This is a genomic window from Kocuria atrinae, from assembly GCF_039531425.1.
In the GTDB taxonomy this organism is placed as follows: Bacteria; Actinomycetota; Actinomycetes; order Actinomycetales; family Micrococcaceae; genus Kocuria; species Kocuria atrinae.
Genome location: NZ_BAAAQA010000017.1, coordinates 12,755 through 70,253, shown reverse-complemented (window position 1 = coordinate 70,253; position 57,499 = coordinate 12,755). Strand labels below are relative to the sequence as shown.

At 63.9% G+C, this 57,499-nt stretch carries 51 protein-coding genes and 1 tRNA gene (1 of these 52 only partly in view); 21 read left to right on the top strand and 31 right to left on the bottom strand.

Going from position 1 to position 57,499, the window contains the following annotated elements; all coding sequences use genetic code 11:
- Positions 1-250: the final stretch of an NAD(P)-dependent alcohol dehydrogenase gene (locus tag ABD283_RS09040; RefSeq protein WP_344224662.1), read on the top strand. The gene continues 809 nt to the left of window position 1, outside the view; the window shows 250 of its 1,059 coding nt (coding positions 810-1,059); its start codon lies off the left edge, out of view; it ends in the stop codon at positions 248-250.
- 19 nt (positions 251-269) lie between these two features.
- On the opposite strand, the gene ABD283_RS09035 is transcribed toward ABD283_RS09040, so the two are convergent.
- The 3 genes from ABD283_RS09035 to ABD283_RS09025 are packed head-to-tail and all read right to left on the bottom strand — an operon-like array spanning position 270 to position 3,351.
- The gene (locus tag ABD283_RS09035; protein ID WP_344224661.1) at positions 270-998 is read right to left on the bottom strand and encodes a carbohydrate ABC transporter permease; all 729 of its coding nucleotides are present in this window, start codon (positions 996-998) and stop codon (positions 270-272) included.
- Positions 998-1,939 carry a carbohydrate ABC transporter permease gene (locus tag ABD283_RS09030; protein WP_344224660.1) on the bottom strand — a complete coding sequence of 314 codons (942 nt, stop codon included), beginning with the start codon at positions 1,937-1,939 and terminating at the stop codon, positions 998-1,000. The genes ABD283_RS09035 and ABD283_RS09030 overlap by 1 nt, the downstream gene beginning before the upstream one ends.
- 5 nt (positions 1,940-1,944) lie before the next feature.
- Entirely contained in the window at positions 1,945-3,351 is a 1,407-nt protein-coding gene (locus tag ABD283_RS09025; RefSeq protein ID WP_425552823.1) for an ABC transporter substrate-binding protein, read from the bottom strand.
- 150 nt (positions 3,352-3,501) lie between these two features.
- On the opposite strand from ABD283_RS09025, the gene ABD283_RS09020 reads away from it, so the two are divergent.
- Entirely contained in the window at positions 3,502-4,464 is a 963-nt protein-coding gene (locus ABD283_RS09020) for a sugar-binding transcriptional regulator (protein ID WP_344224659.1), read from the top strand.
- A gap of 26 nt (positions 4,465-4,490) precedes the next feature.
- A complete protein-coding gene (gene xylB / locus ABD283_RS09015; RefSeq protein WP_344224658.1) occupies positions 4,491-5,909 on the top strand; it encodes a xylulokinase in 1,419 nt (472 codons plus the stop codon).
- 25 nt (positions 5,910-5,934) lie between these two features.
- Here xylB and ABD283_RS09010 read toward each other — a convergent pair whose 3' ends face one another.
- From ABD283_RS09010 to ABD283_RS09000, 3 genes are all read right to left on the bottom strand, one after another.
- Positions 5,935-7,467, bottom strand: coding sequence for a mannitol dehydrogenase family protein (locus tag ABD283_RS09010; RefSeq protein ID WP_344224657.1), 1,533 nt, complete (start codon positions 7,465-7,467; stop codon positions 5,935-5,937).
- A 115-nt stretch (positions 7,468-7,582) separates the two neighbouring features.
- On the bottom strand, positions 7,583-8,050 hold the full coding sequence (locus ABD283_RS09005) for an NUDIX hydrolase (RefSeq protein ID WP_344224656.1): 468 nt from the start codon (positions 8,048-8,050) through the stop codon (positions 7,583-7,585).
- A 58-nt stretch (positions 8,051-8,108) separates the two neighbouring features.
- Entirely contained in the window at positions 8,109-8,648 is a 540-nt protein-coding gene (locus ABD283_RS09000) for a prepilin peptidase (protein WP_344224655.1), read from the bottom strand.
- A 78-nt stretch (positions 8,649-8,726) separates the two neighbouring features.
- Between ABD283_RS09000 and ABD283_RS08995 the strand changes: the two genes are divergently transcribed.
- Complete coding sequence (locus ABD283_RS08995) at positions 8,727-9,497, top strand: hypothetical protein (protein ID WP_344224654.1); 771 nt, start codon at positions 8,727-8,729, stop codon at positions 9,495-9,497.
- Positions 9,498-9,578: 81 nt separating this feature from the next.
- Here ABD283_RS08995 and phoH2 read toward each other — a convergent pair whose 3' ends face one another.
- Together phoH2 and ABD283_RS08985 are read right to left on the bottom strand one after the other, a co-directional pair.
- Entirely contained in the window at positions 9,579-10,925 is a 1,347-nt protein-coding gene (phoH2, locus tag ABD283_RS08990; protein ID WP_344224653.1) for an RNA 5'-3' helicase PhoH2, read from the bottom strand.
- A gap of 123 nt (positions 10,926-11,048) precedes the next feature.
- Positions 11,049-11,810 carry an isoprenyl transferase gene (locus tag ABD283_RS08985; RefSeq protein WP_344224652.1) on the bottom strand — a complete coding sequence of 254 codons (762 nt, stop codon included), beginning with the start codon at positions 11,808-11,810 and terminating at the stop codon, positions 11,049-11,051.
- Positions 11,811-11,954: 144 nt separating this feature from the next.
- On the opposite strand from ABD283_RS08985, the gene trhA reads away from it, so the two are divergent.
- On the top strand, positions 11,955-12,668 hold the full coding sequence (gene trhA / locus ABD283_RS08980) for a PAQR family membrane homeostasis protein TrhA (protein WP_344224651.1): 714 nt from the start codon (positions 11,955-11,957) through the stop codon (positions 12,666-12,668).
- A 33-nt stretch (positions 12,669-12,701) separates the two neighbouring features.
- Here the strand turns inward: trhA and ABD283_RS08975 are convergent, their stop codons facing one another.
- The 3 genes from ABD283_RS08975 to mca all read right to left on the bottom strand — a co-directional run bounded on the left by ABD283_RS08975 (position 12,702) and on the right by mca (position 16,181).
- Positions 12,702-14,756, bottom strand: coding sequence for a thioredoxin domain-containing protein (locus ABD283_RS08975; RefSeq protein WP_344224650.1), 2,055 nt, complete (start codon positions 14,754-14,756; stop codon positions 12,702-12,704).
- Between the two features lie 123 nt (positions 14,757-14,879).
- Complete coding sequence (locus ABD283_RS08970) at positions 14,880-15,242, bottom strand: hypothetical protein (RefSeq protein ID WP_344224710.1); 363 nt, start codon at positions 15,240-15,242, stop codon at positions 14,880-14,882.
- 12 nt (positions 15,243-15,254) lie between these two features.
- Positions 15,255-16,181 carry a mycothiol conjugate amidase Mca gene (gene mca / locus ABD283_RS08965; protein ID WP_344224649.1) on the bottom strand — a complete coding sequence of 309 codons (927 nt, stop codon included), beginning with the start codon at positions 16,179-16,181 and terminating at the stop codon, positions 15,255-15,257.
- Between the two features lie 142 nt (positions 16,182-16,323).
- Between mca and ABD283_RS08960 the strand changes: the two genes are divergently transcribed.
- From ABD283_RS08960 to ABD283_RS08950, 3 genes are all read left to right on the top strand, one after another.
- Positions 16,324-16,785 carry a DUF4307 domain-containing protein gene (locus ABD283_RS08960; protein WP_344224648.1) on the top strand — a complete coding sequence of 154 codons (462 nt, stop codon included), beginning with the start codon at positions 16,324-16,326 and terminating at the stop codon, positions 16,783-16,785.
- A 188-nt stretch (positions 16,786-16,973) separates the two neighbouring features.
- Entirely contained in the window at positions 16,974-17,471 is a 498-nt protein-coding gene (gene greA, locus ABD283_RS08955; RefSeq protein WP_344224646.1) for a transcription elongation factor GreA, read from the top strand.
- Positions 17,472-17,577: 106 nt separating this feature from the next.
- The gene (locus tag ABD283_RS08950; protein WP_344224645.1) at positions 17,578-17,796 is read left to right on the top strand and encodes a hypothetical protein; all 219 of its coding nucleotides are present in this window, start codon (positions 17,578-17,580) and stop codon (positions 17,794-17,796) included.
- A 36-nt stretch (positions 17,797-17,832) separates the two neighbouring features.
- Here ABD283_RS08950 and ilvA read toward each other — a convergent pair whose 3' ends face one another.
- Positions 17,833-19,026 (bottom strand): threonine ammonia-lyase, encoded by a 1,194-nt coding sequence (gene ilvA, locus ABD283_RS08945; protein WP_344224709.1) that lies wholly within the window; start codon positions 19,024-19,026, stop codon positions 17,833-17,835.
- A 213-nt stretch (positions 19,027-19,239) separates the two neighbouring features.
- Entirely contained in the window at positions 19,240-20,586 is a 1,347-nt protein-coding gene (locus tag ABD283_RS08940; RefSeq protein WP_344224644.1) for an AI-2E family transporter, read from the bottom strand.
- 86 nt (positions 20,587-20,672) lie between these two features.
- Between ABD283_RS08940 and ABD283_RS08935 the strand changes: the two genes are divergently transcribed.
- Positions 20,673-21,275, top strand: coding sequence for a nitroreductase family protein (locus ABD283_RS08935; protein WP_344224643.1), 603 nt, complete (start codon positions 20,673-20,675; stop codon positions 21,273-21,275).
- A 126-nt stretch (positions 21,276-21,401) separates the two neighbouring features.
- Here ABD283_RS08935 and ABD283_RS08930 read toward each other — a convergent pair whose 3' ends face one another.
- On the bottom strand, positions 21,402-22,205 hold the full coding sequence (locus ABD283_RS08930) for a Bax inhibitor-1/YccA family protein (RefSeq protein WP_344224641.1): 804 nt from the start codon (positions 22,203-22,205) through the stop codon (positions 21,402-21,404).
- Between the two features lie 223 nt (positions 22,206-22,428).
- Between ABD283_RS08930 and ABD283_RS08925 the strand changes: the two genes are divergently transcribed.
- Genes ABD283_RS08925 through ABD283_RS08905 form a run of 5 tightly spaced genes read left to right on the top strand, consistent with a single transcriptional unit; the run spans position 22,429 to position 28,072 of the window.
- Positions 22,429-23,187, top strand: a complete 759-nt coding sequence (locus ABD283_RS08925; protein ID WP_344224640.1) for an SDR family NAD(P)-dependent oxidoreductase — start codon at positions 22,429-22,431, stop codon at positions 23,185-23,187.
- A 51-nt stretch (positions 23,188-23,238) separates the two neighbouring features.
- Positions 23,239-24,387 (top strand): acetyl-CoA C-acetyltransferase, encoded by a 1,149-nt coding sequence (locus ABD283_RS08920; protein ID WP_344224639.1) that lies wholly within the window; start codon positions 23,239-23,241, stop codon positions 24,385-24,387.
- A 52-nt stretch (positions 24,388-24,439) separates the two neighbouring features.
- The gene (locus ABD283_RS08915; protein WP_344224638.1) at positions 24,440-26,059 is read left to right on the top strand and encodes a fatty acyl-CoA synthetase; all 1,620 of its coding nucleotides are present in this window, start codon (positions 24,440-24,442) and stop codon (positions 26,057-26,059) included.
- Entirely contained in the window at positions 26,056-27,255 is a 1,200-nt protein-coding gene (locus tag ABD283_RS08910; RefSeq protein WP_344224637.1) for an acyl-CoA dehydrogenase family protein, read from the top strand. Before ABD283_RS08915 ends, ABD283_RS08910 begins: the two co-directional genes overlap by 4 nt.
- 28 nt (positions 27,256-27,283) lie before the next feature.
- A complete protein-coding gene (locus tag ABD283_RS08905; protein WP_344224636.1) occupies positions 27,284-28,072 on the top strand; it encodes an enoyl-CoA hydratase/isomerase family protein in 789 nt (262 codons plus the stop codon).
- A gap of 35 nt (positions 28,073-28,107) precedes the next feature.
- Here ABD283_RS08905 and ABD283_RS08900 read toward each other — a convergent pair.
- The 4 genes from ABD283_RS08900 to ABD283_RS08885 form a co-directional block, all read right to left on the bottom strand.
- Positions 28,108-28,184: transfer RNA gene (locus ABD283_RS08900), tRNA-Leu, on the bottom strand.
- Positions 28,185-28,253: 69 nt separating this feature from the next.
- Positions 28,254-29,639, bottom strand: coding sequence for an NAD(P)/FAD-dependent oxidoreductase (locus tag ABD283_RS08895; RefSeq protein WP_344224634.1), 1,386 nt, complete (start codon positions 29,637-29,639; stop codon positions 28,254-28,256).
- Positions 29,640-29,721: 82 nt separating this feature from the next.
- A complete protein-coding gene (locus ABD283_RS08890) occupies positions 29,722-31,101 on the bottom strand; it encodes a S8 family serine peptidase (protein ID WP_344224633.1) in 1,380 nt (459 codons plus the stop codon).
- A 76-nt stretch (positions 31,102-31,177) separates the two neighbouring features.
- The gene (locus tag ABD283_RS08885) at positions 31,178-32,128 is read right to left on the bottom strand and encodes a Ppx/GppA phosphatase family protein (RefSeq protein ID WP_344224632.1); all 951 of its coding nucleotides are present in this window, start codon (positions 32,126-32,128) and stop codon (positions 31,178-31,180) included.
- A gap of 172 nt (positions 32,129-32,300) precedes the next feature.
- Here ABD283_RS08885 and ABD283_RS08880 point away from each other — a divergent pair, with 172 nt between their 5' ends.
- Positions 32,301-33,626: an ISL3 family transposase gene (locus ABD283_RS08880; RefSeq protein ID WP_095797824.1), complete on the top strand. Its 1,326-nt coding sequence runs from the start codon at positions 32,301-32,303 to the stop codon at positions 33,624-33,626.
- 121 nt (positions 33,627-33,747) lie between these two features.
- Entirely contained in the window at positions 33,748-36,471 is a 2,724-nt protein-coding gene (locus ABD283_RS08875; protein WP_344224631.1) for a cation-translocating P-type ATPase, read from the top strand.
- A 100-nt stretch (positions 36,472-36,571) separates the two neighbouring features.
- Here the strand turns inward: ABD283_RS08875 and ABD283_RS08870 are convergent, their stop codons facing one another.
- The 6 genes from ABD283_RS08870 to ABD283_RS08845 form a co-directional block, all read right to left on the bottom strand.
- Positions 36,572-37,126, bottom strand: a complete 555-nt coding sequence (locus tag ABD283_RS08870) for a DUF501 domain-containing protein (protein WP_344224630.1) — start codon at positions 37,124-37,126, stop codon at positions 36,572-36,574.
- Between the two features lie 86 nt (positions 37,127-37,212).
- Entirely contained in the window at positions 37,213-37,794 is a 582-nt protein-coding gene (locus ABD283_RS08865; protein WP_344224629.1) for an FtsB family cell division protein, read from the bottom strand.
- Positions 37,795-37,981: 187 nt separating this feature from the next.
- Positions 37,982-39,265 carry a phosphopyruvate hydratase gene (eno, locus tag ABD283_RS08860; RefSeq protein WP_344224628.1) on the bottom strand — a complete coding sequence of 428 codons (1,284 nt, stop codon included), beginning with the start codon at positions 39,263-39,265 and terminating at the stop codon, positions 37,982-37,984.
- Between the two features lie 76 nt (positions 39,266-39,341).
- On the bottom strand, positions 39,342-40,100 hold the full coding sequence (locus ABD283_RS08855; protein ID WP_344224627.1) for a MazG nucleotide pyrophosphohydrolase domain-containing protein: 759 nt from the start codon (positions 40,098-40,100) through the stop codon (positions 39,342-39,344).
- Positions 40,097-41,236, bottom strand: coding sequence for an adenosine deaminase (locus ABD283_RS08850; protein WP_344224626.1), 1,140 nt, complete (start codon positions 41,234-41,236; stop codon positions 40,097-40,099). The genes ABD283_RS08855 and ABD283_RS08850 overlap by 4 nt, the downstream gene beginning before the upstream one ends.
- A 3-nt stretch (positions 41,237-41,239) precedes the next feature.
- Positions 41,240-43,153, bottom strand: a complete 1,914-nt coding sequence (locus tag ABD283_RS08845; protein WP_344224625.1) for a hypothetical protein — start codon at positions 43,151-43,153, stop codon at positions 41,240-41,242.
- A gap of 395 nt (positions 43,154-43,548) precedes the next feature.
- Here ABD283_RS08845 and ABD283_RS08840 point away from each other — a divergent pair, with 395 nt between their 5' ends.
- A complete protein-coding gene (locus ABD283_RS08840) occupies positions 43,549-45,441 on the top strand; it encodes a cholesterol oxidase substrate-binding domain-containing protein (RefSeq protein ID WP_344224624.1) in 1,893 nt (630 codons plus the stop codon).
- A 73-nt stretch (positions 45,442-45,514) separates the two neighbouring features.
- On the opposite strand, the gene ABD283_RS08835 is transcribed toward ABD283_RS08840, so the two are convergent.
- The 7 genes from ABD283_RS08835 to ABD283_RS08805 form a co-directional block, all read right to left on the bottom strand.
- Complete coding sequence (locus ABD283_RS08835) at positions 45,515-45,907, bottom strand: cytidine deaminase (RefSeq protein WP_344224623.1); 393 nt, start codon at positions 45,905-45,907, stop codon at positions 45,515-45,517.
- Positions 45,908-45,909: 2 nt separating this feature from the next.
- Positions 45,910-47,220 carry an ABC transporter permease gene (locus ABD283_RS08830; RefSeq protein WP_344224622.1) on the bottom strand — a complete coding sequence of 437 codons (1,311 nt, stop codon included), beginning with the start codon at positions 47,218-47,220 and terminating at the stop codon, positions 45,910-45,912.
- On the bottom strand, positions 47,217-48,425 hold the full coding sequence (locus tag ABD283_RS08825) for an ABC transporter permease (protein ID WP_344224621.1): 1,209 nt from the start codon (positions 48,423-48,425) through the stop codon (positions 47,217-47,219). The genes ABD283_RS08830 and ABD283_RS08825 overlap by 4 nt, the downstream gene beginning before the upstream one ends.
- Positions 48,422-49,990 carry an ABC transporter ATP-binding protein gene (locus tag ABD283_RS08820; RefSeq protein WP_344224620.1) on the bottom strand — a complete coding sequence of 523 codons (1,569 nt, stop codon included), beginning with the start codon at positions 49,988-49,990 and terminating at the stop codon, positions 48,422-48,424. Before ABD283_RS08820 ends, ABD283_RS08825 begins: the two co-directional genes overlap by 4 nt.
- A 31-nt stretch (positions 49,991-50,021) precedes the next feature.
- Positions 50,022-51,113: a BMP family lipoprotein gene (locus ABD283_RS08815; protein ID WP_344224619.1), complete on the bottom strand. Its 1,092-nt coding sequence runs from the start codon at positions 51,111-51,113 to the stop codon at positions 50,022-50,024.
- 99 nt (positions 51,114-51,212) lie between these two features.
- Positions 51,213-52,466 carry an amidohydrolase gene (locus ABD283_RS08810; protein ID WP_344224618.1) on the bottom strand — a complete coding sequence of 418 codons (1,254 nt, stop codon included), beginning with the start codon at positions 52,464-52,466 and terminating at the stop codon, positions 51,213-51,215.
- A gap of 64 nt (positions 52,467-52,530) precedes the next feature.
- Positions 52,531-53,646, bottom strand: coding sequence for a mannose-1-phosphate guanylyltransferase (locus tag ABD283_RS08805; RefSeq protein ID WP_344224617.1), 1,116 nt, complete (start codon positions 53,644-53,646; stop codon positions 52,531-52,533).
- A gap of 326 nt (positions 53,647-53,972) precedes the next feature.
- On the opposite strand from ABD283_RS08805, the gene sdhC reads away from it, so the two are divergent.
- From sdhC to ABD283_RS08785, 4 genes are all read left to right on the top strand, one after another.
- Positions 53,973-54,350, top strand: a complete 378-nt coding sequence (gene sdhC / locus ABD283_RS08800) for a succinate dehydrogenase, cytochrome b556 subunit (protein ID WP_016996138.1) — start codon at positions 53,973-53,975, stop codon at positions 54,348-54,350.
- A gap of 4 nt (positions 54,351-54,354) precedes the next feature.
- Positions 54,355-54,840, top strand: coding sequence for a succinate dehydrogenase hydrophobic membrane anchor subunit (locus ABD283_RS08795; RefSeq protein ID WP_344224615.1), 486 nt, complete (start codon positions 54,355-54,357; stop codon positions 54,838-54,840).
- A 104-nt stretch (positions 54,841-54,944) separates the two neighbouring features.
- The gene (sdhA, locus tag ABD283_RS08790; protein ID WP_344224613.1) at positions 54,945-56,696 is read left to right on the top strand and encodes a succinate dehydrogenase flavoprotein subunit; all 1,752 of its coding nucleotides are present in this window, start codon (positions 54,945-54,947) and stop codon (positions 56,694-56,696) included.
- Positions 56,696-57,472 (top strand): succinate dehydrogenase iron-sulfur subunit, encoded by a 777-nt coding sequence (locus ABD283_RS08785; RefSeq protein ID WP_344224612.1) that lies wholly within the window; start codon positions 56,696-56,698, stop codon positions 57,470-57,472. Before sdhA ends, ABD283_RS08785 begins: the two co-directional genes overlap by 1 nt.
- Positions 57,473-57,499: the final 27 nt, after the last annotated feature.

The following is a 57,499-nucleotide window of genomic DNA, read 5'->3' as shown; positions in this document are numbered from 1 at the left end:
CCGCGTGGTCCTGGTCGGCATGGGAGCGGATACCCTGCGGCTTCCAGTGCCCTTGATCCAGGAGCGGCAGCTTCACCTGACCGGGATCTTCCGCTACGCCAATACCTGGGATACGGCCATTCGCATGGCCGAGCAGGGCCTCGTGGACTTGGATTCCCTGGTCACCACACGACACGGCCTGGACGACGTCGCCGCGGCACTCACCGCGGGGGCGCGCCCAGGCGCGTTGAAAGCAGTCGTGAACCCCTGACGGGCTCGATGGGCGTTGTCTACTTGATGGCGCCCATCGACAGACCGCGCACCAGCTGCTTCTGGGCGATCCAACCGGCGAGAACCACTGGCAGCGAGGCCAACACGCTGGCCGCCGAGAGGCGAGCCAGGTAAAGGCCTTCACTGGTCATCAGTGATGCACCGTCCATCTGCGCCGCCTCAAGCACCTCGCGCGGGACTTCCTGGAAGAACGAGCGCATCATCCACACCGCAAGCGGGAGGTTCATGGCGGTGTACAGAAACACCAGGGTCCAAATGTTGTCCAGGACCTTGAGCTTGCTGGCCACCACGTAGATCGGCATGATCACGGCGACCACAGGGAGCATTTTGGTGGAGATGAAGAAGAACAGCACGTCCTTGGTCTTCTCCACGGGCCGGATACTCACCGCGTAGGCCGCGGGGATCGCCAGCAAAATCACGAGGACCGTGGACACCACCGTGGCGATCACCGAGTTCCACAAGTACCCACCCGCTCCTGCCTCGAACACGGCCTTGTACTGGTCCAGTGTGGGAGTGAAGAAGAATTTGGGAGGGTTGGAGGCGGCGTCGGCCTCTTGTTTGAACGAAGTGAGCACCATCCACAGAACGGGCATGAAGAACCCGAGGGCCAGCAGCCACGTGAACAAGGTGAGTGCCGCGGAACCCGCGCCGCCTCCCTTGCGCTTGCGTCGGACGGGCGGCTCCGAGGTTTGGGCGGAGGGTGTCTGTGTTTGAACGGTGGTGCTCATCAGTTCTGCTCCGTGCTCATGAAGCCCTTGAAAATCAATCGCAGGGCGAAGTTGGCAATGATGATCGTGGCGATGACAACCACCACGCCCATGGCTGCGGCCTGACCGATGTCGAAGCCCAGGAAGGCGCGCTGATAGATGTAGTAGGGCAAGTTGGCGCTACTGGTACCGGGGCCGCCGGCGGTCATCAGGTAGATCTGGTCGAACGTGTTGACCACGTAGATGGCCCCCAGCAGAACCGACAGTTCGATATAGCGGCGCAAGTGCGGCAGCGTGATGAAGAAGAATGTCTGCAAGGATGATGCACCGTCCATTTGCGCGGCTTCCAGCACGTCCTTGGGTTGAGACTGCAGACCGGCCAGGATCAAAAGCATCATGAACGGGGTCCACTGCCAGACCAGGGCGATCAGGATGGAGATCACGGGGTGGGACGAGGTCCAGTCCACGGCGGGGATGCCGAAGACCCCCAGGAACCAGTTCACCAAACCGAACGTCGGGTTGAACATGGACACCGACCACAGCGTGGAGGCCGCCACCGGCATGATCAGGAACGGCGTGATCAGCAGCGTGCGCACCACTCCGCGTCCCAGGAACTTGCGGTCCAACAGGAGAGCGAACAGGATGCCGAGCACCATGGCGATCAACACGCATCCGAGCGTGTAGACCACCGAGTTCATGGCGACCTGCCGGAAGGTGCGGTCGGCGAAGATCTCGATGTAGTTGCTCACCCCGACGAATACATCGGAGGCTGGGTTCAACAGGTTCCATGAACGCAGCGAGTACCAAATGGTGATCAGGAACGGAATCTGTGTGGCAATGATCGTGAAGATCAGGGCCGGCAGGAGTGGGAGGCGCCGCTGCCACGCGTCACTGCGACGCGGCGCTTGAGCGCGAGATTTACGAGGGCGACCAGTACGGGCGGCCCCTGTTGAAGTAGACATGGCGGTTACTGGCCTTCCTCACGCTGATAGGTGCGAGCCACCTGTTCTGCATAGGCCTGGGACTGTTCCAGGGCCTCATCTACGGTGATCTGACCGGCCACGGCCGCAGAGATCTGCTGGCCCACGCGGGTACCCAAATCCTGGAATTCGGGAATGGCCACGAACTGCAAGCCCTCGTACGGGACCGGGTGAGTCATGGAAGATTCCTGCGATGCGCCGTCCATGGCGTCCAAGGTCGGCTGCGCATAGGCCTGCGAGATTTTGCGGTACTCGGGCACTTCGTAGGTCGAGTAGCGCGATCCCGGTGGCACGCGCTCCCAGCCGAAGCGCTCGCCCACGAGCTTGATGTACTCCTTGTTGGTCATCCAGGACACGAAGTCCCACGCAGCATCCTTGTGATCGGAGGTGCTGGGGATGGCCAGCGACCAGCTGTAGAGCCAGCCGGCGTCCTCGGTGTCCATCACGGGTGCGGGTGCGTAGCCGTTCTTACCCGCCACGGTGGAGGACGCAGGGTCCTCGATCGAGGAGACCATGGCCGTGGCGTCGTACCACATGGCCGCGTTGCCCTGGCTGTAGCGGGTGATGCAGTCGCCGTAACCGGAGGTTGCCGCGCCGGGCTGACCGTGCTCGCGCACCAGGTTCACGTATTCGTTGACAGCCTGCTTAGTCTCGGGCGAGGTGAGCGTCGGGTTCCAGTCCTCATCGAACCAGCCGCCACCGTAGGTGTTCATCACGGTGCTCAGCGGGGCCATGACCTCGCCCCAACCGGCCAGACCGCGCAGGCAGATGCCGGAGACGCCGTTGTCCGGGTCGTCCAGCTTGGCCGCCAGCTCATTGATCTCAGGCCAGGTGGGATTCTCCGGCATGGTCACGCCGGCTTTCTCGAACATTTCCTCGTTGTAGACCAGGAACGAGGACTCACCGTAGAAGGGAACCGAGTACATGTCGTCCTTGTAGCTCAACGCATTACGAATTGAGCCGATGAAGTCCAGATCATCGTAGCCCTCCGTCTTGTCGATGTAGGGCTGGAGGTTCTCGATCCAGCCGTTCTCGGCCCAGATCGGGGTCTCGTAGTTGGAGATCATGACCACATCGAATTCGCCACCCCCGGTAGCGACGGATGCAGTGATCTTGGCGCGGGCCTCGTTCTCGGGCAGTGACACGAATTTCACGTTGACGTCCGGGTGGGCTTTGGCGAACTCGTCCTGCAGTTCCATCGCGTCCTGCATTTGCGGGTTGGACACGATGGCCACGACGATTTCGTCCTTGGTTTCGTCCGCGGACGCGGCGCAACCGGTCATGACGAAGCCCGTGACCAGAGCTAGTAGCAGTGCCTGCCACCACGCTCCATGCCGCACGAAGGTGCGATGATGGCCCCTGACACGATCTGGAGCAGCTGTGCTGTTACGCATGATGTTCCTTGTCATCGGTGTTCTGATGTCGGAAGAGCGCAGCCAGCGTCAGCTACTCTCAAGTGAGAATCCTATGATTCACATCTGAGATGTGATGCTAGTCATATAGACTCAGATGATCAAGAGCCGACCCCTCAGATGCGGTGAGAAATGTCCACAACCGATTCATGGCCCCCGAATGACAAGTCGGAGCGCCAAAAACTCCTAGCCCAATTGGCACAGCTGTACTTCGTGGATGGCGAGTCCAAGGTGGCCATCGGTAAACAAACAAACCTGTCCCGGTTCCAGGTGGCCGCTCTCCTGCAGGAGGCACAGGACACCGGAATAGTCCGCATTGAGATCGCCATCCCGGACAATGATCAGGACGCTCAGCTGGCGCACGCCCTGGGGATCGACCAAGTCATCACCGTGGGATCGGGGCCGTGGTCCGCAGATCGCCACACGCTGGCCCGAGAGACCGCCCGGGTGTTCATGGATCAGGTTCATCCGGGAGACGTGCTGGGCATTTCGTGGTCGCGCACGCTTCAACTCGTCACGCGTGAGCTCCCACCGCTCCCTCATAATCAGGTGATTCAGCTGGCCGGGGCGCTCAATAACGAGGACAGTCAGGCGGCACCTCGACTCCTGGCCGACCTGACCTGTCAATCCGCATGGCCGCTGTGGGCACCGCTCATCGTGGAGAACGCCCCTGCGCTCATGAAGAGTCCTGAAATTGCACAGACCCTCGACCGCGCCAATCACCTGGACGTCGCCCTGATTGCGATCGGTAGTTGGTCCCCGGACCTGTCGACCGTCTGGAACAGGGTATCCCCGGAGGTTGCCGAGCAGGCCCGCGCCGCGGGCGCCGTGGCCGAAATATCGGGGCACCTGCTGGCCGCAGACGGCACCCCCGTAACCTCACCCGTCGAGTCCATGGTGGTCGCGGCTTCGGTGAAGCAGATCAGGGACGCACGTACCACCGTGGCCGCGGCCTTCGATGCCGGTCGAGCCGCGGCAGTCCAAGCAGCCGCGCGTGCCGGGCTGATCGACGTGCTCGTGTGCGACGAGCCGCTGCGCCAAGCACTGGCCGGGCTCGTCGACCATCCCGAACCCACGCCGGCCAGCGCCGGTTGATCCTTCGACACGAGAGGTAAACGCGTATGTCCGCAACGGTGGTGGGGGTCGATTCCTCCACACAGTCCTGCAAAGTGGTCGTGGTGGATCTGGAGAGCGGGAACGTGCTCTCGAGCGCCTCGGCACCCCATCCGGACGGTACTAGTGTCGACCCACGGGTGTGGCTGAAAGCTTTGAAAGTTGCCTGGCGAGACGCGGGGGTCGCCGAGCGCAACGACGTCGTTGGAGTTTCCGTGGCGGGGCAACAGCACGGCATGGTGGCAGTGGATGCCCAGGGCGAGCCGGTACATGACGCGCTGCTGTGGAATGACGTGCGCAACGCCCCGCAAGCTGCCCGTATGGTGACCGACCACGGTTTGGACTGGTGGATGGAAGCCGTGAACATGGCACCCATCAGTTCCATGACCCTGGCCAAGCTTGCGTGGTTGCGGGAGAACGAACCCGAGGCCGCGGCTCGGGTGCATCGGGTCATGCTGCCGCACGACTGGCTCACGCTGCACCTGTGCGGCGAGTTTGTCACGGACCGCTCGGACGCTTCCGGCACCGGCTATTTCAACGCCACAGATAACCAGTACCGCCCCGAATTGCTCGAAGAGTATTTCGGCGCGGTTCCGGAACTGCCCCGGGTGCTCACCGCTCAGGAGGCCGCCGGGTCCTTGAGTTCCGAGTGGGGCGGGTCCGGTGAGACTCCCGCCGTGGTCGGTGCAGGCGCCGGCGACAATGCCGCCGCAGCCCTGGGCCTGAATCTCGAACCGGGTGAGGTAACCATTTCCGTGGGCACATCGGGCACGGTTTTCGCGTGCAGCGCTGAGCCCACGCTCGATCGCTCCGGCGTCACCGCGGGTTTCGCCGATGCCACCGGCCAGCACCTTCCGCTTCTGTGCACTATCAATGCCGCGCGCGTCATGACCACCACGGCCGAGACTTTGGGCGCGGATTTGGACGAATTCACACGGCTGGCCACGAGCGGCCCCAGTGATGCCGGCGGGCTGACGATGCTCCCCTACTTCGACGGTGAGCGCACGCCCAACCTGCCCGAGGCCACTGGCCGCCTGGACGGACTCACCCGAGCGTCGTTCACGCGCGAGAACTTGGCGCGTTCGGCCGTCTTGGCCGTTGCGAACTCTCTGGCGGACTGCCTGGACATCCTGCGCGACATCCACGTGGATGTGGAGCGTGTGCTGCTGATCGGCGGCGGCGCCAAGTCGGACGCGCTGCGCAGTGTCCTTCCAGACACCCTGGGCCTGGCAGTGAGCGTCCCGCGTTCCGGAGAGTACGTGGCACTGGGTGCCGCGCGCCAAGCAGCGTGGGCCGCGACCGGGCAGCAACCCGAATGGCCCCCCGTGATCGACAGCGAGTTGGAACCCACCGGCGACGCCGGCATCGGCACGTTTCGCGAGCGCTACGGGGCCTTGCGGCGCCGCTACGAGGAGCAGTTGAGGTAACGACGCCGCTCGGAGAGTCCGCGGGTCAGGCGAGGGTTCCGTCAACCGCCGCTTGGATCGTGGCCCGGGCTCCTTGGCCGCGGAAACTACGCAGTGCCGCAAGATACGGTTCGGTGAACTCAGGGTGCTCCACCAGGTCACCGAAGAGTTCTGGATCGCGGATGAACGCGAGTTCGTCGTCATCGTGTTGGGCGGCGGCGATCATGACACGGTCCTTGCGTTGATCGACCACGTCGATCGGCTGGCCGTCCTCGCCAGTTCCTTCCGCGTAACGCGCCCACGAGGCCACGATGGTGGCGGAGAGCGTAGCATCTCCCCCGGTTGCCAGGTTCTCCTTAATGACCGGAACCAGCCACTTGGGAATCCGGTCCGAGGACTCGGCGCACAACCGCGCCAGGGTGTCCCGGACGTTGGGGTTCGCGAACCGTTCGATCAGCTGTCGCTTGTAGGCATGGAGGTCCACTCCCTCGACGGGCTGCAGGGTGGGTGTGGCCTCTCGGTCCATGTAGGCCAGCAAGTAGTCGATGAACAGCGGATCCTGGCACACCTCGTGCACGTAGCGGTAACCGGCAAGGTAGCCGGGGTAGCACAGGGCCTGGTGACTCGCGTTGAGCAGTCGAAGCTTCATGAGTTCGTAGGGCACCACGTCCGGCACGACCTGGACACCGACGTCCTCGAACGGCGGCCGTCCGGATACGAAGGAATCCTCGAGGGCCCACTGTGTGAAGGGTTCACAGACGACCGGCCAGGCGTCCTCAACACCGAATTCCTTGGTGACGAGTTCACGGTCCGCATCCGTGGTGACCGGGGTAATGCGGTCGACCATGGAGTTGGGGAACGGCACGGTGTCTTGGATCCACTGCGCCAGCTCAGGGTCACGCAATCGTGCGTAGGCGGTAAATTGCTCGCGCGCCATGTCCCCGTTGCCCTGAATGTTGTCGCAGGACATCACGGTGAAGGGCTCGACCCCCGCGGCCTTTCGCTGCGCGAGTGCCTCAACGACCAACCCGAAGACGGTGGCGGGTGGTTCCGTCGACAAACCTTTTTTCTTCGCTTGGGCTTGCTCAAGATCGTGCACCACGGCGGGGTTGGTTTCATCGAATCGCCCCGTGGCCTGATTGAAGTTATAGCCGCCCTCGGTGATGGTCAGCGAGACGATGCGGGTGCTGGGCGCCGTCAGCAGGTCCATGGCCCGTTCGGGCTGGGCCGGAGCCAGAACGTAATCAACAATGGAGCCGATGACCCGGGGTTCAAGGGTGCCGTCCGGGTGCTTGAGCACCAGGGTGTAGAGATGATCCTGTTTCTCCATGACCTTCTGCATGGCAGCATCCCCGGGCAGCACACCCATACCGGCGATACCCCAGTCGAGAGCCTCGCCCTTGTTCATCAGCTGATCCAGGTACATGGCCTGGTGCGCTCGGTGGAAGCCGCCCACACCAAAGTGCACGACCCCCACTGTGACCTTGGTGCGGTCATATCCGGGCACCGGGATCTCTAGGGCATTCAGAGCCGAGCGATTGAGAGCGCGGGACTGCCCCGCGGCATGATCAGGACTCACGAGATCCTCCAAAAGATGCAACCAACCGCAGCTGGGAGAGCTGGGTCACACTCGGAGAATATCAGATGAGAGATAACTGCGTCTCATTTGAGAACGAAGAATCGACCCGTAGACCTCACCGAGCAAAGTCGGTAGTCCCAGAGAACTTCTGGGCTGCTCGGAGCCGCTCCAACTGGTGTTCGGGAATGGGCGGCAGATCGTCCAGGTCATACCAGCCAACGATCAAGGATTCGTCGTCCGCAACCCGCGCTTCGCCACTCACATAACGGCAGAGAAAGGTGTGGTCCAGGAACTGGCAGACGTCCCCGTTGGGGAACCGCACAACGTCGCCGGCCTTGACCCGCACGAGCGCTTCGACCTCAATGTCCACGCCCGTTTCTTCGAGGCATTCGCGCCGGGTGGCAACGCCCGGGTCCTCCCCCGGTTCGACGATGCCGGTGATCAGGCCCCAGTTGCCGTTGTCCGATCGCTGACCGAGCAGCACCTTGCCCTCGTGGATGACCACCGCGGTGCAACCGGGCAGCCACAACAGGTCGTGACCGATCTTCTTGCGCAATTCCACGATGAACTCGGGTGTGGCCACGGGGCAGTCCTCCTACTGGTTGGTTCGGCATGCTGAGGTTCTTGTCTACCGGAGCCGCCTACACGAACGCCAAGACTCCCAGACTGCCGACCAGCATGAAGGGTCCGAAGGCAACGCGAGAGGTCATGTCGATTTTTCGCATGGCCAACAGCGCCGCTGAGAACAGCCCAGCCAGCACAAAGGTGACGGCAATGGCCATGAACGTGTGCCCAACAGAGGCAAATCCCGTTGCGATCCCCAAGACACCCGCCAGCCGGACATCCCCCAGGCCCATGCCCGCCGGGTAGACGAGGCGCAACAGAACGAACAGACCGCCCATGATCATGAGGCCCCACAGCATCCACCACCAACGCACGGGTTCACCACCGAGGCTTGCGGAAATCCCCAGCAGTGCCGTGACGGCGGGGTACAGCGGCCAGACCACTTTGCGTGGCAGCCGGTGGTACCGGATGTCGGTCGCGGCTAACCACACTCCGGTGCATGCAAGGACCAGGACACCCAGGGCACACGTCGCTGCGGCCAACCACCCTGAGGTGCTGGCCGCTTGAAGTTGATCCCCCACGAAAACCCCGACACTCGCCGTCATTGGCTGCATCATGATCTCCATCCTAGGCACGCCTGGGCCCAGCGCCAGCCAACCCAGCGGATGTGCAGTACGAGTTCCTAGACTGGAGATATGAGCGCACCGTGGGAATCCCGCCCCGCCCGAGTGACCGTACCGGCCAATCAGTTCGCTGCGCTGTGCCGGTCGTCCCCGTGGCGGTGGGACACGCTGCAGTTCACGCTGTACTGGATGGAACGCGACGACCAACCCGCAGCTCTTCCGGTTCGCGCGTGGCTCAGGCGCCCGACGGATCTGCGCGTCGAGACGTTGCAAGGCAAGCTGCTTTACACGGCGACGTCGCTCGAGAAGTCCCGCGACGATTTCTACGTTGCCGCCACGCCCAAGTCGTGGCTGCTACCGCCCGCGCTCGTAACCCCGGTCTACACCGACGAAGGCCTGGTTTGGCGCCGCCCCGAGGCCGCCTACGGTGATCCCATGTTCGGAGGTGGCCGCTGGCAAGCGGTCCTCGATCCGGTGGAGTGTGTTGGCTCCGCGCCCATTCCCAACAACTTGCCCGAACAGCGGCCCTCCAATCTCACCGACGTCATGGAGGGACGCTTCGCAAACCGCAAGGTCTGGCTCGCGACCGTCAATCCGCGGACGCGATATCGCCCCTTCACTCCGGAGCATCCCCTAGCGCCGGGCCCCACACGCATTGCCGTGGATACCGCAACCGGCGTGTGCGTGTATTCCAAGGTGCTCGACGGTCCTTTCGCCGGTCAGGGGCACAAGCTGGGTATCGAGGCCGTGGACGACTATCTACTCGACGACCTCTTCACCGACATGGACTTCAACCTCACGGACGTCTCGGACCACGTGCCGTGGCCCATTCCGCTGGGCTGAGCAACCTGACTAATGACGCCGCTCGGTGACCTGTCTCAAAAAGGTCACCGAGCGGCGTCGGCGTCTAACGAAGCGAGCAAACTACACGTCCGAACGCTCCAGAACGTCGGTGACGAGTGCGGCGATCGGCGAGCGCTCGGAACGGTTCAGGGTCATGTGACCGAACAACGGCTGGCCCTTGAGCGCCTCGACCACGGCGATGATGCCGTCGTGGCGACCCACGCGCAGGTTGTCGCGCTGCGCGACATCGTGCGTGAGAACCACTTTGGAGTTCTGCCCGATCCGCGAGAGCGCGGTGAGGAGCACGTTGCGTTCCAGGGACTGTGCCTCGTCCACGATCACGAATGCATCATGCAGAGAGCGGCCACGGATGTGGGTCAGGGGCAGCACCTCGAGCATGCCGCGGGCCACGACCTCCTCGACAACCGTGGTCGAGACGACCGATGAGAGCGTGTCGAAGACCGCCTGGCCCCACGGATTCATCTTCTCTTCCTCGGTGCCCGGCAGGTAGCCCAGATCCTGACCGCCCACGGCGTAGAGCGGGCGAAACACCATGATCTTGCGGTGCTCACGGCGCTCCAACACCGTCTCCAGGCCGGCACACAAGGCCAGTGCAGACTTGCCGGTGCCGGCGCGGCCGCCCAGGGATACGATGCCCACCTCGGGGTCCAGGAGCAGGTCGATCGCCAAGCGCTGCTCGGCGGAACGGCCGTGCAATCCGAATACGTCGCGGTCCGCGCGCACCAGACGGGTGCTGCCGTCATCGTGCACGCGCCCCAAGGCGTGGCCCTTGGACGAGCACAGAATCAAACCCGTGTTCGTCGGCATCTGAGCGGTCTGCGCCAGGTGTACCTGGGACTCTGCGTAGAGCTGCTCGAGCTCCTCGTCCGTGACGTCGAGAGACTCCGTGCCGCTGTACTCATCATTAGTACCCACCCACTCCGCGCGGTATTCATCTGCCTCAAGCCCCAGCGCGGAAGCCTTCACGCGCATCGGAAGGTCCTTGGACACCACGCACACATCGTGACCTTCTTGTGCCAAGTTCTTGGCCACCGACAGAATGCGCGAGTCGTTGTCCTTGAGCCGGAAACTCTGCGGCAGAACGGTGTCCGCCACATGGTTGAGTTCCACGACCAGGCAACCACCGCTGGTGCCCAACGGAATGGGGTGGTCCAGTCCCCCGTGCTCCACGCGCAGATCGTCCAACAGCCGCAGGGCCTTGCGGGCGAAGAACCCCAGTTCAGGATCGTGCCGCTTGGCTTCGAGCTCCGTAATCACCACCACGGGTAGCACCACGCGGTGCTCCGCGAACCGCAGGATGGCTCGGGGATCGGACAACAGGACAGACGTATCAATCACGTAGGAACGTACCGTTTCGGCCGTGGCCGGGGTGGACGGTGCGACTACGGATTCGGTGCTGACGGTCATGGAAACCTTCCGACGTTGGGCTCAACCGGTTGCTGAGGGGTTACCGGTTGCTTTCAACGTAGGGACCGCAAGGATGCGCAAGTCACACTCGCGGTGAACGGCGCGTGAATTCAGGCTGGGGGCTCAGTTGCCGAAGCGCCGCTGACGAGTTGCGTAGTTCCGCAGTGCGCGCAGGAAGTCCACGCGGCGGAAGTCCGGCCACAGGGCCTCACAGAAGTAGAACTCGCTGTAGGCCGACTGCCACATGAGGAAGCCGGACAGCCGTTGCTCACCGGAGGTACGGATCAGCAGGTCCGGGTCCGGTTGGCCGCGAGTGTAGAGGCGCGCGGAGATGTCGTCCACGGACAGAGTCTCTGCCAAAGCCTCGACCGAATCCCCGCGGTCTCGAGTGTCGCGAATGACTTCGCGAACGGCGTCGACAATTTCCTGCCGTCCGCCGTAGCCCACCGCAATGTTCAAGTGCGGACCGGGGTTGTCCGCGGTCGACTCCGCAATGCACTCAACCTGCTCCCGCAAGCGAGGAGGCAAAGAATCCAGGGCACCCACCGGCTGGATCCGGCACAGTGCCTCGTCCTGCAGCTGGGTGACCAACCCCGAGATGATCTCAATCAGCGCGGTGAGCTCTTCCTGCGGCCGTTTCAGATTCTCGGTGGAGAGGATGTAAAGAGTGACCACGTCGATGTGAAGATCCGCGCACCAGTGCAAGAACTCCACGATCTTCTGGGCACCGGCCTTGTGGCCGTCAGCAGTGGAAGCACCGAACTGGCGAGCCCAGCGACGATTGCCGTCCACCAGGACACCCACGTGATGCGGCAGGGTGTCCTCTTTCAGGCTGCTGGCCAGGCGCGACTCGTACAGCGAGTACAGCGGGCGGGGTAGTTTCACCGTAGAGATCCTCCCCTGTTTCGACTGGGCCAACACACAACCATGCCCTCTAAACTACCCGTATGGGCAGCCGCCGGTGGTCAAGCGAATCCCCAAACACCCTCGTGTTCGCTCCGGTTGGCAGCGGAGAAAGTGACTGGTGATATGACGCGCGGTAACAGTACCCGCACCGGCTCCACGGTGCACCGGGCCAGCGAGAGCCTGAGTGCGGCGGCGGAGCGAATCATCGAGAAGAAGCCGGCGTGGCGTGGCTGGATCCACGCCGGGTTCGCCCCGGTGGCGTTGGCTCTCGGGTTGATCGCGGTGTTCTTGGCACCCACCACCGAACTACGCGTCGCGTGCGTGGTGTATTCGATCACCGCGGTGATGCTCTTCGGCACCTCTGCCGTGTACCACCGCTTCTACTGGGGGCCCCGGATGAATGCCGTGCTGCGCCGGCTGGATCACTCCAACATCGCGCTGGTGATTGCCGGTACCTACACGCCCCTGGCCGTGGCGCTACTGTCGCCTGACGCGGCCCAAGTGCTGCTGATCATTATCTGGTCCCTGGGCGCGGCGTTGGTGATCTTCCGAGTTTTCTGGATGCACGCTCCTCGCTGGCTCTACACCCCGCTCTACATCTTCATGGGCTGCCTGTCGCTGGTGTATCTCCCGGCGTACTTCGCCGCGAACGTCCCGGCTACCCTCCTGGTGATTGCCGGCGGCGTCTTCTACATCGGTGGGGCCGTCTGCTACGCGCTCAAACGCCCGCGCCTGCTGCCCACGGTTTTCAGCTTCCACGAGGTCTTCCACGCGTGCACGATCCTGGGTTTCGTGTGTCACTACATCGCGATCATGCTGGCCATGTTCATGGGGTAACGCGCAATTCCACCAGCACGCCCGACGACGCCGCTACGCCCGGTCCAGGAGATCACCCACCTTTTCCGGCGAGCGCACCGGCAGTTCGCACTGACCGTTGCGGCACAGCCACACCGCGAATTCTTTGCTTGATGCCTCGGGGACGCCGTAGGGCGCGTGCTCCTCGCCCATTACCAGGACATCGGTGACTCGACGTTCACCGGTGCTCGACTGCACCTTCTCCCAGTCCGCGTCGCTCGCGTGCACCACTTCCAGCAGGGCGGGCGGCTCGGCGCGTAGCAACCACGCATGCAGGGTGCCCCCAGCGGCGGTCGCCGCACGAGTGGCCAGCCCCTGGGCCGGTTTCACCAGCAGGTCCACCAACTCATCGTTCGAGCGCCCCGCAATCTCGGGTTGACCGAGCAGCACGAGCCACCGGGCCAGGCACGACTGCGCCGACGCCGCGACGTCGTCGAACGGGTCCGCCTGGCCCGTGGCACCCGCCGCGACCAGAACGGCATCCGGTTCCGCCGAATCCATGGGGGTGTCCCCGCGCATGAACTTTTCAACCGTTGCCTGTGCCAGCTCCAGGCTGCGGGCGTACCACTGCTCGAGTCCAGTGGCACGGTACATAGCCAGAAAGGCCAGACCCGCGCGCACGTAATCCTCCAGTTGCCCGTCGTGCGGATCCACGGTTCCTTGGCGGGACGTGCGCGCCAAGGTCTTGGTCTCCGCCTCCCAGTGCCGCGTCCACACGAACTCAGCGGCCCATTCGGCGGTCTCCAGCCACTCGGGAACGTCTAGTAGCACGGCAGCCTCAGCGAGCGCTTCGATGGCCATGCCGTTCCACGCGGTCACGACCTTGTCATCGCGTTCCGGAGGAGTGCGCTGCTCGCGTTGCTCCCACAGTTCCTCCCGCACGTTCTGATCCAGGATTCCCGTGACAGCGCCCGACTCGCCCCAGCCGGCCACAGCGGGTTGCGGTTCGCCGACGTCGCCGTGAGAGAACGTGTAATACGCACCTTCGCGCTCGCCACCGGGAGTGACGGGATCGCTGTCCGCATCTAGAGAGGCGGCAATTGCTCCTTGTTCGGTGATCATCTCGCGGGCCAGCCAGGTCACAATGCCCTGAGCCGCGTTCCGATACCGCGCGGCGCGAACGGGATCGGTGCCGCGTTTCACCAGATACCGCGCGGTGTGGGCCAGTACCCGTAGCAACTGGCCATTGTCGTAGAGCATCTTTTCGTAATGCGGCAGGGACCAGTCCGGGGTCACCGAGTAGCGGAAGAACCCACCGCCCACGTGATCGTGCAGGGCACCGGTCACCATAGCGTCCAGGGTGGCGGTAAGAAGTTCCGCTGCCCGCGCCGAATCTGCGCTATCGCGCGATGCCACAAGAAGTAGCGACTCCAACATGGGAGACGGCGGGAACTTGGGGCCGTTGCCGAAGCCTTCGTGCGTTGAGTCCCGTGCCACTTCCAGGGCATCGAGCCACGGGCCGATCAGCTGGGATTCCTGCTCGTCAATGTTTCCTGCGGGATCCAGAGCCTCGATACGCACCGGGCCGGTGCTGTGCCGATCCGTTCCGAGCATGGAGGCCACCGCCTCCGGGTGACGCTGCAGCGCATCCGTGACGGACTGCGCGCCCTGAAGCACCTGTTCGCGTCGCTCGGTCCAGGCATCATCCACAGCGCGCAGCACCTGCGTGAACGAGGGCCTACCCTGCATAGGACGCGGCGGGTAGTAGGTACCCGCGTGGAAAGCCTGCCCCTGGGGTGTGAGGAAAACTGTCATGGGCCAGCCGCCCTGTTGTGTCAGCAACTGAGTGGCGGACATATACAGCGCATCCACGTCGGGGCGCTGTTCACGATCCACCTTGATGGCCACGAAGTGCGCATTGATGTATTCCCCCACCGAGGGATCCTCGAATGACTCGTGAGCCATCACGTGACACCAGTGACACGCCGCATAGCCCACGGACAACAACACGGGTACATCACAGGTGCGGGCCTCAGAAAAAGCTTCCGGCCCGAACTCCCACCAGTCCACGGGGTTCTGGGCGTGCTGCAGCAGATACGGGCTGGTGGAGTTGGCAAGCCTGTTGGTCATAACCCAACGATGTCACGAGCCCCTCACACGCATAAAGGGTAGGGACCGAAAAAGGGGCCCGTCCCGATGCTAACAACCAAGTTCTCAGCATCGGAGCGGACCCCTTCTGGTCTGCTCCAGCGATCAGTCGCGATGCGCGGAGCTCCCGCCGTTCTCACCCCGGTCTGCACCCGGTGCGGTGCGTGGCTTGGGTGCGCGAGCGGCGCCGTCGGCGTCGGAATCTGCGGACGCGTCCTGACCGTCGCGAGCGTGCGCGTAACCGCCCACGCCCTCTTCCGCCGCCCGCTGCTCGGCGTACTGGGCGCGGTAGCGCAGCCGACGATTTCGACGGTTGAAGTCGATGATCAGGAGGATCACCACAGCGACCAAGAAGAAGGTCGCAATGAAGCCCGCTAGTCCGGGCGAAACCTGGCTGGGTTCCAGACCGGGTTTGAGGTCACCCGCGGGATTTTCCGTGGCCGCTTGAAGCAGCACGGTGGTCAACATGTTCACGGCTGGTTACGCCTTTCGAGGGGAAGATGTCTGGGCGTCAGGATCGATACCGGCGAACAGATCGGTCTCCGGAACGGAGGTTTCCACGCGAGAATCCGCCAGGGAATAGTCCTCCCACGGCCAGACCTCTGCCTGCATGTCCGAAGACACAGCGAAGAACGGGCCGTCCGGGTCCACCTGCGTGCGGTGGCAGCGCAGGGCTGTGTCACGAGCGGAGAAGGTGTCCGGGCACTCGATCTTGGTGGTGGTTTCGTGGCGAGGCACCGGCGGACGGTGACCCTCGGGATCGGTCTCCTGCAACGCGGCAATCCGCTCAGCGTACGGAGATTGGAAACCGCGCTCCTCCAGCGCCTCGTGCAGCGCAATGAACCGCTCCACGTTGAACGCGCGATCGTAGTAGACCTTGAGCGGGGTCCAGGGCTCACCGGTACCCGGGTACGCTTCCGGATCGCCGGCCTTGCGGTAGGCCTCCATGGACACGTTGTGCGTCTGGATGTGATCCGGGTGCGGGTAGCCGCCGTTCTCGTCGTAAGTGAGGATCACGTGCGGACGGAACTCGCGTACCAGCTGCACGAGCGGTGCCGAGGCTCGTTCGAGCGGCTGCAGCGCAAAGCAACCCTCCGGCAGCGGGGGCAGCGGGTCGCCCTCGGGCAAGCCTGAATCGGCGAAACCGATCCAGCGGTGTTCGATGTTCAGCGCCGCGGCCGCCTGGGCCATTTCCTCGCGGCGCAGGCCCGGGAGATCGCGCTCCGCCCACGGAACGCCTTCCATCTGGGCGTTGAGGATGGAGCCCTGCTCGCCACCGGTACAGGTGGCCACCATGACGCGAGCACCCAGGCCCACGTAATGAGCCATGGTTGCCGCGCCCTTACTGGACTCGTCATCCGGATGGGCGTGGATGGCCAAGAGCCGGAGTTTCGAATAATCCGTCACGGAACGGGAGCCTCCCGGGTGGGGTTCGGACAAAACACAATCCCCGGTATCTTACGCCCGTGCCCCAGTTAATGCTGTCGGCTCCGTCACCCGCACCCCGCATTCTCAGGGGATCCCAACCCGCACTGGATACAGTGGTGCCATGAGTTCTTCCACCCCGGCGTCAGGATCCGCCTCCGGCGATGTTCTGGCGCAGCGTTATGGCTCCGGGCATCGGATATTGTCCCCGCGTGGCCGGCGCGGGCCCTCTTTCAAGGGGTGGGTGATCATCGCCGCGATCGCCACGTTACTGTCTGCAGCGTTCGTTGTGTGGATCGTGCAGGGACAATCCAGCGCACCGGTTGCCAAGGACGTGAGCTTCCAGGTTCAGGACGCGGCCAACACCTACGCTGACTTCGACCTCACCAAGGATTCGGACCAGACGGTCATGTGTGCCGTGCGCGCTCTCAATGAGCAGTACGCGATCGTGGGTTGGAACGAAGTGACCATTGGCGAGGTCGCACCGGAAGAACTCAACGGACGCACCAGCACGCACCGCGTGCCCGTGCGCACCACCAACGAGGCCAATTCCGTGGGCGTGGATTCCTGCTGGACGGTGGACTGATCTCGCGTTCGGAGCACCGCGTGATCCGCTCGCTTTGAGCCCAGACCGTGGCCTCACTTACACTGGAGTACTAGAAACTTTGTACGATCCCCGACCCGGATGGGCAGCGAGCCACCACGGCTCACCACCGGGGCGGGGTTTTTCACACGTGTTCACCACACCGGTGAACACCCGAGAACGGAGATAGCGTGTCTACTAACGAGGGCGCCTGGCTGACCCAGGAAGCATACGATCGGCTCAAGAAAGAGCTCGACCACCTGTCCGGGCCGTACCGCCAGGAAATCGTTGATCGTATCGAACAGGCCCGCTCCGAGGGAGACCTCAAGGAGAACGGCGGTTACCATGCAGCCCGCGAGGAGCAGGGCAAGAATGAGGGTCGCATCAATCAGCTGACCCAGCTGCTCGAAAACGCTCAGGTGGGTGAGGCACCCGCCGATGACGGCGTCATCGAGGCCGGCATGGTCGTGACCGCGGACATCGCCGGTGACGAGATGACCTTCCTGATGGGTTCCCGCGAGGTCGCCGAAGACCTCACCGGCGGAGAGGACATCGAGGTGTTCTCCGAGCGCTCCCCCATGGGCCAGGCCATCAGCGGCCGCCGCGTGGGCGACGAACTGACCTACAAGGCTCCCAACGGCAAGGACATCAAGGTCAAGATTCTTGATGCCAAGCCGTTCCACAACTGATCTCCACGTCACTATGACGCAGTGATCCGGGGCCGCTCTCTACTCATGAGGGCGGCCCCGGATCATTTCTGAGCGACCGCCCGACTTTACTCTTCGAGGAGCATTCGTGGTTACACACTGGAACCGCCGACCCACTAAATGGACCATTCCGTTGATTGCCTTCACCGCGTTGCTGGCCGTGTCCGCAATCATCGTGCATTTTCTGGGTCAGTCCAACCCGGAGCTCAACACCACGGGCGGCCTGCGCAACATCCTGTGGTTCTCCACGTTCGTTGCCGCGTTCGTCACCTACTTCACCGCGCGCACGGGACGACGACGCCGCTGACGCCCCGTTACGTGGGTCAGCTCACCCATTGCCTGGTTAGTGCACCACCACGGGTCGGAAGCCCTGGGCCTCCAGAGCGTCGATGACCTTGTCGCAGTGTTCGTGCCCCTTGGTCTCCATGTCGATGGTGATGGACACATCCCCCATGGACAGTGAACCGCCGATGCGCGTGTGATCCACACCGGTCACGTTCGCGTCCATGTCCGCGATGATGCGCGAAATCAAGGCCAATTCGCCAGGGCGGTCGGTGAGCATCATCTTGATGGTCATGTAACGACCGGCCGCCGAAAGTCCCCGCTGGATCACTTTGAGCATGAGCATGGGGTCGATGTTGCCGCCGGACAGCAGAATGACCGTGTTACCCAGGTTCCCGTAGGATTCCTTGAGTTTGCCCTCTAGGATGGCGGCCACGCCCACGGCGCCGGCGGGTTCCACGACCATTTTGTTGCGTTCCAGCATGAAGATGAGCGCTTGGGCCAGTGAATCCTCGCTGACCGTTGTGACGTCGTCCGCGAGTTCCTTAATGATCTGGAACGGCAATTGGCCGGGCCTGCCCACGGCAATGCCGTCCGCAATGGTCGAGACCTTATTGAGGGTCACCAGAGCATCGCCGGCCAGCGAGGGCGGGTAGGCTGCTGCGTTCTCCGCCTGTACGCCGATCAGGCGGATGTCCCGTCCCAATTCCTCCGCTTTGGCCTTCACCGCCACGGACAGTCCAGCGAGCAGACCGCCACCACCCACTCCCGCGATGATGGTGTCCACGTCCGGGACCTGATCCACGATCTCCAGGCCCAGCGTGCCCTGACCGGCGATGATGGCCGGGTGGTCGAAGGGGTGCACGAAGACGGCGCCGGTTTCCTCTGCGTACCGCTGCGCCTCCGCGAGGGCCTGGTCCACGGTGCTACCGAACAGCACGACCTCAGCGCCGTGGTCCTGAGTCGCCGCGATCTTGGGAAGAGCCGCTCCCAATGGCATGTAGATCCGTGCCTTGATGCCCAGCTTGTTAGCCGCCAGCGCCACGCCTTGCGCGTGGTTACCAGCCGAGGCCGCCACCACACCGCGCGCCTTTTCCTCTTCCGAGAGCTGCGCCATGCGGATGTACGCTCCGCGGATCTTGAAGGATCCGGCGCGCTGGAGGTTCTCACACTTGATGTAAACCTCGGAGCCAAGCATGCGGGACAACGCGCGGGAATGTGCGACCGGCGTTCGCTCAATAACGTCTTCGAGCATGTGCGAGGCACGTTCGATGTCCGCTGCAATCACCGGCAATTCGCTGAGGCCCACTTCAAACTTCTTTCACTCTGCAATGTGCGCCGCCCACGGGCGGTCGCGGTATCGGTCGACCAGCCTAGAACTTGGGCCGTCGTACGAAAACGCGGCGCCCTCGATCAAGGGCGCCGCGTTCCATGCTATTACGCGATCAGACGCTGTTTCATTGTGCGACTAAGCGTGGTGTCCGCTGTCCTGCTCAATACTGGCGTCGTGCTCCGTGTCTTTCTTGTGCTTCTCTTCGCGCTTCTGCTCTTCGAGCTCGCGGTCCTTGTGTCGCTTGAGGCGGAAGCGTTGCAGCTGCTCCATGACCTGCTCGCGGGTCAGGTCCTGCTTCTTGGCTTCCTTCTTGATCTCCCACGGATACAAGAACGGCGACCAGGCGATCTGGTCGTCGCGTTCCCAGGAACGCGACGACAGGTAGCGAACAATGGTGTTCAGGATGGCGAGCAACGGCACCGCGAACAACGCGCCCACAATGCCGTAGAGCACAGCACCGGCGGCCACGGCCAGGAACACTGCGACCGGGTGCAGGGACACGGCCTTACCCATGACCAACGGCTGCAGCACGTTGGATTCGAGCTGCTGAACCAGCAGCACCACGCCCAGCATGGCCAGGGCGATGCCCAGACCGTTGGCTACCAAGGCCACCAGGACGGCAATGATGCCGGTGGCCACCGCACCGACGATCGGGATGAAGGAGGCTAAGAAGACCAACACAGCGATGGGCAGCGCGAGCGGCACGCCCAGGAGGAAGGCACCCAAACCGATGCCCACGGCGTCGACGAATGCCACGAACACCTGGATGCGCACGTACTGCGCGAGCGAGAGCCACCCCTTACGGCCGGCGCCGTTGACAGCGGTGCGAGCGCGGTGCGGGAACAGCTTGACCAGGAACAGCCAGATCGATTCGCCCTGCATCAGGAAGAACAGCAGCACGAACAACATGATGATGATGCCGGTGAGGATGTTGCCCGCCGTGGAACCGAAGGTCACGGCACCGGACAAAATCGCTTGCGAGTTCTCCTGCAGGGTGTTGCCGAGTTCCCCGAGCCACTGATTGATGTTGTCCGTGGAAACGTTGAACGGGCTGTCCTCGAGCATGCCGATGAGCTTCTGGAAACCGCCCACCGCACTGCTGGACAACTGGGCGAAACCGGAAATCATCTGCTGGCCGGCCAGGGTCAGCAACCCCAGCACCACGGCTATGAGACCGATTTCCACGATGGCAGCCGCCAAACCACCTGGCACGCGCTTGGAACGCAGCCATTTGACGGCCGGTGACAGCAGGCCCGCCAGCAGCGCCGCAATGGCCACCGGAATGAGAACGGTCGAAACCTTGGACAGCAGCCAGCCCACCAGTCCAATGGCCGCGACCACCAGGATGACGCGCCAGGACCACGCAGCGGCAATGCGTACCGGGGCGGACACCATTTCGCGACCGTGACGATCAGGATTGGAGACCGGCCCGGAATCGTGTTCAGGTTGGTCCGGCTGAGAATGCGTCTGTGATATAGACACGGATGAAGACATGCGTCCATCATGGCACGCCCGGCCGGAAAAACTTATTTCGCAGGTCACTGACCAAACGGTGCAAAAATAGGAGTATGTCCGCTACTTTGCTCCGTGTCCTGGCCCAACGCCGCCCAGCGAGTGTTCTGACACAAGAGGCTCCGAAACGCCCCGAGTTGGAAACTGTACTGCGTGCGGTGGCGGGCGCTCGTTTCGACGAGTCGCTCCCCTCCTGGCGAGTAGCCGTCACCAACCGTCAGGCCGCGTCTGATCTGGCCGCTGCCATGGCCGGGTTGACTTCCGTGCCTAACATGGACGGGCCCATTCCAAGGCTCAAGGGCAAGAAAATACGCCGGCTGGCCGCGTACCGCGGCAGTTTGCAGTGGGCGTCCACGGGCGGGGTGGGGCTGGCTATCATCTTCCGGTTCAATCCCGAATCCGAAACCCCCAAAAAGGTCCAACGCTTCGACGCGTACTCGATTCGGGGGCTTCTGGAGGCCGCCTTTTATGCCCAAGGCTGGGCCACTATTTGGTCCCGCCGCTCCCCCAGCGACGACCAGGTGCTGCGCGAATTCTACCGACTCAGCGACAACGAAGAAATCCTTGGCTGGTTGTTCGTGGGGCGCCCGGCGCACAATTCGGTACCGGATCGTGCCATCAACTTGCCACCCCAGGATCTGGAGATCACCTACATCTAGGTCGACCCCTCGTTCAAAGACCCCGCAGGGACGGGAGCACTAGACCCTACGACGACGCCGCGGGGCTTGCGTTCACAACGCAAGGCCCGCGGCGTCGCCAAGAGCTCGGTGTGAGAGCTCAGTGAATTACTCGGACATGCTCCGGATGATGGCGATCACGCGCAGGATCTCCACGTAGGCCCAGATCAGGGTCACGGTCAAGCCGAATGCGGCGGACCATGCGGCCTTCTCCGGGATACCGCGACGAACTCCGTCGGTGATGTTCTCGAAGTCCAGCACAAAGCTGTAGGCGGCCAGCAGGATGGCCAAGGCACCCACGATGAGACCCAGCGGAATGCCGAACAGGGTCACGTCGTAGCGCATGTTGAAGCCACCGAGCAGCGAGGTGCCCAGGTTGATCAGCGCGAACAACGCGTAGGCCATGATGGCCACCATGAAAATCTTGGTCACGCGCGGCGAGGAGCGCAGCACGCCCACCTTGTAGAGCACCAGCACGGACACGAAGACCGCGACGGTACCCATGACCGCCTGGATCACGATGCCCGGGTACATGGCCTCGAACATGCCGGAAATGCCACCCAGGAACAGGCCCTCGGCCAGGGCGTAGGCAATGATGAGCACGGGGCTGGGCTCACGCTTGAAGGCGTTGACCAGGCCCAGAACCAAACCGATCAGGGCACCGGGCAGCGCCAGAATGGGCATCATCCAGCCGAGTACACCGGTCACCACAATGCAGACCAGCATGATGCCAGTGCGCATCACGACATCGTCATAGCTCATGCGTCCGGTCTGGGCGGGGCCAGCTGCCGGAGCGTTGTACATCTGTTCGAGTTGTTCGGGAGAGTAACGCGGATCCTGGTAGGAACCGGGCGCGCCTTGTTGCGCGCTTTTCTTGTTGAAGTCGCGCAGGAGCGGGTTTCCACCGGCCATGTGTGCGTCCTTTCGTGACGTATACGGGCTGTCCGTCAAGGGTAGCAGTGACGCGTCATCCCAAACTGGGAGTTTGTGCACAGCGAACAGGGAAGTTCCGTGGGCATTCACGGTACTTTTGGGGCCTTTGTGTTGGTGGTTTGTGAGTCATCAATAGTGTGACCTGGACAACAGTTAAATAGTTGGGCATCCTACTAAAGCACCCCACCGAGAGGAACAATTCATGGATGTCTCCAACACTTCTGCCCTGGTGACCGGAGCGGCCTCCGGCCTGGGCGCGGCAACCGCGGCTGCCCTGGCAGAGCGAGGTGCACGCGTGATCGGAGTGGATCTCCCCGCCGGCATCGACAAGGCCTCGGAGGGTTCGGGCGTCAGGTACCACCCCGCGGACGTCACCCAGCCCGACGACGTGCGTGCGGCAGTAGCCGCGGCTGCGGAAACCGGTCCGTTGCGCACGGTGGTCAACTGCGCGGGCATTGCACCGTCCGCTCGCATCCTGGGTAAGAAGGGACCGCATGATCTGGCGCTGTTCGAGACCGTAATACGGGTGAATTTGATCGGGACGTTCAACGTGCTGACCCTCGCGGCGGAAGCCATGGCGGAAACCGACCCCGTGGATGAGGACGGCCAGCGTGGGCTGATCGTGAACACGGCATCCGTGGCAGCCTTCGAGGGTCAGGTCGGTCAGGCCGCATATGCGGCGTCCAAGGGCGGCGTGCACAGCCTGACCATCACCGCCGCCCGTGACCTGGCGAGCCTGGGCATTCGAGTGAACACCGTGGCGCCCGGAATCGTGGAGACCCCCATGCTGGCCACGGTGAGTGAGGAGTACCGGGCCGGTTTGGCCGCCGGGGTTCCCTTCCCCCACCGTCTGGGCCGCCCCTCGGAGTACGCACAGATCGTGACCACGTTCGTGGACAACGACTACCTCAACGGCACCACCCTGCGCATGGACGGCGCCTTGCGCATGGCCCCGCGCTGATCAGGCACTTTCCTTCCCACCACACTCGACACACCGTTCGGAGAACTATTCATGGCTGAGGCCTACATCGTTGATGCTGTCCGCACCCCCGTGGGGCGGCGGGGTAAGGGGCTTGCAGAAGTCCACCCGCTTGATCTCGCCGCGGCACCCCTGCGGGAGCTGGTCAACCGACAAGGCATCGACTCGCAGGACTACGACGAGGTGATCCTGGGGTGCATCGACCAACTGGGTCCGCAGTCCATGGACATTGCCCGCAACGCGTGGCTCGCGGCGGGTCTGTCCCAGGCGGTGCCGGGAAGCACCATCGAGCGCCAGTGCGGTTCCGGCCAACAGGCCATCAGCTACTCAGCGCAGGCCGTGATGAGCGGCACGAGTGAACTGGTGGTGGCGGGTGGCGTGCAGTCGATGTCCAGCATTCCACTCTCCTACTCCAATAAGGCCGCCGAGAAGTTTGGTTTTTCGGACCCATTCACCGGTTCCAGCGGGTGGGTCCAGCGCTACGGTGACCAGGAAATCTCCCAGTTCCGCGGTGCGGAAATGATGGCCCATCGCTGGGGTTTCACACGGGATGAACTCGAGGCGTTTGCCGTGGAATCCCACGAGCGCGCGCTCAGCGCCCAGCGGGAAGGGCGTTTCGATCAAGAGATCCTCCCGTTGGCTGGGCTGTCCGCGGACCAGGGTCCGCGCGAGCCCGATCTCGACAAGATCAGGTCACTGGAACCCATCGTGGAAGGCGGTCTGCATACGGCCGGCACGGCTTCCCAAATGTCCGACGGCGCCGCGGTCCTGTTGATCGCGTCCGAACATGCAGTCGAGAAATATGGGCTCACACCGCGAGCGCGGATTCACCACATCTCGGCTCGCGGCGACGATCCGGTCATAATGCTCTCCGCTCCGATCGCCGCCACCCGTCACGCGCTGGAGCGCACGGGGATGAGCCTGGATGACATGGATCTGATCGAGATCAACGAGGCCTTTGCAGCGGTGGTGCTGGCGTGGCAGCGAGAAACCGGTGCGGACATGTCCAAGGTCAATGTCAACGGTGGGGCCATCGCGCTGGGCCACCCCATCGGAGCAACCGGTGCACGGCTCATGACCTCTCTGCTGCACGAACTCGAACGTCGGGATGCTCGCTGGGGGCTGCAGACCATGTGCGAGGGCGGCGGCCAGGCCAACGTGACCATCATCGAACGTCTCTGAACAGCCCCACCTTTCTTCGGCCCCGCCCCACCTCCGTAAGGACACGACCACTATGAATGCAGCACGCCAGACCCACGAGACCGAATACGCAGTGGCCTCGGCACAGTCCAACACGGTCGGGGCGTTGCTCCGGCGCACGGTGACCCGCAACGGACCCGCCACCGCGGTTCTGTTCGAGGACAGGCGGTGGACCTACTCCGAGCTGGGTGAGGCGGTCCATCGCGTTGCGCGTCGATTGCTGGATGCCGGGTTGCCCTCCGGCGCTCGAGTCGCCGCCTACGGTGCCAATTCAGATGCCTATCTCCTGCTCTATCTCGCGTGCGCCGAGGCCGGGATGGTACACGTCCCGGTGAACTTTGCGCTCAAGGGCGATGAGCTGGCCTACATCCTGGAGGACTCTGGCTCGAGCCTGCTCGTGGTCGACAATGCTCTGCTTCCACTGGTCGATGACGTGCGGAGTTCCGGACGCGCACCGGACGTTGGCCAGGTGTGGACCATGTTTCCGACTGCGGACTCCAGTGCCAACACCCGACCCGAGGAAGCCTCGCTGCTGGAGACGGCGCTGGACCGAGCGGCGTCGTCAGAACCCGTGGACGTGCCCGTGGACGAAAGCGACCTGCTGCAGCTGTTGTACACCTCGGGCACCACGTCCGCGCCCAAGGGTGCGATGATGACGCACGCCGCCCTGATCGCCGAGTACGTTTCCTCGATCATCGCCCTGGATTTCACGGCGGAGGACCGCCCGCTGATCGCCATGCCGCTCTACCATTCGGCCGCGATGCACGTGTTCCTGGTCCCCTATCTCACGCTGGGTGCCACCGCGCGCGTGATTGCCAAGCCCGACGTCGCTCAGATCCTCGAGCTCGTCGAGAAAGAACATATCGGCTCACTGTTCCTGGCCCCCACCGTGTGGGTCCCTCTGGCGAACTCGCCCGAGCTGGACACCCGAGACCTGTCCTCGCTGACCAAGGCCCAGTACGGCGCCTCCATCATGCCGGTTACCGTGCTGCAGCGATTGCGCTCGCGATATCCGAAGATCGGGTTCTACAACTGTTTCGGCCAGTCCGAGCTGGGGCCGCTGTGCACCGTGTTGCGCCCCGAAGAACATGACGCGCGGCCGGCCTCGTGCGGGCGGCCGGTGTTCTATGTTGAGGCTCGCGTGGTCACGAGCGAGGGCGAGCTGGCCTCGCCCGGTGAGCCCGGTGAGATTCAGTACCGCTCTCCGCAGCTGCTGACCGGGTACTGGAACAAACCCGATGCCACCGAGCAAGCCTTCGTGGACGGCTGGTTCCGTTCCGGCGACCAAGTCACCCAGGACGCGCAGGGCTTCATCCAAGTGGTGGACCGCATCAAGGACGTCATCAACACCGGCGGCGTGCTCGTGGCCCCGCGCGAAGTCGAGGACTGCATTTACGAATTGGACGAGGTGGCCGAGGTTGCGGTGGTGGGTCTGCCGGACGAACGCTGGATCGAGGCCGTCACCGCGGTGATCGTGCTCAAGGAAGACACCACGCTGACCCCGGAAACCGTGCGCGCACACGTGAAGTCCCGGATCGCCGACTACAAAGTGCCCAAGCGGGTGGACTTCGTGGCGGAGCTGCCCCGCAACCAGTCCGGCAAACTACTCAAGCGCGAGCTTCGGGCCGAGCGTTCTCAGGAGGAGCGCGCATGAGCGCCGGGCCGTCGCAGCGATATCACCTGGCCGATGCTCTGGGCACCGATTACCTCTCCGCGTTGGAGGACATCAGCTCCGACGATCGGGCACATTGGGATCGCGCTCGTGAGTACACCGCGGAAATCCTGCCGCTGATCAACGACTACTGGGATCGCGGCGAGTACCCGACGGACCTGGTGCGCCGGGCCGGCGAACTCGATCTGCTGACGGATGGTCTGGAGGTTCCCGGTCACCGGACCATGTCACCTTTGGCCGCGGGGTTGGTGACCATGGAAATTTCCCGCGCGGACGGTTCCCTGGCTGCTGCCGCGGCCGTGCAGGGTGGTCTGGTGCTGCGCAGCGTGGTGCTGTTCGCGAGCGACGAGCAGAAGCAGCGGTATCTGGAGCCCGTAGCCAGTGGCGAGCTGCTGGGTGGTTTCGCGCTGACGGAACCCAACCACGGCTCGGACTCGGTGTCGCTGGAAACTTCAGCGCGGCGGGAAGGCTCCGAATGGGTGCTGAACGGCCACAAGAAGTGGATCGGCAACGGCGCCACCGGTGGGATCACCATTGTGTGGGCCCGCGACGAGGCGGATGGGCAGGTCAAGGGCTTCATCGTGGAGCAGTCCACGCCCGGGTACTCGGCAGAGGTGATTCAGGGCAAGGGCGCGCTGCGAGCCATTCATCAGGCTGAAATCACGCTGGACAATGTGCGCGTTACCGCCGATGCCCAGCTGCCCAACGTGAGCTCGTTCAAGGACGTGTCCCGCGCCCTCGTGGAGACGCGCGTGAACGTGGGCTGGTCCGCACTGGGGCATGCGACATCCATGTTCGAAGCAGCGCTGTCCTACGCGAAGCAACGCAACCAATTCGGCAAACCGCTGGCCGGTCATCAAATGGTGCAGGAGCGTCTGGCGCAAATGCTCGCGGAGCTGACCAACATGCAGTTGCAGTGCGTGGCCGTCACGCGGCTTCAGACGACCGGCACCATGCGACCCGCGCAGGCCTCGATGCTCAAGTATCACAACACCCGAGCCGCCCGTCGGATCGCTTCCGTGGCCCGGGACATGCTGGGAGGTAACGGGATCCTGCTGGAGAATCATGTGATCCGCCATCTGACCGACGTGGAGGCTCTACACACTTACGAGGGCACCGAATCGGTCCAGGCCCTGATCCTGGGCCGCGACCTCACGGGCATCAGTGCCTTCGCGTGACCACCCCACCACAACCGACAGGAGCACCGTGACCTCAAGCGATACGCCCTCAGCAGTACGGATCGAACGCCGCCCCGGCGTGGTTCGGCTCATCATGAACCGCCCCGCGGACGGCAATGCCTTCACTCTCGAGATGGCGCGGGAGGCACTGGCCGCCCTGCGCGACGCCGAGTCCGATCCTGATATCCACGTCCTCACCCTGACGGGCGAGGGTCGCTTCTTCTGCGCGGGCGGGGACGTCACGAGCATGGCGTCCTTCGAAGCCGGCGATCGCCCCGCTTTCCTCAGCGAACTCGCCGACGCCGCCCACGACGTCGCGCTGGCCATGATGCGTTCGCGCCTACTCATCATTGCCGGGGTGAACGGCACTGCGGCCGGTGCCGGGTTCGGGCTGGTCCTGAACTCGGACTGGGTTCTGGCCTCCGATCAGTCGAGCATGCTGGCGGCCTATTCCAAGATAGGGCTCTCCCCCGACACCGGTGTCGCCTACCTGCTCCCCCGAGCGCTGGGTCATCAACGCGCTACCGACCTTGCGTTGAATGGGCGGGTCCTGAGCGGTGCCGAGGCCGTGGACTGGGGCCTCGCGAACGAGGTGACGGCGGCGGCGTCGTTCGCTGCGCGGCTCACCGAGGTCGAGGACCGTTTCTTGAGCGGGGCGGTTCAGACGTACGGGCCGACCAAAAAGCTGCTACGCGCTACCGCGCTGGCCGGTTACGTGGAGCACCTGCGCAACGAATCCGCGAGCATCGCGGAACTGTCGGGGCACCCGGACACGGTGCAACGCGTGGATCGGTTCGTGGGGAAGAAGAGCGGATAGACCGGTGCTTCTCGCGCTCCGGCGAACGACGGACATGGTGCCCCCAGTGGGACTCGAACCCACACTGCGCGGATTTTAAGTCCGCTGCCTCTGCCAATTGGGCTATGGGGGCCAGTGCAAAAGCTACCGGTTCACCACCCGTGAAGGGAGCTGAACCGGTAGCTTCGCGAGTAACCGTAGATTACAGCCTTGCCTTGGCCTTATCCACTTCGTCACCTGCGGCGATCTTGAACGAACGGCGCGGGTCACGCACGTGGCGCATGCCGGTGGTGTCGCGGCCGAAGAGCAAGTTGATGCCCCATTCGCTGAAGATGCGGACCTTGCGCTCGAGAGTCGGGATCGCGTAGCCGTGGTACAGACGGTGCGCGGCCCAAGCGGGCAGACCGCCGAAGTCCACACCGCGGATGGTGGCCGCGCCCTTGTACAGACCCAGACCCGCCACGGCACCGAGGTTCTCGTGGTAGTAGTCCTCGAGCGGCTTACCCTCGCGGGAAGCCATGATGTTCTTGGCCATGGTCTTGGCCTGGCGAACGGCGTGCTGAGCGTTGGGCACGCAGAAGCCACCGGGACCGGCACCGGTGAGGTCCGGAACGGCAGCGATGTCGCCAGCGGCCCAGGCGCCCTCGATGGGGCCGTCGTCGCCGGTCACGCGCAGATCCGCACCGGCACGCAAGCGGCCGCGCTCATCCACGGGAAGGTCACTGTTCTTGACGAACGGCGAAGCCTGCACACCAGCGGTCCACACCAGGGTGTCGGTGTACATTTCGCCCGCCGGGGACTTGTCCTTCATGTTGATCAGCTTGACCAGCTGATCCTTGGCCGAATCCAGGGACGTGTTCAACAGAACTTCGATGCCGCGAGAGCGCATCTCGGCCACGACCTTCTCGGCACGCTCCTCGGTGACCTCAGGCATGATGCGGCCCATGGCCTCCACCAGCACGAAGCGCAGATCGGACACCTTGAGGCGGTCATTGCGTTCGACGGCGGTGCGCGCCATGTCCTCGATCTCGCCAATGGCCTCGATACCGGCAAAGCCGCCACCGACCACCATGAACGTCAGGGCCTTGCGCTTCTCGGCGTCGTCATCGGTCAGCGATGCGATCTCGATGCGTTCCAGAACCCAGTTGCGCAGGGAAACGGCCTCTTCAATGGTCTTCAAACCAATGGCATTCTCCGCCAGGCCCTCGATGGGGAACGTACGAGTCATGGAGCCACCGGCAATGACGATCTCGTCATAGGGCAGGTCGAAGTTGGGTCCCTGATCGATGCCGCGGATGTTGACCTTGCGGTTGGCGTGGTCGATGCTCTCCACGCGGCCACCGATGAGTTCACAATCCTTGAGGTGCTGACGGTGCGGAACGATAGCGCTGCGTGCCTCGATGTTGCCGGCGGCAACCTCGGGCAGGAACGGCAAGTAGGTCATGTACGGGTTCGGATCAACAACCGTAACGACGCCACCCGATTCCTTGATGCGGGTTTGTAGCCGTTGTGCGAGCGTGAAACCAACGTATCCGCCGCCGACGATCAGAAGACGCGGACGGTCTTTAGCCAATTGATTGAAAGCCATGTCTGAAAGTCTACTCATCGTCGACCCAATTTCCGCTTTGAAAAGCGGGCGCAGGACTGCGCTGATCGTGAAATATTCTGCCTCAGCGGTTCATGGAGCGGATATGCAGCACAGCGGCCACCGTCAGGCCCGCCACGACCAGGCCGAACCCCGCCAGAATCACCACGGGCAGTGCACCAGTTTCATTCAGCGGCGCCTGAGCCACCGGAGGGGTGGCTTCCTCGGTCACCTGTTCGGTGTCCGGGGTCTCTGTCGCTTCGGGCGACGACGCCGTGTCGCTGGCTTCCGGAGCCGCCGGCCGGTGCACACTCATCCAGTGCTTCATGCTGCCCAGTGGGTTCTCGTCCACGTCGGGGACGTCCTCCTCCACCGCGGCCTTCACATCCAGGATCCCGTGACCGTAGAACGGGTCCTGGCCCTCTTCGCCGGCATCGTGAGCGGTGCGGATCATTTGATTGGCGATCTGTGCGGCGCTCAGATCCGGGTTCTTGGCCTTGATCAGCGCCGCGGTACCGGAGACCAAGGGAACGGTTGCCGAGCTTCCGGACCATTCTGCGTAGCCGTCACCGGGCATGGCGCCGACCATGTCCTCACTGGGCCCGGCTACCGCGATGGAAATGCCCTGTGACGAAGAATCCCAGCTCGCCTGGCCGGCTCGGTTCACACCCCCGACGGTGAGCACACCCGGGATGGTCGCCGGGGCGCCCACTTGGTTGAGCCCGGAGCCGCGGTTGCCAGAGGCCGCCACGACCAGCACGTCCTTTTCCTCCGCGTAGGCGAATGCTGAATCCCAGGACTGTGGCCATTCGGTGGAGTCGGATCCCACGGACATGTTGATCACGTCGGCACCGTTGTCCACGGCCCACCGGACGGCGTCCGGGATTTGTTCGTTGACGTCCTTGACGCCCGACTCTTCATTGCCGAGCCACAGGGACACCGGCAGGATCTCGGCTTCCGGAGCCACACCGATCACGCCGCTCTGCTTGCCGGGGCCGTCCGGGTTCTCCTCGCCGTGCCCGGTCCCGGCGGCCAAGGATGAGACGAGTGTGCCGTGTTCGGGTTCGGAGCCCAGACCGCGGTGCCCCTTGCCATCGCCCTTGCCGGAGACATCCGTGCCGTCCTTGACGGAGTCCCTCAAATCCTGGTGGTCTGCGTCCACGCCGGTGTCGATCACGGCGATTTTCACGCCCTTACCGGTGGATTCCCGCCATGCGTCCCGCACACCGTATTCATCGAGCCAGTACTCGCGGTCGCGGATGGAATCCACGGGCACGGGTACCTTGCCGTCCGGGGGCGGAGGCGCCACGGGTGTCTCCACCGGGATCGACGGCGCGGGGGCGGGGGCTCCCGGAGGCTGCTCGTTGTCGGGCATGGCCACCGCAGGAGCTGCGGCGAAAGACAAAACCAGAGCGGCAGCGGCCGCACCCGAGAGTGCGCGGCGGCGCTTCGCGTGAACCGACATGACTAACCTCTACTCGACTAGGAACGCACCGGTGGGGACGCCCCTGGCCGTTGGAGAATCAGGACGATCGGAGGGGTCAGCGGACCAGGGACAGACCGATTCCGTCCAAAATATCGTGTTCACTGGCTGTGACCGACTGCACACGGCCTTGTGTCGCAGAGACTACGCGTTCAATCACGCGCCGCCACACGAGGGCGCCGCCGCCGATCACGTCCACGCGGCCTTCGTGCATGAACCCCAGCTGTGCCCGTTCCTTCTTGGTCATGGCCGTGAGGTCTTTACAGGCCTTGGCGATCGAGTCCACGGACATGGTCGATCCGTGAATCTTGTCCGGGTTGTAGCTCTTCAGGTCCATGGCGTGTGCCGTCACCGTGGTGATCGTTCCCGCGACACCCACCAGGTGGGTGGTTTGTGACAACGGAACAATTCTGGACACCGAATCCATGGCCTCGTCCACGTCCTGGAGCACCTGGCGCTGCTGTTCGTCAGTGGGAGGGTTGGAGCCCAAGTGACGTTCGGTCATGCGAACGCATCCCACGTCCACGCTCTTGGCCGCAGTCACACCGTCCACGGTTCCCAGTACGCACTCGGTGGAACCACCACCCAGGTCGACCACGAGCACCCGGTCCTCAGGGCTGAGGGGGCCGGTGGCATCGGCGGCACCGCGGAAAGACAGGGCTGCTTCTTCATCTCCGGTGACAACCTCGGGGGTCACGCCCAAGCGTTCCCGGATTCCGTCCACGAACACCTGGCGGTTGCCCGCGTCGCGAGTGGCGGAGGTGGCGACGAAACGGATCTTGTCGACCTTGTGCTTCTTGATCAGGCGGGCGTACTCCTCAGTCGCGGTGAAAGTACGTTCCAGTGCGGCCTCGGCCAACCAGCCTGTGGCATCCACACCCTGCCCCAACCGAACCACGCGCATTTCACGCACGATGTCGTGGAGTTCGGGATGTCCGTTCTTGTCCTTAACATCCGCGATCAGCAAGCGGATGGAGTTGGTACCGCAGTCAATGGCAGCAACGCGCATGGGTGGTGGATCCTCGGTTCTGTGGGAAAAGCGCCTTTCAACGGCGCGGTCCCACTTTACCGGCCCTTCACAAATGAGCATGGGTAGCGGGGTGCGCGGGGACGTTCCGGAGCGCGTGTTGTGAGGCCTGGGTAGAGGTCGAGGCCTCCAGGATGGGTAGCGACCAAGCAACCTGATCCTTGAAGGCCTCGACGTGTCTCATGCTATCTGCGCACCCGCGTGCGCGCTTTTCGACCTGACCGACGTCCACGTCCTGACGGTGGAACGCGGGCCACGCTCGTTCACCGTGGTGGCGGAAACCGCCTCATCGCTGGCGGGCTGCCCAGGATGCGGGGTGCTCGCCACCGGTCACGGCCGGCGGGAGGTCCTGCTCCACGATCTGCCGTGTGCCGGAGTGCCTGTGCGGGTGCTGTGGCGCAAGCGGATCCTCCGGTGCCGGGAGGATGCCTGCGAGATCTCGACGTTCAGCGAGGTCCACGAACTCGCCGCGCCACGGGCCAAGCTCACCACCCGCGCGATCGCCTGGGCGGTGACGCAGCTGCGCTCCCACGACATCGCAGTCTCGGCCCTGGCCGAGATGCTCGGGGTCGCCTGGAACACCGTCTGGCACGCGATCGTCCCCGTCATCGAGACCCAGCTGATAGCCGAGGACCGGCTGGCCGGGGTCAACGCCTTGGGCGTCGACGAGCACGTCTGGCGCCATGTGGGTCCGCCCGGCACCGGGCTGGTCACCGGCATCGTGGATCACTCCCGCGGTGAGGACGGCCGTCCCCGGGCGAGGTTGCTGGACCTGGTGCCCGGGCGCACGGGGGCGGCCTACGGCGACTGGCTTGCTACCCAGGGGCCGGGGTTCACGAGCGGGATCCGCACGGCGACGCTGGACCCGTTCCACGGCTACGCCAACGCGATCCGCGACGAGCTCCCGGAGGCGATCACCGTCCTGGACGCCTTCCACGTGGTGAAGCTCGGTGGGCAGGTCGTGGACGAGGTGCGTCGCCGCGTGCAGCAGGACACCCTCGGCCACCGAGGCCGGGCCGGGGACCCTCTCTACGGGATCCGCCGTACCTTGCAGATCGGCGCCGAGCACCTCACCGCCAAGCAGATCACCCGGCTCAACGCGAAGCTGGTGGCTGGGGACCCGCACCATGAGGTGACCCTGGCCTGGCACTGCTACCAGAAGCTGCGCGCCGTCTACCACGCCCGCCCCGAGCACGGGCGCCGGCTCGTCGCCGAGGTCCTCGATGCGTTCCCCACCTGCCCGATTCCGGAGGTCGCCCGGCTCGGCCGCACTCTGCGGCGGTGGAAGGCCGCGATCCTGGCCTACTTCGACACCGCCGGGGCCTCGAACGGGCCCACCGAGGCCGTGAACGGGGTGATCGAGACGATGCGCAGGGTCGCCCGCGGGTTCCGGAACTTCGAGAACTACCGTCTACGCGCCCTGCTCGCCGCCGGCGGACACCGGCCGTGGAGAAAGACACCTACCCATGCTCATTTGTGAAGGGCCACTTTACCCGCGTTGCGCATCTGTCTCGGACGGCTTGGTCTGACCAACGTGTGAAAAACTGAAGGTCACTAAAGATTTCCCTGCCTGACACGCGACAACACGATCGAGACCAACGATGACCTCAGAAATCGGCCACGGCATATCCAGCCAAACGTTCCACGCGCTCTCGCCGGAGCAGGCCCTACGGGAGTTGGGTTCGCAAGACTCCGGTCTGACCACCCCGCAGGCAGGAGAGATCCGTGATCGGGTGGGGCCCAACCGGCTGCCACCCGCCCAACGGAAACCGGCGATTCTGAGATTCCTGGCGCACTTCAAGAACGTGCTCATATACATCCTGTTGGTCTCCGCGGTCATCACGGCCTTCTACCGGGAATGGGTCGACTTCTGGGTGATCATTGCCGTGGCCGTGGGCAACGCGGTGATCGGTTTCGTCCAGGAGGGTCAGGCGGAAAAGGCTCTGGCCGGAATCCGCAGCATGCTCTCCGTGCACGCTTCGGTGCTGCGCGACGGCGAGTGGCAGCAAGTGGACGGCGAGGACTTGGTGCCCGGCGACGTCGTTCGGCTGGGCCCCGGTGACAAGGTGCCCGCCGATCTGCGCCTCCTGGACACCAATCGCTTGGCCATCGATGAATCCGCGCTCACGGGCGAATCCGAGCCCAGCGACAAGCACGCCGAGGCCGTGGCGGAGGACGCCGGCATCGGTGATCGCACCAGCATCGCCCACTCCGGAACCGTGGTCACCCGTGGCACCGCGCTGGGCGTGGTGGTCGCGACCGGCTCGAACACGGAGATCGGTCGCATCCAGTCGCTGGTGGACGATATCGACCAGCTGGCGACGCCCCTGACCGAACAAATGGACCGCCTGGGCAAGCATTTCGCGCTGGGCATCTTGGTCGTGAGTGCCGTGATGATGCTGATTGCATGGTTCATTTATTCGATGCCCACGCAGACCGTGCTGAGCTCGTTCATCAGCTTTGCCGTGGCCACCGTCCCCGAGGGTTTGCCCGCACTCGTGACCATCACGTTGGCGCTGGGCGTGCAGCAAATGGCCCGTCACAAGGCCATCACCCGCACCATGACAGCCGTGGAGACACTCGGCGCGGTCACCACCATCTGCTCCGACAAGACCGGCACCCTGACCCGCAATGAAATGACCGCGCGGGTGGCCTCGGTTCCCGGCGGTCGCTTTGCAATCACCGGCGAGGGCTACACGGATCAGGGCACGGTCATGGCCTCCGGCGAGGCCGCCGAGGAAGCCTCCCGCAATGCACGGGCGCTCGCGCGCGCCGTCGTGCTCTGCAACGACGCCTCACTGCGCGGGACCGGCGAGCGCATCGAGATCGTGGGCGAACCCACCGAGGCGGCGCTGGCGATCTTCGGACGCAAGGCCGGGTTCGACGCCGTTCCCTACACTCGTCTGGGCGCCCTCCCCTTCGATTCGTCGAACAAGTACATGGCCGTACTGAGCGAGGCTCCCCAAGGCGAACGTGAGATTCTCGTCAAGGGCGCCCCGGATCGGTTGCTGCAGCGCTGTTCGACCCAGTTGCCGGACGAGTACGGAGCCACGGAGTTCGATCCGGATGCGTGGGAACGCGCCAACACGGAGCTGGCCTCCCAGGGGCTGCGAGTGCTGGCCGCTGCACGGAAGACCGTGGCCGCCGGCACCACATCCCTGGCTCACGAGGACCTCGACGAGGGGCTGGAATTCGTGGGGCTCGTGGGCCTGGTCGACCCGCCGCGCGAAGAGGCCATCACCGCGGTGGCGTCCTGCCACGGGGCCGGAATCAACGTGAAAATGATCACCGGAGATCACGCGGAGACCGCCCGAGCGATCAGCCGCGAACTAGGCCTGTCCAACAACGACGATCCCGTAGTGGTGACCGGTGCCCAGGTCGAGGCCATGACCAAGGAGGAACTGGTCGAGCGCGTCACGGACGTGGACGTCTTCGCGCGGACCAGCCCCGAGCACAAGATCCGCATAGTGGATGCGCTCCAGGCCCGCCGCGAGGTGGTGGCCATGACCGGAGACGGCGTGAACGACGCCCCGGCGCTGACCCGAGCCAACGTGGGTATCGCCATGGGCATCAAGGGCACGGAAGCCACCAAGGAAGCGGCTGACATCGTGCTCGCGGACGACAACTTCGCCACGATTGAGGGCGCGGTCCACGAGGGCCGGCGGATCTACGACAACATCCGCAAATCCGTGGTGTTCCTGCTCCCCACGAGCATCGGCATGGGCCTGGTGGTGCTGGCAGCAGTGCTGCTCGGATCCGAGCCGCCGCTGCGGCCCACCCAGATCCTGTGGGTCAACCTGGTCACCGCTATCACGCTGTCCATCACGCTGGCCTACGAACCGGCCGAGCCGGGCATCATGCAACGCCGGCCCCGCGACCGCGATGCCAACCTGCTTCCCGTGTCCCTGTGGTTACGCGTGGTGTGGGTGGCGTTCTTCATCGGCGCGGCAGCATTGCTCTCCTACCGGGTCATGAGTGACTCGGGTGCCACGGACGCGGTGGCCAGCACCACGGCGGTGTCCGTGCTGGTGCTGGGTCAGATCTTCGTGCTGTTCAATTCGCGCTTCCTGCACTTGTCCAGCCTGCACCCGCGTGCGATCACGGGGAACAAGGCCACGTGGATCTCCACGGGCATTCTCCTGGCGGTACAGATGGTCTTCACTTACGCGCCGTTCATGAACGCGTGGTTCGGTTCTGCTCCCTTGGGTTGGGCGGAATGGGGTTTCGCACTGCTCAACGGCGTGGTGATCTTCCTGCTCGTCGAACTGATCAAGGCCGTGCAGAACCGCGGCGGACGCGGGGCGCCCACGTCGGTGAGGCGCTAGCGGTCCAGAACCTCGCGCCCGCGGTGGATCGACCGAACAAGACGGCGCCCGCCTCACGAATGGTCCGTGGGGCGGGCGCCGCGGTATGCGGTGAACGCGGTCAGTCGGCCGTGCGCCACTCCGGGGCGCACGCGCAACGTTCCTGGGTCCAGGTATCCGCGATGAGCTCCAGGGTCTCGTCGCCCAGAGGATTCACGCCGGGGCCGGCAGCAAGACTGTGCCCCACCAACACGTGCAGGCATTTGACGCGCGTGGGCATACCTCCAGCGGAGATGCCTTCGATTTCGGAGACCTCGCCGATACCGGCCTTTTCGCCGATCCGACGCCGCTCCCCCAGGTAGTGCTCGTGCGCGGCCTGATACTGCTCCGCCAACTGCGCATCATCCTTGATCCGGTCGGACATACCGTACATGCTGCCCTCGGCCTCCAGCCGGGACACCGCTGATGTGATCACCGGGTGCGTCAGGTAGAACACCGTGGGGAACGGGGTGCCATTGGCCAACCGCGGTGCGGTGGCGACCACCAGGGGGTTACCGCACACGCAGCGTGCCGCGATCTCCACCACGTCACGCGCTGGGCGGCCGAGCTGGTGGCCCACCACGGTGAGATCCTGCTGGGTCACTGCTGGGTCGTGAGTCGGCTGTGCTTCAGTCACTTGCGTACTACTTTCCGGCGCGCTGCTGGGCCAGGTCGTCGAGGGAGACGGATCCACTGCGAACATGATCCGCCAAGAGGAAAAGGTTACTGCTCCGGCTCTACCGGGGCGATGTCCGGTTCGGTCCGCGGGAAGGCAGAATCCACGACCGACTGCCACAGGCCGTCCGCCCACGCGGGCTTGCCCGCCTCGACCTGTTCGGCAGAGGATTCCGCAGCCTGGCGACCCGTCTGTTCAGCACCCAGCACAAGGTAGGCCCGTTCACCGGGCATCACATAGAACATGCGCTCGCGGGCCTGCTGCTCCACGTACGCCTCATCACCCCAGCGTTCCTCTTGCAATTTGAGCTGCTGCTGTTCTTGTTCCTTGGCCGCGATGGACTCCTCGAGAACCGCGATCTGAGCCCGCTGGTCGAAAAAGATTTTCGCGGTGGGCGCCGCCAAGAACAGGATCAGCGTGGCCACCACGATCAGGGCAATGAGTCGGCCGTTGAACGAGTGTGCCGGGGTGGGCGCGGTCACCGTGGACGATCCACCGCCGGAGTGCCCCGCACCAGAAGCGGGCATGCGCTGACCCGATTCCTTGGCTCGACCCGCCGCAGATGCCTTCTGTTCTGTGCCCTGCTTCTTGCCGGAGAACCGGGGAATCCTGGGCCTGGGGCCAACCATGCACACCTCCCGCGCTCCACGGTGGTCTCAGCTTGAGACGCACCTTGATCAATCCTGCGGTCATTCTAGCGACCCGAACTTGGCTGTTTCCCGCACGCCTCCGCGCGAGCCTCCCCACACGCAACCGCCCGGTCCCCCGCGAGGGGAACCGGGCGGTTCGTTCAGCCACTGCTGTGGGTGCAGTGTCTTACTTGGCGGAGAAGCGCGGGAACGCGGAAGCGCCGGCGTAGCGGGCGGCGTCGCCGAGTTCTTCCTCGATGCGCAGCAACTGGTTGTACTTGGCCACGCGCTCCGAGCGTGCCGGGGCACCGGTCTTGATCTGGCCGGCGTTCACCGCCACGGAGATATCCGCGATGGTGGTGTCCTCGGTTTCGCCGGAACGGTGCGAGACCATGCAGCGGTAACCGTTGCGCTGAGCCAGTTCCATGGCGTCGAAGGTTTCCGTGAGGCTGCCGATCTGGTTGACCTTCACGAGCAGCGCGTTGGCCACGTCGCCGTCGATACCGCGGGCCAGACGCTCCGGGTTGGTCACGAACAGGTCGTCACCGACCAACTGCACCTTGTCGCCAATGGCCTGGGTCAGGGTGGCCCAGCCTTCCCAGTCGTCCTCGTCCAGCGGGTCCTCGATGGAGACCAGCGGGTACTTCTTGACCAGGTCCGCGTAGTAGTCGGACATGTCCTTGGCGGAGCGCTTCTTGCCTTCGAAGGAGTACTTGCCCTTCTCGAAGAACTCGGAGGAAGCCACATCCAGAGCCAGTGCGATGTCCGAGCCCGCCTTGTAGCCGGCCTTCTTGATGGCGTCGAGGATCAGGTCGAGCGCCTCGGCGTTGGACTTGAGATTCGGCGCGAAACCGCCTTCGTCACCCAGACCGGTGGACAGGCCGCGATCCTTGAGAACGGACTTGAGCGAGTGGTAGACCTCAACGCCCCAGCGCAGTGCCTCTGCAAAGGTGGGAGCGCCGATCGGAGCAATCATGAACTCCTGTATGTCCACGTTGGAGTCAGCGTGGGAGCCACCGTTGAGAATGTTCATCATGGGCACCGGCAGCACGTGGGCGTTGGGTCCGCCCAGGTACTTGTACAGCGGCAGGTCCGCGGAGCTTGCTGCGGCCCGAGCCACGGCCATGGACGCGCCCAGGATGGCGTTGGCGCCGAGCTTGGACTTGTTATCGGTGCCGTCCAGGTCGAGCATTGCCTGGTCCACGGCGCGCTGATCGGAGGCGTCCAAGCCCACGATGGCCTGTTCCAGGTCCTCGTCCACGGCGTTGACGGCGTCCAGAACGCCCTTGCCCAGGTAGACCTTCTTGTCCCCGTCACGGCGCTCGGCTGCTTCGAATTCGCCCGTGGATGCTCCCGAGGGAACTGCCGCGCGGCCGAAACTGCCGTCCTCGAGCAGTGCCTCGACCTCTACGGTGGGGTTGCCACGTGAGTCCAGAATCTGACGGGCTTGCAAAGCAATGATCATTGCCATGGATAATCTCCTTGCTGGTCGTTGACCTATCGGGCGGTGCCCTGTCTTCAGCCTACCGATCTCGGTCGGTTACGGGCTAAATGGGCCGATTATTCGTGTGGATGTAACGTCGCACGGCGCCGCGCAAAGCACGTTCCGCGTCCAGTCCCTCCGCCGACGCCGCTCGCACCTGTTCCAGCAACCGGTCACCGAATTCGGCTTCGGCTCGTTCCAGGGTCGCAGTGTCCTTCGGTTCCGAGGGCGATGGCTTATTTTCCACGCCGTGTCTGCGTGCCTTGGACAGTGCCTTCTCCGCGAGCGCGAGGGCTGGAAGGGCGGGCGGTATCCCGTCGAACACGTTGGTGCGGTGCGGCTTTTCAGAGCGCTTGACGGCGTCCCACCGGGCGGAGAGTTCTTCGTTGCTTGCGGCGGGCTGAGCCTCCACCGGAGAAACTGCCGAATCGTCCCCGTTCTGTTCGCCGAACACCAACGGGTGTCTGCGCACGAGCTTATCGGTCACGGACGCGATGATGTCCGTGACGTCGAAGGCCTCGTCGTCTGCATGTTCCTGCCCGATGCGCGCGTGGAAGACGACCTGCAGCAGGATGTCGCCCAGTTCCTCGACGAGTTCCGCCCGAGCGACGGCAGCGTTGTCGCCGCCGTTGACCGGTGACTCGACCGCCTCGACCACCTCGTACGCTTCTTCCACGAGGTAGCGCAACAGCGACGCGTGGGTCTGTGCGCCGTCCCACTCGCAACCGCCCGGTGAACGCAAGCGGTTCATCACGCCCACGAGTTCCTCGAACCGCTCCCCCGTACCCTCCGGGACCGCTTGTGAGACGTCTCGCGAGCTCACGCGGAGGCCTCCTCGATCCGTTCGACCAACCAGTCCTGATAGGCGCGGGGCACGAACGCCGCCCGGGCCGCGTTGAGCTGAATGTCCGCCAGATCCTGATTGGTCCAGCCGGCTTCCGAAAGCAGCAGGGACATTTCGTGTGACACGGAGGTCGCACTCATCAGCCGATTATCCGGGGATAGCGTGACGGTGAACCCGGATCGGTGTAGCTGGGTGATCGGGTGGTCCTTGATGGACTCTCCCCAATGAGTGATCGCACCGGTCTGCAGGTTGGAACACGGGCAGACCTCTAGGGCGATGCGGCGGTCACGAACCCACCGGGACAGCTGCCCGGTCGCGTCCGGGTCGTCCTCGAGCAGGCGTACGCCGTGCCCGATCCGCAACGCGCGGCCGGATACCAGTGCATCCCGGATGGAGTCCGGGCCGTCCGCCTCACCGGCGTGCAGCGTGACGGGCACGAGGTTCTCTGCCAGCAGGTCTAATGCCTCCCGGTGATCCGATGCGGGGAAACCCTTCTCGGGGCCGGCCAGGTCGAACGCGACCACCGAACCCGGTGCGGGCTCGCCAGGAACGTCCCGGTGCGACGTCGTACCGGCCGCCGCTCGCGCGCGCTGGACCACCAGCTGCGCAATCTCGTGCGACTTGCCCAAGTGACGCATCGCGCACAAGATCTGCACGGCAGAAATATGACCGCCCGAGGCCTTGACCCCGGCCACGCCACGCGCCAGACCATCTTGAACGGCGTCCACGGCCTGCTCGAGCGTGAGGCCACCGCCCAGGTGCTGCTCGGGTGCCCAGCGGACCTCGGTGTGGATGAGACCGTCCGCAGCGCAGTCGAGCACGTATTCCTCTGCAACACGCGCCAAGGACTCGGCGTTCTGCATGACCGCGGTCGTGTGTTCGAACGTGGTCAGGTAGCGCTCCAAGCTGCCGGAATTAGCGCTGTCCTCGAACCACCGGCCCAGAGCCACCGGGTCCGTCTCGGGAAGTTCGTGGTTGATCTCTCGTGCGAGCTCCACAATAGTGGCCGGGCGCAGGGCACCGTCCAGGTGATCGTGGAGACACACGGCTGGGATAGGCCCGAGGGCCCCATCCATAGCGCGGATGGAGCCCTCGGTGGAGGTTGACTGCCTCATGAATCAGTAATTCCAATCCTGCAGAGCGTCGTTCATGTGCTGGGGAATGTTGGAGCCGGTGCGCGGGAACATGCGCAGCTCCTCCAGGTAGTTCTGCCCCGGCAGTCGCTGCTCGTAACGCACGAAGGCTTCCTCGTCCGAGTAGTCGAAGGAGACCTCCGGGGGCACGCCCGGGCGGAAGCGGAACATCATGGCCAGAGGAGCGCCGGAGCCTTCCACGTAGGAATCGTCCTTGAGCTCCTGAACCTTCAAGAGGTTCTCGGGAACCAGGTCGAACGTGCCGCGCTGATCCCAGAAACCGTTCAAGCGAACGTGGGTCAGGGCGTCGTAGTAAGTACCCAAAGCACGAACGCGAATCAGCACGGTGGACACATCGCGTGCTGTACCACCCTGGCCGAACAAGTGACGCTGGGCCTCGCTCAGGCGGGACTGCACGTCCGCCAAGGTCAGCACCAGGTTGCCGGTAGCCGGGGAGTCGCCACTGGGTTGTTCGCTGGGTGCGGTGTAGGACGGTGCCACATCAGCACCCTGTGCCACCTGCGGAGCGTCCGTGGGATCGTCGTCGGCGGCGAGGGCGGCAGCACCGGCACCGGTGGGAGCCACCGGGGATTCGGGCTCGGTGAAGCCGCCGAACTCGGCCTCGTCCACGTGTTCCGGCAGGTCGTTGCGGTCATCGCGCACCGAATCGCGCTGACCCTCCGCGTGATCCTCGGCCCCGTGACCGTCCAGCACCGAATCCTGAGCGTCCCGATCTGCCTGTTCACCGAAGGTGGCGTCAGAATCGGCGCGCTGCGAATCCTCTGCCAGGAGGGTTTCGTTCTGCTCGGCGTCCTGCAGGGAATCATCGCGGAGGGACTGATCGCGGTCACCCTGGTTCTCGGCGGGCATCACGATGGGGTCTGGGTCATTCTTGGTCACGATATGACCGTCGGCCACCGGGGAGGCGTCCGTGCCGTCCACCACGCGCACCGACTCGATGTCCGTCTCCGAACGATCCTGGGTCGCGTCGCGGTTCAGCCCCGAAGCCACGCCCGCTCCAGCGGCCGCGCCGACACCCGCGCCGGCCATGCCCGCACCCGCCGACGACGTCGAATCGCCGTGGGAGCGCGCCTCATCGGCACGCAGATCTTGGGCGCGCGCGTCACCCACGCGATCAGTGCCGTGCGATGCATTCTCGCGGTTGACCGCCTCATCACGCGCCGCATCATCAAGGTGCCCCTCAGTACGAGAGGTGCTCTGAGCGGCGTCGTCCTGGCGAACGGTGTCATGTGCACCGGCTGTGTCGGTGCCATGACCGGTCAGGGCGCGGCCCTGGACGTAGCTCTCCTTGCGGGACTGGCCGCTGGGGAACGCGTAATCGACGGTGACCTGGCGCTGACCGTTCTGCTCGGGTGCCACGGCCACATCCAGCTGGCGCCACGGGCCCACCGGAGTGTTCATGGCCTGGGTGTAGAGATCGGCTACGTCGTCGAACAAGGGCGACCCCTGATCCACGGTGCCGTTCTCCACCTCGTCCTGAGCGTCACCGTGCGCCTGGCGCGTCTGATGCGTCATCACGTTGCCGGACTGCACCAGCGTCAGGCGAGCGCGGTCCGCGCCGCGGGACAACAAAATATCCACCAGGTTGCGCAGCGGGCCGTCCTCCGGGAGCTGCTGAACATCATCACCCTGCACAGCGGAGTTCTGCGCGGACGGGTTGTGCGCGGCGCGACCCTCATGCTGTTGACCGGTGTCTGCGGTAGCTACGCGGTCGTCCAGGCCGCGTAGCTGAGGCGCATTGCCGACGGGGGCACCCTGCGCAGACGAGTCTGCATTCTGGGGTCCGCCTGCGCGGGGATCATTGGCGGGCGCTCCGGGTGATGGCTGCGGAGTGCTGGGGGTGTTGCCTTTACTGCGGAACAAGTCTCTCAAACCCACGTGTAAATTCCTTCCGGACCGTCGCTTACTCTTCTGCCAAAGTATAGGGCTGCGCACCGACTCCCCGGTGGGAATTCAGGCCAAGAATGTCTATGAGAATGCATGGCGCACCCTTCCGGCCTTGTGGGCCGAATAGTGTACAACTGTTGATTTTCGTCCCCTAAAGTTCCTACTCGTTCGGCCGGGAGCCAACCGGGCTCCCTTGGCAAGATATAAGGAGACCGGATAACCGGATCTACTGAGAAGCATCGGGGAACAAGGGGTCGCGGGGCAATGGTGGGCTGCCATTGCACAATGTTGATCGGGCTGGATCAACGTTACGCGTGTTCGACGGTGCCCAATTCTTCATGCGCCGAGCTCGCACTGGGTGTCCGCGCATGCCATAGGAGCTCATCATGCCCGCACACAGACTGTCCACATCGCAGCAATTGACGCGAACAGCACGCTCCCTGCGGCGCTTCTTCTCTCCTCGGTCGACCATGGCAGCAGCCGGGGAGGGTGTACCGCTGGGTCAGCCGAGGCACCGAGCATCGACCCCGGGATCTGCCGCTGTGGAACATGAAGGCATCAACCGCCGAACCGCGCTCGCTGCCGCAGCGGTTGCCGGCGGCGGGTGGACCCTTTCCACCATGCTGAGCCCCGCAGAAGCCGCCGTGCGCGTACCTGGCAACCCGGCACCCGCGCTGCCCTCGGGGATGACACCGTGGCTCGAAGTTTTCGTTAATTGGTCCGGCGAGACCCGCACCGCTCCCCTCTGGACCGTGGCACCCACGTCTGTCGATCAGGTTGTGAAGCTCGCCCGCTGGGCGTCGACCAACGACTGGAAACTGCGGGCCCGCGGTTATCAGCACAACTGGTCCCCGCTGAGCGTCGATCCTGGAAGCACCCAGGAGACCCGAGTTCTCATGGTCGACACCGTCAAGCACCTGAACAGCATCAGTGTGGATCCCACCAGCAAAACCGTGACCGCTCAGGGCGGGGCATCACTTGAAGCGGTTCTCAACGCCGCCAACAACCGGGGCTTGGGCATCATGCATCACCCAGCCCCGGGAGACGTCACCATCGGCGGCGCCCTCGCCATCGCGGGGCACGGAACCGCTGTACCCGCTTCTCGCGAAACTCGACCCGCCGGAGCGACCTACGGTTCGCTGTCCAATCTGGTGGTCTCCATGGAGGCAGTGGTCTGGGACGAACCCGCGGGTGACTACGCGCTGCGCCGATTCGAACGCACCGACCCGGAGATCGGCCCCCTGTTGACGAACTTGGGGCGCACCATCGTGACCTCGGTCCAGTTGCGCGTGGCCCAGTTGAGCAACATGCGCTGCCGTAGTTACATCACCGTGCCCACCTGGGAACTGTTCGCCAAGCCCGGTTCGTGGGGTCGCACGGTGGACTCGTACCTGCGGTCCTGCGGGCGTATCGAGGTCATTTTGTTCCCGTTCACGTCCTTCCCGTGGGTGAAGACCTGGGAGTTCAGTCGCTACAAGCCGCTACTGTCCCGTTGGACTTCCTCGCCCTACAACTACGTGTTCTCGGACAACATCCCGCAGCCGATCTCTGACCTGTTCAAGAAGATCCAAACCGGCGCTCCGGCGGTCGCCACGCAATTGGGCCCCGCCCAGCAGAAGATCACCGCGACGTCTCTGACCACGTCCTTCGTGTCCGATCTCTGGGGCGCGCCCAAGAACTTACAGTTGTACGTGCGACCCAACACCCTCAAGGTGACCGCCAACGGCTATGCGATCCATTGCCGCCGCGCGGATGTACAACGGGTTCTGCACGAGTTCTACAACTATTACAAGTCCAGCGTGAACAACTATGCGGCGCGTTGGCGGTTCCCGGTGAACGGTCCGCTCGAAATCCGCGTCACGGGCGTGGACAACCCAGCAGACGTGGAAATCCCCGGCGCTGTCATGCCCACGCTCTCCCCCTCCCGGCCGTTCGCGGACCATCCGGAGTGGGACACCGTGGTGTGGTTGGACATCCTCACCTTCCCGGGAACCCCGTACTCCCTGCAGTACTTCCAGGAGTGCGAACAGTGGATCATCAATAATTACGCCTCCTATGCCGGTGTCCGCATGGAATGGTCCAAGGGCTGGGGCTACTCCGCAGAAGGCGCATGGCAGAACCAGGACATCCTGCAGAACCAGGTTCCCCGCTCGTACACCCGGGGCCAGCCTGCCGATCAGGGTTGGGACACCGCGGTGCGCACCCTGGAAAAGCTGGACCCGTCCAGGATCTATTCCGCGCCCCTGCACGACCGGCTCATGCCACCGAGCAACGGTTGAGCTTAACCAACCATGAAAGAACCCGGATCATCAGCGATGATCCGGGTTCTTTCATCTCACGGAGTACCAAGCACTACCCCAGGTTCTGTGGCCCAAAAGCATCTGGGAGCACCTGGTCCATGCTGCGCACACCGCTCACAGTGAGCAGCTCCATGCCGGGTGCACGGTGCTCGTAGAGCAATTGGCGGCAGCGACCACAGGGCATGAGTACATCTCCGTGGGCATCCACGCACACGAAAGCCGCGAGCTTGCCGCCGCCTGACATGTACAGGGCGGAAACCAGCGAGCATTCCGCACACAGGGTGACCCCGTACGAGGCGTTCTCGATATTCGCGCCGGTGACCACACGCCCGTCGTCCACGAGCGCCGCGGCACCCACCGCATAGTTCGAGTAGGGCGAGTACGAGTGCTGGAGTGCGTCGGTAGCGGCCTGCTTGAGGCTGCGCCAGGCGGCGTCGTCAATCATGGTTACTCCTTCACGTAAGGTTCGCCGGACGCTGCGGGACCGCGGGAGGCCCCGACCAGGCCGGCGACGGCCAGGATGGTCACGATGTAGGGCAGCATGGCCAGGAACTGGCTGGGAACGGACGTGCCCAGGAACGACAGGATCGACTCCAAATTGGATGCAAAGCCGAACAGCAGCGAGGCGAGCAGGGCACCCACCGGGTTCCAGCGACCGAAGATCAGCGCGGCCAGGGCGATATAGCCGGCGCCCGAGGTCATGTCACGGGTAAAGGCAGAGACCGAGACAAGCGTGTAGAACGCGCCGCCCAGACCGGCCACGGCACCACCCATGAGCACGTTACGAACGCGCAGGGCGTTGACGGACACGCCCAGGGTGTCGGCGGCCTTGGGGTGCTCGCCCACGGCGCGGGTCCGCAGGCCCCACCGGGTGCGGTACAGCGCGTACCAAACGACAGCCACCGTCACGTACATGATGTAGCCGATGATCGACTGGTCGAAGAAGACCGGACCGATCACGGGGATCTCGGACAGCACCGGGATGGTGATGTGCGGTAAGCGTGCCGGGGAGTTGAAGTCCGCGGCGTTCGGCTGTAACACGGTCGCGAAGATGAAGCCCGTCAGACCCGAGACCAGAACGTTGAGCACCACGCCCACGATCACCTGGTTCACGCGGTACTTGATCGAGAAGATCGCCAACACCAGGGAGACGAGCATCGAACCGATCACGGCAGCCAGCAGACCCACCCACACGTTGTTGGCCACCGTGGCCGCCACAGCGGCGGAGAACGCGCCGAACAGGAGCTGCGCCTCGATCGCAATGTTCACCACGCCGGATCGCTCACACAACAAACCGCCCAGGGAACCGAAGATCAACGGCGTGGCCAGGGCCACAGAACCCGCGAGCAGCGCCGTCACCGAGATGCTGGGTGTCTGCGCGGTACCCACGATCCACACGAGGAATCCAGTGACGAAGAAGAATCCTGCCAGGATCAACGCCCAGCGAGGCAGGCTGCGAGCTCTGACCGCGGCGAAGACCGCCAACGCGGCCAGCGCAGCGGCGACCACCCAGCCATACGCTGTGATCGGCACGGACAGGTTGGGCAGCTGAACGGCGTCGCCGGAGTCGGAGAGCCGGAATTCCACGGAACCGCTTGCCGCGTTCAACGCGAACAGGAGCAGTGCGACGAGGGCCAGGATCGCCAGACCAATGGCGGGGCGGAAGGTACGAACACCCACGTTCCGGTTCGCGGCGGCGGTGGCCAGTTCCTCCTGCGGCGCGTTCGAGGAGTCGGGGGCTGAGGTTACGGTACTCACGCTGCCACCTCCTTGCGACGAGACTTGAGTTTCAGCAGCGGCGGCAGAGCCACGAACAGCACGATCAGTGACTGCACGACCAGCACGATGTCGATATTGGTTCCGGTGGACGTCTGCATGGTCACGCCGCCGGCGCGGAACGCGCCGTAGAGAATGCCCGCGAAGAACGTGCCCCACGGCTTGGAGCGGCCCAGCAGGGCCACGGTGATGGCGTCGAAGCCGAACGACGCCGCGATGCCCACGGTGAGCGAGTGTTCCGTTCCCGCGATCTGCGCGGTACCGGCCAGACCGGCCAACATACCGGCGATCAACATGACCACCACGAAACCCTTGGTCACCGAGATACCGGCGGTGCGCGCTGCTCGCGGATTGGCACCCACGGCGCGCAGTTCGAATCCGATGGTCGACCGGTTCAGCAACCAGGCCACGGCCACGGTCGCCGCGATCGCCACGACGAAGCCCCAGTGCAATCGAAAGCCGTCGCCCAGCAGCTTGGGAAACATCGCAGTTTCCGCAATGGGCGGGCTGATGGGGTTGGAGGATCCCTCGCGTTGGAAGGTCGACAGTGTCAACAGCCAGGAGACAAGGTTGATCGCGATGTAGTTGAGCATGATGGTCAGGATGACCTCGTGCGCACCGGTTCGTGCCTTGATCAGGCCGACGACGCCGCCCCAGATGGCACCACCCAGCGCACCGGCCACCACAACCACGAGCAGGTGAAGTCCCACGGGCAGCTGCCACGCGAAGCCCACGTAGCCTGCCAGGGTTGCACCGATCAGGATCTGGCCCTGCGCACCGATGTTGAACAGGCCCGTTCGGAAGGCCAAGGCAACGCCCAGACCCGCGAGGATCAGAGGAGTGGCCACGGTCAGCGTTTCCGTCAGCGGGTAGAGCTTGCCGGCCAGGCCAGTGCCGTCCGGGTTGTACACGGCGCCGTGGAACATCGCGATGTAGGCGCTGGAAGCCGCGTCCCACATGGCGGTGAGAGTGTCCCCCGGCCGTGCGAAGAAGTAGCCGGCTGATTCGCGCACCGTCTCATCGGTGGCCGCGATCAGTAGGCCACCCAGGATCAAGGCGGCCAGAACAGCCAGCACCGACTGCAGCGTGGAACCCAACAGTGACCGGCGGAAATCGTCCGGATTCAGTTCGACCGGCGAGGGTGCGGACACCTGATTGGATTCCGGGGAGGTAGTCGTGGCGCTCATGCCGTGTGCGTCCCCTCGTGTTGATGGTGATCTTGGCTGTCGTCCCAGGGAGCCGGGGGCAGGACCTCGTCCGCCGTTTCACCGGCCATCATGCGACCCAGTGTTTCCCTGGGGGTGTCCGGGGGAACGATTCCCATGAGGCGGCCGTGGAAGAACACGGCGATCCGGTCCGCGAGCGCGTACACCTCGTCCAGTTCCGTGGACACGATGATCACGGGCACGCCCTTGTCGCGTTCGGCCACAATGTGTTTATGGATGAACTCGATGGAGCCCACGTCCACGCCTCGCGTGGGTTGGGAGGCGACAAAAAGTTTCAGTGGCCTGGACAACTCACGAGCAATGACCACTTTCTGCTGATTCCCGCCGGACAACGTGGAAACCGGTGAATCCACCGAACCTGTGCGGATGTCGTAGCTGTCCACGGCCTGCTGCGCGTTCTCGCGCATGGCGCCGAGCTTCAGGGACGGCCCGGAGGCGAATTCTCGGTCCTTGTAGCGGTCCAGGATGAGGTTTTCGGAGACGGAGAAGGGGCCCACGAGACCTTCGGTCGAGCGGTCCTCCGGGACGAATCCGACACCGGCCGACAGTACATCGCGGACACCGCGCCCCACCAGTTCGTGGTCCTCAAGTTTGATGGAACCGGTGACGTGGTCGGCCAGTCCCACAAGAGCCTCGGTCAGTTCCGTCTGTCCGTTGCCCTGCACGCCCGCCACGGCCAGGATCTCGCCCGGTGCCACCGTGAAAGATACGTTGTCGACCAGCACCACACCGTTCTCCCCCACCACGGTGAGGTCGTTGACCTCCAATGCGGAGCCAATGGCGTGAGCCGGCTTTTTGTCCACGGTCAGTGACACATCGCGGCCCACCATGAGTGCGGCCAGCTGGTCGGTGGATGTTTCCGGGCCGACCTGACCCTCCACCTTGCCGCGGCGAATCACGGTGATCACGTCAGAGACGGCCTTGACCTCGCGCAACTTGTGGGAGATGAACACGATGGACGTGCCGTTGTCGCGCAACTGACGCATGATGTTGAGCAGCTCGTCGGTTTCCTTGGGCGTGAGCACCGCGGTGGGCTCATCCAGGATGAGCACCTCTGCGTCACGCACCAGGGCCTTGATGATCTCCACGCGCTGCTGCACACCCACCGGAAGGTCCTCGACGATGGCGTCCGGGTCCACTTGGAACCCGTACCGGTCCGAGATCTCACGGATCTTCCGACGGGTGGTGTTCAGATCCAGTCCCACGCCCTTGGTGGCCTCGTTACCGAGAGCCACGTTCTCGGCCACGGTGAACACCGGCACCAACATGAAGTGCTGGTGCACCATGCCGATCCCGGCCGCCATAGCGTCACCGGGACCGGAGAACGTCACGGGCTCGCCGTCGATCTCGATGCTGCCGGAGGTTGGTTCGTACAACCCGTACAACACGTTCATGAGGGTGGACTTGCCCGCGCCGTTCTCCCCGAGCAGGCAGTGGATCTGATGCGGCTCAACCGTCAGATTCACATTCTGGTTGGCCGTGAAACCGCCGAATTTCTTGGTGATGTCACGTAGCTCTAACTTCACAGATTCACTCCTGCCCGGGGGCGGTGACTACTTACGCCTGGGGCGCGTTCTCGGATTCGACCTTGACCTTGCCGTCAATGATGTCCTGCTTCAGCTGCTGGACTTCCTTGTCGAGCTCTTCGCTCACGGAGTCCTGCTGATCGTGGTACGGCGCCAGACCCACGCCACCGTTCTCAAGGGTGCCCACGTACAGGCTGTTGTCGAAGTTGCCCTCGACAGCCTCGGTCACCACGTCCTCCACGGAGGTGGACATTTCCTTGAGCACTGAGGTGAGGACGTATTCCTTACCGGTGTCCAGGGTCTCGTAGCCGTCGGTGTCGGGCCAGATCAGGCGCACGTTGTCGCCACCGTTATTGGCTTCGGACACGGCGTCCAGGGTGCCCTGGGCTGCCTGACCGGCCACGGGCAGGACCACGTCCGCGCCGTCGCCGATCAAGTTCTGAGTGATGGTCTTGGCGCGCGACGAATCCTGGAACGAAGTCAGGAATGTGCCGTTCTGGGACTCCTTGTTCCAGCCCAGAACCTCCACGTTCTCGTCCTTCTGCTCGTTGTAGTGAGCCACACCGTCCGCAAAGCCGTCCATGAACACGGTCACGGTGGGGATGTCCATACCACCGTAGGTCGCGACCTTTCCGGTCTCGGAAGCTCCCGCGGCCAGGTAACCGGCCAGGAATGCAGCTTCCGCCGTGTTGTACACGATGGGCTTGACGTTGTCCGCTTCGATGGACTGGTCGTCCACGATCGCGAAGTTCTTGTCCGGGTTGGCCTCTGCCACCTTCTTGGTGGTGTCAGCGAGCAGGAAGCCCACGGAGACGGTGAGGTCACAGCCCTGTTGTGCCATGGAGTTGAGGTTCGGTTCGAACTCGGTTTCGGCCTGGGACTCAGCCTCTTTCAGCTGAATCTGCAGTTTGTCCTCGACGGCCTTGAGGCCCTCATAGGATGCCTGGTTGAAGGAACGGTCCTGGAAGCCGCCGTCGTCGGACACGATGCAGCCCTTGAAATCCTGCGCTTCGGAATTGCCTTCGCTGGATTCTTCGGGTGCCTGGCCGCAACCGGCGAGTACGAGACCGGCCGCGCCGGTCAGTGCAATGGCGCTCAATGCGCGCGAGTAACGAGGGGTCATCATTGTCCTCCGGTGATACGAGAGAAGGGACTCTCTGGATGGGGAGGCTACAGAAGTTACTCCCCGGAAACTTTAGAGAGTCTCAGTGTAGCCACGGGATCACTCGACGAGTGCCGAGTCCGCTGTGTCGTGGAGTTCTCGCACGCGCAAGCGAATCGCTCGCAACGCCGTGGAGGCCATCACCTGAACTCCGCAGCTGATGGCCTCTTCCTGCGGAGCGTAATCGGACTGGTGCAGATCGTAGGCGGGCCCGCCGGGAGCCCTGGTACCCAAGCGCATCATGGCGCCGGGCACGTGCTGCAGGAACCAGGCGAAGTCCTCGCCGCCCATGGACTGTTCCACGAGCATCACGCTGTCCTCGCCGAGTTCGGCTCGGGCGGCGATTTCCAGCAGAGTGGTTTCCGTTTCGCCGTTAACCACGGGCGGGACACCACGAATGTGTTCGAGGTCCACGGTCACGCCGTAAGGAGCCGCCACCTGTTCGACCACTTCGTCCAGTAGACCGCCGGCTTGGTGCCAGGCCTCGGCGTCGAGGCAGCGCATGGTGCCGGCCATGAAACCGGACACCGGAATCGCGTTGGGGGCGACACCCGCGTGGAACTGACCCCACACGACTGCCACGCCGGAGCGAACGTCGATTCGGCGTGAGAGCACAGCGGGGACGTTCACGGCGATCTGACTCATCGCATACACGAGATCCTCGGTCAGATGCGGGCGCGACGTGTGGCCACCGCGGCCGGAGAGTTCGATCCGTACGGTGTCCGACGCGGAAGTGATCGCGCCGATGCGCGTTCCCACGTGGCCCACGTCCACCTTGGGTTCGCAGTGCAGCGCGAACATCCGGGGTACGCCGTCCAGCACGTTCTGGTCGATGATGGTCAACGCTCCGCCGGGCAGCTTTTCCTCAGCGGGCTGGAACACCACGCGCACGGTTCCGGCGAACGGCGACGAACGATGCAGGTCAGCCAACACCTGCGCGACACCCACCATGATGGTCGTGTGAATGTCGTGACCGCACGCGTGCATCACGCCGTCGTTGACGGAGGCATAAGGCAGGCCGGTGTTCTCCTGAATGGGCAGTGCGTCGATGTCCGCGCGCAGACCCACCATCACGGGACCGCGACCCACATCCACGTAGCAACCGGTCGCGGAGAAGCGCACCGGGTTCAGGCCCACGGCCTCGAGAGCGGTGACGATGCGATCGGTGGTCCGGTACTCCTCGTAGGACAGTTCCGGATGCTTGTGGATGTCGCGCCGGAACGCAATCAGCCCGGGGAGGTAATGAGACAGCAACGGCCCGATGGCTGGGGGCAGGCCGATGTCATCGGCGGACGGCAGCGGAAGATCCAACATGGTTTTCAGCGTACCGCCGTGCGCCCCGATTGGGGTTGAACAGCGCCGACAACTGTGTCATGGACTACAGGACGTCCGTGTCACCGTTCTCCTTCAGGGAGTTCACGGCGTCCTTGACGCGCTGAGCATGCTCCGCAGTCGTGACGAGCAGGGCGTCCGGGGTGTCCACCACCACGATGTCCTGTACGCCGATCAGAGCGATCAAACGGCCAGTGTCGGACACCACGATGCCCGAAGATTCGTCAGAGAGCACCCGGTTGTTCTTACCCAGGATCGCCACGTCCGAATCCCCGCTGGGGTCCACCTGGTTCAGACGGTTGATCGCGGCGAAGTCCCCCACGTCCTCCCATGTGAAATCACCGGGCACCATGGCGACGTCGCCGGCGGCCGCTGCGGGTTCGGCCACGGCGTAGTCAATGGCCGTCTTGGTCAGGGTGGGCCACACTTCATCGACGACGGCGTCGCGGCGGTCCGTGTCCCAGGCGTCGGCAATCACGTCCAGACCGGCCGCCAACTCGGGTTCACTCTGCCGGAGATACTGCAGCATGAGTCCGACCGGGGCCACGAACATGCCTGCGTTCCATGTGTAGTTACCGCTGGCCACGTACTGGCGCGCCGTCTCCTTGTCCGGTTTCTCCACGAATTGCTCCACCGTGAGCGCGTGGGGCGCCTGCTCGAGACCCAGAGACTCCCCCGCTTTGATATAGCCGAAGCCGGTCGCCGGTGAGGACGGCGTGATGCCGATCGTCACGATGCGACCGGTGGCCGCGGCTTCCACTGCCTCTTTGACGACGTTCTGGAACGTCCCTGCGGGCTCGACCACGTGATCCGCAGCGAACGACCCGATGATCGCGTCCGGATCGCGGCGGGCGATGAGTGTGCAAGCCAGGCCGATGGCAGCAGCAGAATCCTTGGGTGACGGTTCCAACACCAGGTCGTCACCGGTCAACTCCGGCAGTTGCTCCTGCACTGCGCCGGCGTGGCTTCGCCCGGTGACCACCATGACCGGCCCCGCGGAGAGTCCCGCCAGCCGGTCGTAGGTGGCGCGCAATAAAGAGGAGCCTGAACCGGTGAGGTCCAGCAGGAACTTGGGGGCATCCGCTCGGGAGAGCGGCCACAGCCGCGACCCCACACCACCGGCGGGGATGAACGGATGGAAACGTTGCAATGGCGAAGTCACGAGCGCCAGTTTACGGCCCGTTCGGCACGGGCGTGGACAACTCCTTGTTCAGCACCTGTGGTCTGTGTTGTGGGCGGCATCAGAATCACGCAGGAATAAGGATTAATTTGAGCACACCCACATGCCGTAATTGCACGGAATTCCGGCCCGGTGCAGTTAGCGACACGTTGTCAGGAAATAGCTCACAGGCTGGTATCTTTGGATCGAAATAGCGCATCATCCATGACAGAGCCAGCCAGGGCTCCGCTTACGCCGTGTAGCAGCGCGAATCCCGTTTTTTATTGAACCAGTGCGCACGACGACGAGCGACACAGGGAGGTTATTCCGTGGCGAACTCATCCAGGGGCACCCTTTACCGCGGCCAGTACGGCATGTGGTCTTGGGTTGCCCACCGTATTACCGGCGTGGCCATCTTCTTCTTCTTGTTGGTCCACGTCCTTGACACCGCCTTGGTCCGGGTATCCCCCGAGGCCTACAACGCGGTGATGGCAACCTACAAGAACCCCATCATGGGCCTCGGCGAAGCGGGGCTCGTTGCAGCCATCGTGTACCACGCCTTCAACGGCCTGCGAATCATCCTGATCGACTTCTGGAAGGGCGGCACCAAGAATCAAAAGGGCCTGCTCTGGGGCGTCATTGCCCTGTGGGTCATCGTCATGATTCCGTTCCTCATCCGCCACCTGTCGATCGTATTCGGAGGCTGATTCCGTGAGCACACCTCTCAAGACCAAAATCCAGGTCCCCCGCAGCCGGGACCTCGAGGTGAACGGCGTCAAGTACAACCGTTCCGGCTCCTCCCGCAGCAACTTCGAAATGCTCGCGTGGCTGTTCATGCGCTTGTCCGGCATCGTGCTGGTTGTCCTGGTGTTCGGTCATCTGTTCGTGAACCTCATGGTTGGCGAAGGCGTCCACGCCATCGACTTCGGCTTCGTGGGCGGCAAGTGGGCCAACCCGTTCTGGCAGGTCTGGGACCTGATCATGCTGTGGCTCGCCATGCTCCACGGCACCAACGGTGTTCGCACCATCATCGACGACTACGCCGAGCGCAGCGGTACCCGTTTCTGGCTGAAGGTCCTGCTGTTCTTGGCATCGGGCTTCATCATCCTGCTGGGCACCCTGGTGATCTTCACCTTTGATCCCTGCCCCGCCGGCGCCGATCCGGAGCTCCTCGCTTCCTTCTGCCACGCCGCGTGATGAATTGAGCGGCGGAGCCTACAGGCTTCGCCGCTGGGTCCTTTGATCGCCCGGAACAGGCACGTTCACTTACTTCACTCATCCACATAGAAAGAGCATCTGGTATGCAGGTTCACAAGTACGATGTGGTTATCGTCGGCGCCGGTGGCGCCGGCATGCGCGCCGCCATTGAATCCGGCCAGCGCGCCCGCACTGCCGTACTGACCAAGCTCTACCCCACCCGGTCACACACCGGCGCAGCCCAGGGTGGCATGTGCGCGGCTCTGGCCAACGTCGAAGAAGACAACTGGGAATGGCACACGTTCGACACCGTCAAGGGTGGCGACTACTTGGTCGATCAGGACGCCGCGGAAGTCATGGCCAAGGAGGCCATTGACGCGGTTCTCGACCTCGAGAAGATGGGCTTGCCCTTCAACCGCACGCCCGAGGGCAAGATCGACCAGCGTCGTTTCGGTGGTCACACCCGGGACCACGGTAAGAACCCCGTTCGCCGTGCGTGTTACGCCGCCGACCGCACCGGTCACATGATTTTGCAGACGCTCTACCAGAACTGCATCAAGCACAACGTGGAGTTCTACAACGAGTACTACGTGCTCGACCTGATCATGGTGGACACCCCCGAGGGCCGTCGCCCCGCTGGCGTGGTCTCCTACGACCTGGCCACCGGCGAGCTGCACGTGTTCCAGGCCAAGTCCGTGATCTTCGCTTCCGGTGGTGCCGGCAAGGTCTTCAAGACCACGTCCAACGCACACACCCTGACCGGTGACGGCATGGCCATCGCGTTCCGCGCGGGTCTGCCGCTGGAGGACATGGAGTTCGTCCAGTTCCACCCGACCGGTCTTGCAGGCCTGGGCATCTTGGTGTCCGAGGCGGCACGTGGCGAGGGCGGCATTCTGCGTAACTCGGACGGTGAGCGCTTCATGGAGCGCTATGCCCCCACCATCAAGGACCTCGCACCCCGTGACATCGTGGCCCGCTCCATGGCCAACGAGGTCCGTGAGGGCCGCGGTTGCGGTCCCAACAAGGACTACGTCCTGTTGGACCTCACCCACCTGGAGCCGGCTCACATCGATGCCAAGCTCCCGGACATCACCGAGTTCGCTCGTACGTACCTGGGTGTGGAGCCCTACACCGAGCCCGTCCCCGTGTTCCCCACCGCGCACTACTGCATGGGTGGCATTCCCACGGACATCAAGGGCGAGGTCTTCCAGGACTCCGAGACCACCATTCCGGGTCTGTACGCAGCCGGTGAGGTCGCGTGTGTTTCCGTGCACGGCTCCAACCGTTTGGGCACCAACTCGCTGCTGGACATCAACGTGTTCGGCAAGCGCGCCGGTATCTACGCAGCCGAGTACGCACGCGACGCAGAGTTCCTGCCGATCCCGGATGACGCCACCGTGCGCACCGAGGCCCTGCTCGACAACGCGCGCAGCGGCCACGGCAGCGAAAAGGTCGGTGCCATCCGCAAGGATCTGCAGGACACCATGGATCTGAACATGCAGGTGTTCCGTACCGCTGAGACCATCGAGCAGTGCCTGTCGGACATTGCCGCATTGGAAGAGCGTTACGCGAACATCTCCATCCAGGACCAGGGCAAGCGTTTCAACCTGGACCTGCTGGAAGCTGTGGAGTTGGGCTTCCTGCTGCAGTTGGCCAAGGTCATGTCCGTGGCCGCCCTGCACCGCGAGGAATCGCGCGGCGGTCACTTCCGCGAGGACTTCCCCGACCGTGACGACGAGAAGTTCATGCTTCACTCCATGGTCTACGAAGATCCCTCCTCGCCCACGGCCGGTATCCGTCAGGAGACCAAGCCCGTGATCTTTACCCGTTACGAGCCGATGGAGCGTAAGTACTAATGTCCACTGCAGTAACTGAAAACGAGAACCAGGACGTTCAGCAGGATTCTTCCGCTGAAGAGATCCCCACCTACGACGTCACCCTCAAGGTGCGTCGCTACGATCCCGAGTTCAGCGAGGATGCCCACTGGGACGAGTGGCAGCTGACCATGTACGGCACCGACCGTGTGTTAGACGCCCTGCACAAGGTCAAGTGGGAGTTGGACGGTTCGCTGTCCTTCCGCCGCTCGTGCGCACACGGCGTGTGCGGTTCCGATGCCATGCGCATCAACGGCCGCAACCGTCTCGCGTGCAAGACCTTGTTGAAGGACCTTGATCTGGACAAGCCCATCTTGGTGGAGCCCATCAAGGGTCTTCCGTGCGAGAAGGACCTGATCGTGGACATGGAGCCCTTCTTCCAGTCCTACCGAGAGATCATGCCGTTCCTCGTGAACGACGATCACGAGCCCACGTACGAGCGCTACCAGTCCCAGGAGGACCGTGAGCGCTTCGATGACACCACCAAGTGCATCTTGTGCGCGGCATGCACCTCGTCCTGCCCGATCTTCTGGACCGACGGCCAGTACTTCGGCCCTGCAGCGATCGTGAACGCTCACCGCTTCATTTTCGACTCGCGTGACCAGGCCGGCGACATGCGTCTGGAGATCCTCAACGACAAGGAAGGCGTGTGGCGTTGCCGCACCACCTTCAACTGCACCGAGGCATGCCCCCGTGGCATTCAGGTGACCAAGGCCATTGCCGAGGTCAAGAAGGCGGTCTTCGCCAGCGCCCTGTAAGCAACGGTCAGTGAAGTGGCCCGGATC

What these genes read in the sequence shown, in the direction of transcription:
- xylB (WP_344224658.1), top strand. Translation starts at nt 4,491, where the DNA reads ATGTCCGCAACGGTGGTGGGGGTCGATTCCTCCACACAGTCCTGCAAA.
- ABD283_RS09020 (WP_344224659.1), top strand. Translation starts at nt 3,502, where the DNA reads ATGTCCACAACCGATTCATGGCCCCCGAATGACAAGTCGGAGCGCCAA.
- ABD283_RS08995 (WP_344224654.1), top strand. Translation starts at nt 8,727, where the DNA reads ATGAGCGCACCGTGGGAATCCCGCCCCGCCCGAGTGACCGTACCGGCC.
- ABD283_RS08865 (WP_344224629.1), bottom strand. Translation starts at nt 37,794, where the DNA reads ATGGTTGGCCCCAGGCCCAGGATTCCCCGGTTCTCCGGCAAGAAGCAG.
- ABD283_RS09025 (WP_425552823.1), bottom strand. Translation starts at nt 3,351, where the DNA reads ATGCGTAACAGCACAGCTGCTCCAGATCGTGTCAGGGGCCATCATCGC.
- ABD283_RS08895 (WP_344224634.1), bottom strand. Translation starts at nt 29,639, where the DNA reads ATGGCTTTCAATCAATTGGCTAAAGACCGTCCGCGTCTTCTGATCGTC.
- trhA (WP_344224651.1), top strand. Translation starts at nt 11,955, where the DNA reads ATGACGCGCGGTAACAGTACCCGCACCGGCTCCACGGTGCACCGGGCC.
- ABD283_RS08930 (WP_344224641.1), bottom strand. Translation starts at nt 22,205, where the DNA reads ATGGCCGGTGGAAACCCGCTCCTGCGCGACTTCAACAAGAAAAGCGCG.
- ABD283_RS08850 (WP_344224626.1), bottom strand. Translation starts at nt 41,236, where the DNA reads ATGAGGCAGTCAACCTCCACCGAGGGCTCCATCCGCGCTATGGATGGG.
- ABD283_RS08785 (WP_344224612.1), top strand. Translation starts at nt 56,696, where the DNA reads ATGTCCACTGCAGTAACTGAAAACGAGAACCAGGACGTTCAGCAGGAT.
- ABD283_RS08835 (WP_344224623.1), bottom strand. Translation starts at nt 45,907, where the DNA reads ATGATTGACGACGCCGCCTGGCGCAGCCTCAAGCAGGCCGCTACCGAC.
- ABD283_RS08810 (WP_344224618.1), bottom strand. Translation starts at nt 52,466, where the DNA reads ATGTTGGATCTTCCGCTGCCGTCCGCCGATGACATCGGCCTGCCCCCA.
- ABD283_RS08910 (WP_344224637.1), top strand. Translation starts at nt 26,056, where the DNA reads ATGAGCGCCGGGCCGTCGCAGCGATATCACCTGGCCGATGCTCTGGGC.
- ABD283_RS08970 (WP_344224710.1), bottom strand. Translation starts at nt 15,242, where the DNA reads ATGTTGACCACCGTGCTGCTTCAAGCGGCCACGGAAAATCCCGCGGGT.
- ABD283_RS08915 (WP_344224638.1), top strand. Translation starts at nt 24,440, where the DNA reads ATGAATGCAGCACGCCAGACCCACGAGACCGAATACGCAGTGGCCTCG.
- ABD283_RS09000 (WP_344224655.1), bottom strand. Translation starts at nt 8,648, where the DNA reads ATGATGCAGCCAATGACGGCGAGTGTCGGGGTTTTCGTGGGGGATCAA.
- phoH2 (WP_344224653.1), bottom strand. Translation starts at nt 10,925, where the DNA reads ATGACCGTCAGCACCGAATCCGTAGTCGCACCGTCCACCCCGGCCACG.
- ABD283_RS08920 (WP_344224639.1), top strand. Translation starts at nt 23,239, where the DNA reads ATGGCTGAGGCCTACATCGTTGATGCTGTCCGCACCCCCGTGGGGCGG.
- ABD283_RS09035 (WP_344224661.1), bottom strand. Translation starts at nt 998, where the DNA reads ATGAGCACCACCGTTCAAACACAGACACCCTCCGCCCAAACCTCGGAG.
- ABD283_RS08975 (WP_344224650.1), bottom strand. Translation starts at nt 14,756, where the DNA reads ATGACCAACAGGCTTGCCAACTCCACCAGCCCGTATCTGCTGCAGCAC.
- eno (WP_344224628.1), bottom strand. Translation starts at nt 39,265, where the DNA reads ATGGCAATGATCATTGCTTTGCAAGCCCGTCAGATTCTGGACTCACGT.
- ABD283_RS08935 (WP_344224643.1), top strand. Translation starts at nt 20,673, where the DNA reads ATGTCCGCTACTTTGCTCCGTGTCCTGGCCCAACGCCGCCCAGCGAGT.
- ABD283_RS08875 (WP_344224631.1), top strand. Translation starts at nt 33,748, where the DNA reads ATGACCTCAGAAATCGGCCACGGCATATCCAGCCAAACGTTCCACGCG.
- ABD283_RS08825 (WP_344224621.1), bottom strand. Translation starts at nt 48,425, where the DNA reads ATGAGCGCCACGACTACCTCCCCGGAATCCAATCAGGTGTCCGCACCC.
- ABD283_RS08840 (WP_344224624.1), top strand. Translation starts at nt 43,549, where the DNA reads ATGCCCGCACACAGACTGTCCACATCGCAGCAATTGACGCGAACAGCA.
- ABD283_RS08885 (WP_344224632.1), bottom strand. Translation starts at nt 32,128, where the DNA reads ATGCGCGTTGCTGCCATTGACTGCGGTACCAACTCCATCCGCTTGCTG.
- ABD283_RS09030 (WP_344224660.1), bottom strand. Translation starts at nt 1,939, where the DNA reads ATGTCTACTTCAACAGGGGCCGCCCGTACTGGTCGCCCTCGTAAATCT.
- ABD283_RS08960 (WP_344224648.1), top strand. Translation starts at nt 16,324, where the DNA reads ATGAGTTCTTCCACCCCGGCGTCAGGATCCGCCTCCGGCGATGTTCTG.
- ilvA (WP_344224709.1), bottom strand. Translation starts at nt 19,026, where the DNA reads ATGCTCGAAGACGTTATTGAGCGAACGCCGGTCGCACATTCCCGCGCG.
- sdhA (WP_344224613.1), top strand. Translation starts at nt 54,945, where the DNA reads ATGCAGGTTCACAAGTACGATGTGGTTATCGTCGGCGCCGGTGGCGCC.
- ABD283_RS08815 (WP_344224619.1), bottom strand. Translation starts at nt 51,113, where the DNA reads ATGACCCCTCGTTACTCGCGCGCATTGAGCGCCATTGCACTGACCGGC.
- ABD283_RS08925 (WP_344224640.1), top strand. Translation starts at nt 22,429, where the DNA reads ATGGATGTCTCCAACACTTCTGCCCTGGTGACCGGAGCGGCCTCCGGC.
- ABD283_RS08890 (WP_344224633.1), bottom strand. Translation starts at nt 31,101, where the DNA reads ATGTCGGTTCACGCGAAGCGCCGCCGCGCACTCTCGGGTGCGGCCGCT.